The sequence below is a fragment of the Micromonospora sp. SL4-19 genome (assembly GCF_047921475.1).
In the GTDB taxonomy this organism is placed as follows: domain Bacteria; phylum Actinomycetota; class Actinomycetes; order Mycobacteriales; family Micromonosporaceae; genus Micromonospora.
This window is the reverse complement of the sequence record NZ_JBLROB010000011.1, coordinates 111,745-161,615: the sequence shown is the minus strand read 5'-3', so window position 1 is coordinate 161,615 and position 49,871 is coordinate 111,745. Positions and strand designations below refer to the sequence as shown.

The window sequence follows — 49,871 nt, the reverse complement described above, 5'->3', positions numbered from 1 at the left end:
TGCTGGCATGCCCTCCCAACGGCACGGCGTCAAAATCTCGGCTAGCCGGGAACGCCCCACTCAACAACGTCACGCCCATCAACCTCCGAGATCGATGCGTACGAGTGTACGACAGCCTGGTGGGCTGCCAGCGGTCACACACCGTGGAGGTGGCGAGAGTTGTGGTCTGCACCCAGTCCGGCGAGTACAGCGGTCGGGTATCCCGTGGCGGCGATCTTCGTCCTTCCAGCAGTCCAGCCAGCGCCGCCACCGTGCCCGGCACGTGCCCGATCTAGCGGTCAACACCGGCCAACGATGGGCACTCTCCGCGATCTGACGCCCCGTCACTCCGTCCCTACGGACCAAGAGGCGGCTGCTCACCCTGTAGATCAACCTATCGGCTCAGGTCCACTCAAGGCACCTTCCAAACTGACGGTGCGGGTTCGATTCCCGTCGCCCGCTCCAACGGCCTCCGGCCCAGGTCAGAGGTTGGATCCCCCGATCCTGGGCCGGTCGGCCACTCCCCCGCTCGGATCTTGTGGGCCCATCCGTGGGCCACTACTCGCCGGGCAGGATCCGCTTCGGGTCGGTACCCGGTGGGAAGAACGCAAGGCTGCTTGGATCCCGGTCGTCACCGTGGTCCTCTTTCCAGCCGACGGCCGAGGAGATCACGTAGTCCGAGCCGCCGCCGCTCACCAACATGAGGACCCGACTGCGCGATCCGATCTGGCCCAGGTCGGACAGAATTCGATGGCGTTCCTCGAACGTGGCGCATCGGATGGCAAGTCCCTCGTAGTCGGTGCGGATCTTCACCGCCTCGACCGGCTTGAACAGCACGTCTAGTCGGGGCTGACCGCCCGCCACCCGCGCCCGAAGTAGCAGCTGGCTATGACTCACCGTGTATGCCCACACCGAAAACTCGCGCTCCGAGCGGAAGATTTCCTCGCCAGGCGCGAACTGGTGGTCATAGCTGAGCCAGGCTTCCGACACGCGATCGATCCTTCTGCTGGTGAGCGTTTGCAGAGTAGCGATCACTTGGTCCGTCGGCCGTCCGCCTGACCGGCAATCCGCCGGTCCATGGCCGAAGCGATTTCGCGGTCCCGCTCGCTGGTCGCGTGCTGGTAGATCAACGCCGCCCGCATGCTCGCGTGCCCCATTCGCTGCATGAGCTCGCTGGCGACCTCCGGCCGGCATCGGCCGGGCCGGCCGGCCACGCTTGGGGACGACAGGACTACGAAGACCTCGGGGCTCCGCCCCGAACCCCGGCCCTCCTCAGAGATCGGCCGGGGACGGATCACCTCGCCGGGCACCGCAAGGGCTACCAGCCTCCCCGGACGGTCTGGCGACTGCCCGACGAGGAGATCGTTTCAAGCCCTTGGCCCCCGGCTGCCATGTCTCAGCGGTCTCGACCTGCTCGCATGCACAGGAGCGCAGCCTGGACGTGCCAGTCGCTTGCGTGCAGGGCTACGGGGTAGTGGACTTCTCTGATTTGCCTGTCGGCGGTCTCTACGGAAAGGCGCATCGACAACGGCTCTCTCCCCACTTCGGGCGTGCACTGAAGCCGCAGCTTGACGTCGAGCCAGCGGGTGTTGCCGGGGCGCAACGGCTGGGGCTGGCCGGTGTCCTGAATCAGGACGCCAGATGTCTGCGCTTGAACCGCACGAATCGTGACCGGCAGAGGGCCAAAGTTAGTCACTTCCACCGACCCGTCCAGTTCAGCGACGCCGTTGGTAACGACGCCGTCCTCACGGGTCGACCCCGGTATGACGGCGAGTGCGACCAACTCGACCCGTTCCCGCTGCTCACGTAAGTCTCGCAACTCGTTGATACTGATCCCGCCCAGCAGCAAGCCGACCACGAAGGCGGCGACGAGGCGCAGCTGGGCCTTGTTGACCGCACGACGACGGGTAGTGGTGGCATCCGATTCGGCCGGCACATGGTTGTGCTCGTCGAGATCGATCACGCCGTGCTCTGGCATCGCGACAGCTTAGGGCCTCGATCCCATACGCGTGGTCCGTGCCATCCACGTGCCGGTAGCCGATGTCCAGGGCGGTCACCCGCTCGTACCGGCGCGGGTCATCCACGGGCCAGTAGCCGTGGCGCGCAGCGGTCATGAGCGGGCACGAGCGGCACCGAGCTCTGCCGCCGACAGCAGGCGTTTCGGGCATCGCGGCTCGTTGAGCGCGATCTTCCAAACTGACGGTGCGGGTTCGATTCCCGTCGCCCGCTCCACAGCCCTCCGGCCCAGGTGGGGGGCGTATCCCCGATCCTGGCTCAAGCCAGCCATTCCCCCGCTCTGATCTTGCGGGCCATCCACGGACCACTACGCGCTCACTCCGGCGCTCGCCACCACGAGCGCGCTACCGCTTTCCGGGACGTTCGGCCGCGTCCTCGAAGACCAGCAGGTGAGGGGGTTGGCCCGGATACCGGGGGATCTCGACAGGCAGGCCCGGCCGCAGCACCGGGGCAAGAGCGTCGAAGACACGCACCACGGCATCGCCATGAAACTCCTCGAACCGCTCCGTGGCCTGTAGCCACAGTGCGCCACCGGGCAGGGCGTCCACCCGCCTGAAGGCGCCTGTCTCCGTCACCCCCTTCTGCCCGCCGAGGTGCGCGGCCAACTCCTTCGGGACGATCGTCAACCACGAGTACCCCCGCAGGTACCGCCGGCACTCGTTCACCGTGTGCTCGGGCTCACGCTGCTCCGGAGGGTTGACCCGGGCCGGCAGACAGTCCTCCAGCGCGGTCGCGCCAAGCCCGTGGCCATAGGAGATGTGGCCAAACCCGGCATCCCACTTCTTCGCGTAAGCGCGAAGCGTCTCCAGCCACCCCTGCTGCAACCTGAGGCTCTCGGCCGATCTGTCGAGCCGCTCGTCACTTTCCAACACCGACAGCCGAAGCCATTGAGGCGAGACCGGATGACGGCGAACAACGAGCATCAGAAGCCGCTTGCCGCGGTGCCCCGACTCGTCGAAGACGCCGATATCAAGGATCGCCATCTCCGGAAGGTCGGCCAGTTCCTTTCTCAGCCAGGCCAGGCCAGAAGCGGAGCAGTTGCGCTCCGTCGTCTTCGCAGGAGCGGTGATCCCTCCGCGCGATACCGCAAGCACGCCGAAGAGGGAACCCGGCTCCCCCAGCCCCTTCTCGGCACGGGCGGGGAGGGGTGCCAGCTCCTGTCGCTCGTCCGGCAGCAACCGCGCGGACACTCCCTCCAGCCACTCGTACGCCACATCACTCAGGTCGCCAGCCGATCCGTCCACGTCCAGCTGCAGATCTACCGGTAGTGGGGTCACGCCTATCACCATCCTTCGAAGCCGCAGCCCTGGTCGACGGGCGAGCAGGCTACTGGTCGGCTTCGTCGCGTTCCTGTTGGTTCCTGCGGCGGCGTGGGGAGCGGCAACACCCCACCCCACAAACCGGACATCGGGCACGCAGATCGCAGACGCGGACAGCGAGCGCGCCCGACGGGGGTGTGGCCGTGCCGGGGGCCGCTGAGGCACCCGTGACGCTTCAGGCGAGGTTGTTGGACCGGTGGGATAACGGTGACCAGCTCGTCGATGATGCCGGTCGACGCGAAGTCCTTCGGAGTGAAGACGCGGGCCAATCGGTCCACTGACGACGGTCCCGGCAGCCGGCCCTCAGCGCGGCCGGTAGGGACTCCACCTGGTCCGCTCGCACCGGAGATCATGAGGCGGTGGGTGCTGCGTACGATGCGGAACCGGACATCTCCTCAGCGGGTGGAGGTAGCGACGGATGTCAGGCCAGCAGGACGGTTTCGCCCTCGGCGTCGACCTCGGCACCTCGAACACGGTGGCCGTGCTGCGCTGGCCGGACGGGCGTACCCGGCCGTTGCTCGTGGACGGGCAGCCGATCCTCCCCTCCGGGGTGTACGCCGACGCCGAGGGCCGCCTGCACGTCGGGCGGGACGCCCAGCGGCTGGCCCAGGCCGACCCGGACCGGTACGAGCCGAACCCGAAGCGCCGCGTCGACGAACCGGTCGTGGCGCTCGGGGACCGACGGCACAGCCCGGCCGAGCTGCTGGCCGCGGTGCTTCACGAGATCGGCGAGGCGGCGGTGGGCGCGGTCGGGTTCCTCCCGCCCGCGGTGGTCACCTGCCCCGCGACCTGGGACGCCGGCCGCCGCCAGGTGCTCGCCGACGCGCTCGCGGGGGCGGGCTGGCCGTCGGCCGCCGAGCACACCCTGTCCGGTCCCACCCCGCCGGGGACCCGGCTGCTGCGCGAGCCGGTGGCGGCCGCGCGCTACTACACCGAGGTGCTGCGCCGTCCGGTTCCGGTCGGCGACTCCGTGGCGGTCTTCGACTTCGGCGGCGGGACGCTGGACGTCGCCGTGGTCCGCAACGAGGGCGCCGACCCGTGGGGCGACTCCGGCTTCACCGTCGTCTCCTGCGGCGGGCTGGCCGACCTGGGCGGGCTCGATCTCGACGCCGCCCTGCACGCGCTGCTGGGCGAGCGGATCGTCGCCGCCCACCCCGCCGAGTGGGCGCGGCTGGTCGAGCCGGCGAACGCCACCCAGTGGCGGGACCGGCTCCAGTTCGCCGAGAACGTGCGGGGCGCGAAGGAGATGCTCTCGCGCGGCACGGTCGCGCCGGTGGCCGTGCCGGGGGTCGAGGCGACCGTACCGCTGACCCGGGAGGAGCTGGAGCGGGTCACGGTGCCGTTGCTGCGCCGGGCGGTCGCCGAGACGCGGCGGGTGATCACCGCCGCCGGGCTGACGCCCGAGCGGCTGGCCGGGCTGTTCCTGGTCGGCGGGTCGTCCCGGATCCCGCTGGTGGCGCGGCTGCTCCACGCCGAGCTGGGAATCGCGCCCACCGTGCTGGAGCAGCCGGAACTGCCCGTCGCCGAAGGCGCGCTGACCGACCTGCCGCTACGCCGGAACCGGGCTGCCGCTCCCCCGCTGCCGGTGGCCGCGATGAGGTCCGCCGAGGGCGACACGGCTCCCCGGCCCGGTGTCGGCCCGGGCGGCACGGTGCCGCTCGACCCGGGCACGCCACCGGCCGACGTCGCCGCAACTGTCCCCGCTGGCAGCGGCGGGCCGGGCGGCGCCGCCGCGCCTCCCGGCGGCGCCGGCTCGGCCAAAGCGGCAGGTAACCCGTACAACGGTGCGGCCGGGGCTCCCGCCGGAGCGGCGCGCGCGGCCGGTGGCCCGCCTCACGGCGCCGCGGGGATCCCGCAGCAGGCGGGGCCGTGGCCGGGCGTGCCGCAGGCGGGATGGTCGGGCGTACCCGGGCCGGGGGTGCCGGGATCACCGGCGGCGCCGGCCCGCGGCGGCCGGCGCTCACGGGCGCTGTGGATCTCGCTCGGCGCGGTGGTGGCCCTCGCCGGCGTGGCCACGGCGGCGGTTCTGTACCTGACCCGGGACCGTCACCCCGAGCTGGACTTCAAGGGAGTCGGCAAGGGGACGCGGATCTCGGTGGGCGAGGACCGACCGACGGACATGTTCACCGCCATCACGGGCGACCGCGCCTACCTGGCCTATCCCCGGAACGACGGCCGGTTGGCGGTGATCGCCGTCGAGGCGGGCACCGGCGAGGAGTTGTGGCACGGGCAGAGCACCGGCTCCGCCGACCGCTGGCGCGGGGTCGTCGCGCTGCCCGGCGCGGTGGCGCTCCTCGCGGACGCGGCGAGCAGCAGCACCCCGCGCGAGCTGGAGGTGCTCGACGCCGGCACGGGCAGGCCGCGGTGGCACCGCATGGTGCACGGGGACGACGTGCTCTTCGCCGGCGCCGAGGTGGCGGTCCTCGCCGACCGGACCGGCAAGCAACTGATCGGCCTCAACCTGCGCGACGGTACGCGGCGGTGGTCCCGCGCCGACCTGACCGACGAGTACGGCAGCTCGCGGACCAGCGTGTACCCGGTGACCACCGACGAGGGGCTGGCCGGCCCGGGCTTCGTCGACGGCGCGCCGCGCAACCTGCAGGCGGAGCCGGTCCGCCGACTCGTGCAGGTCAGCGCGGACCGCTCCGTCCGGCTGATCGACGTCTCCTCCGGCGACGAGGTACGCCGCTGGAACGCCGTGGCCAAGCCGGACGACCTGGTCGCCGCCCACGAGGACCGGCTGTACGTGGCGGGTGACGACGGACGGCTGCTCGCGTACGACCTGGGGAGCGAGGCGCAGCCGAGCGTGCTCTATCGCGCCGACGACAAGCACCGGGCCAAGGGGCTGGTGCCGTGCGGCGAGCACCGGGCCTGCCTGCTCGAGGTGGCGAACTCCGACGTGAAGACCGCCACAGTGGTGGCCGCGACCGAGGGGAAGGATCCACGGCGCTGGCCGGCGCCGGGCATGGAGCAGCTCGTGCCGGTCGGCGAGCGGGTGCTGGCCACCCGGACGTACCCGGAACCGGCGGTCACCCTGTTCGGGCCGGACGGTGCGCGGGTGCTCGACGACGAGGACGGGGTGGCCGTCCGGGTCGACGCCGGCAACCTGCTGCTGTTCGCCAGACGGCTGACCGGCAGCGAGGACGACCGCAGTGTGACCGGAGTGGGCGCGAGGTCCGGCAAGATGGTCCCGCTGGGCGACCTCAAGGACGTCCGCGGCGAGTCCTGCTCGTGGAACGCCGAGGTGATCGCCTGCGGGTCGGCCAAGGAGTTCGTGATCTACCGCTTCACGGACGGGTGACGGATGAACCGCGCCCGGCCGGGTAATGGGACCGCCGTCCTGGTGGAGTGACGACCGGCGGCGCGGCGTACCGCGACCGGGCGCGCGGGCGGGGCGGTGGACGCCGTCCCGCCCGCGGCCACGAGGTCAGTTGCCGGTGACCCAGTTCCAGGCCGCCACGACCCACTCGGTCTGCTGCAGGTAGGCGACGCCCACCCCGACCAGGAAGAGCGCGGTCAGCAGGTGCGCGCCCCGGGCGCTGCGGCGCACCCGGCCCAGCTGCCGCTCCCAGACCAACCGGCCGACCAGCCGGGCGAGCGCGAAGAGGCCGACGGCCGTCAGCAGGCTGAGCCCGAAGATGAGCAGCGGGGCGCCGAGGTCGCCGCGCCCGGAGATCGCCCAGATGCCCCAGCAGACGAAGGCGAAGAGGGCGCCCGCCGCGCTCCACTCCCCGCCCCGGCGCAGCCGCGCCAGGTGCCAGCTCAACGGCCGGTGCGGTGCGGAGTCACCGGACCAGCCGGCCGGGTCGACGGCGCCGAACTGCTCGGTCCGGGGCGTACGCTGCTGCCCCACGGCGGCCACCCCGCGCCGGAACTCGTCGCGCTGCGGTGGCACCACCCCGACACCGGGCTGCGGCGGCACCTCCACGGTGCGTTCGGCCCACGGCTGTGTCTGGTCCGCCATCTCTTCCTCCCCCTCGACCGACGCCGGCCACGATTCCGAGGGTAGCGAGCCGGCAAATCGGTCGCCGACCCCGAAGGTGATGGGCTAGACACATCCGATGACCGACGCGCTGGTACCCCGGGCCGACGACTTCGACGAGATCACCCAACTGCTGGCCCTCGCCTTCCACGGCGACCTCGACCCCGAGCTGCTGGAGGTCGAGCGCGGCGCCTTCGAGCCGGAACGCTCGCTGCTGGTCCGCGACGGCGGGACCGCCGTGGCACACGCCGGGGCGTTCAGCCGCGAGCTGGCCGTGCCGGGCGCCAGCGTGCCCGCCGCGCACGTGACCATGGTCTCGGTCGCCCCGACCCACCGCCGCCGGGGCCTGCTCACCGGGCTGATGCGCCGGCAGCTCCGCGAGGTCCGCGACGCCGGTCGCGAACCGGTCGCGGTGCTCTGGGCCAGCGAGGGCCGGATCTACTCCCGGTTCGGCTACGGCATGGCCGTGCAGCAACTCACCCTGACCTGCGAGACCACCGAACTGCGGCTGCCGGAACCGGCGTCCGCCGAGGGCACGCTCCGCCTGGACCGGCCGGCCCCGCACCAGGCCGAGCTGGCCCGGCTGTACGAGCGGGTCCGCGCCGACCGCCCCGGCTGGTCCAGCCGCGACGAGCGCTGGTGGGCGTACGTGCTCGCCGACGTGAAGAGCCTGCGGGGCGGCGCCACCGAGCGCCGGGTGCTGCTGCACGAGGGACCCGACGGCCTCGACGGGTACGCGCTCTACCGGACGAAGGAGGAGTGGGACCGGAGCGGCCCGCGCGGCGAGGTGCGGGTCGACGAGGTGGTCGCCGGGAACCCGGCCGCCTATCAGGCGCTGTGGCGGCTGCTGCTGTCGATCGACCTGACCCGGCGGCTGTCGTTCCGTATCGCCGCCGTGGACGAGCCGCTGCTGTGGCTGGTGAACGAGCCGCGGCAGCTCGGTGCCCACCTCTCCGACGCCCTCTGGGTGCGCCTCGTGGACGTCTCCGCCGCGTTGGCCGCCCGCCGGTACGCCACCGACGTCGACGTGGTCATCGAGGTCACCGACGACCTGCTGCCGGAGAACGCCGGCCGGTGGCGGCTGGTCGGTGGGCCGTCCGGGGCCGAGTGCACGCCCACCACGGCGGCGGCCCAGCTCGCCTGCGACGTGGCCGCCCTCGGCGAGCTCTACCTCGGCGGGGCCGGGCTGGGGGCGCTCGCCGCCGCAGGCCGGGTCCGGGAACTCGTTCCGGGGACGCTGGCGGCGGCCGGTCCGGCCTTCGGCTGGCACCGCGCCCCGGCCCCGATGGAGGTCTTCTGACGCGGGCAGCGGCGGGCACGCCGGGCGGTCGGGGCGGTACGGTCGGGTGATGGGTGATGCGGAGCGACGGCGACGCCGGCTGCGGCACCACGGCGAGGCCGGGGTGCCGGACGGTGAGGGTGCCGCCGGGCAGGCCGGCCGGCATGAGCCCGTCGGCACCTACGCAGACGGGCCGAGCGCGAGCACGGCCGCGGTGTACGACGACGACGGCTCCAGGTCGCAGCGTGGCGTCAGACACGACGAGCCGGAATCGTCGGACGACGGCTCCAGGTCGCAGCGTGGCGTCAGACACGCCGAACTGGAGTCGTCGGAGCCCCGAGGACGCCGCACCGGTTCCGCGGACGACGGCGAGCGCGGGCTGCGCGGCCTGGTCGGTTCGGGTTCCTCCCAGGTGAGCGTGAGCGCCGCACTGCGGGCGCGGGACGCGGCCCGACCGACCGATGCGGACCTGGCCGAGGCCGAGGCCCACGTCGTGATCGTGCGCCGCCACTGGGTGCCCCGCGACGAACTGCCCCGCACCGGCCGCTGACCGCCGTGCCGGGGCGACCTGCCCGCGCGGGGCAGGGCGTCAGGCGGGCAGCTCGGGGAGCTGCCGGGTCTGCTCGTACGTGACCACCTGGTCGATCCGGCGGGCGTGCCGGGGGTTGCCCGAGAAGGGCGTGGTCAGGAAGGCCTCGACCAGGGCGGTCGCCTCGTCCAGGGTGTGCTGGCGGGCGCCGACGGCGACGATGTTGGCGTCGTTGTGCTCCCGCGCCAGCTGCGCGGTGTCGATGTTCCAGGCGAGCGCGGCGCGGACGCCGGCGATCTTGTTGGCGGCGATCTGCTCGCCGTTGCCGGAGCCGCCGATGACCACGCCGAGGCTGCCCGGGTCGTCGACCACCCGGTCACCGGTGTGCAGGCAGAACGCCGGGTAGTCGTCGTCCGGGTCGTAGGCGTGCGGGCCGACGTCGACCACCTCGTACCCCTGCTTGGCCAGGTGGTTGGCCAGGTGCACCTTCAGCTCGAAGCCGGCGTGGTCGGATCCCAGGTAGACGCGCATACCGCGCAGTCTGTCAGGCCCGCCTCGGGGCCGCCGCAGCGGCGGCGGCCCCGAGGCGAATTCGTCACAGGATCACCGGGGCAGCTCGGCCACGACCATGCCGGCCCGCGCCTTGGGGGTGAACCAGGTGCTCTTGCGCGGCATCTTCTCCCGGGCCAGGTTGACCGCGACGAAGTCGTCCACGGTCACCGGGGCGATGAGAATCGCCAGCTCGGCCCGCCCGGCGTCGACCTCGCCGGTGAGCCAGCTCGCCGGGTAGTCGCCGCCCACGTAGGTGATCCGCTTGTCGCCCGGGTCGAGGCCGAGCGCGTCGCGCAGCAGCAGCCGCTCGACCAGGGCGTGGTCCAGGTTCTCCAGCCGGTCGCCCTCGACGTGCGGCAGGGTGACCGCGTAACCCTGACCGGCGAGGTGGAGGTGGACGGTGCCGCCGGCCGCCGGGACCTCGAGCGGGCCGCTGACGGGGGTGACCTGCGCGCCGGGGGCGCGGAGCCGGTCGAGCAGCTCCGCCGGGGTGCTGGTCAGCTCGCTGACCAGCCGGTTGTAGGGCTGGATGGCGACCGACGCGGGCGTGGTGATCACCGCGAGGAAGCGGGGCAGGCCGCCGGTCTGCGCGGCCAGGCTGCGGTGGTTGCCGTCCGCGACCACCAGCTCGCCGCCGCCCGCGAAGGCGGTCAGCTCATCCTGCTCCGGCCCCGGGCCGAGCAGCCAGATGGCGTGCGTCCGTCCGGCCTGGTCGACGTCGGTGGCGGCGGGCGCGCCGGCCGCCTCGGTCGCCGCGGCGAGCGCGGCGTGCAGCTCGTCACCCCGCCCGGTCTGCAGCAGCAGAACGGGCGAGAGCAGGTGGCCCAGCGCCTCGGCCAAGGCGACCCGCTCCCGCACCTTGGCGATGAAGACGTCCTCGTTGCGGATCACCAGGCCGGGCTCGTCCGCCCGGGTGGAGATCTGGTCGGTGTCGACCATGGCGAAGAGGCCGTACGCGGTCTCCTCCCCCGGCGCGCTGATCCGGTAGGCGACCACGACCTGCTCGGCCGGGGTGTAGCTGCCGTCCGCCTTCGCCTCGGCGAGCCGGGCCACCGCGTCGGGCAGCGCGTCGAGGAAGGACTTCCCGAGGCTGTCCGGCGCCCGGTGGGGCATCTCGATGCCCAAAGCACTGTGCGGGTTCGCCTCGACGATGGCGGTGATCTCCGCGTCGTCGGCGAACTCGTCGTAGTTCTGCGCGCCGGTGCCGCCAGTGGTGATCCAGGCCCGGGCGATCGGATGCACGACCGTCATGCCCGCTGACGCTACCCGCGCCGCCCGCCACGCCGGTGCCGGACCCAGCCGCTTCCATCAGATGAAAGGAGGGGCCTCCGGTCACCGCCTCCAGTGGTGCCGGGCCTCTTCTCCACACCCCGATCAGGCGGTGCGGTCGGGGATGGCGCTGCGGTGGCGCCCGGCGTTCAGCCGGCGGGCGGCGGCCGGGGCGACCGGGCGGGACGGAGCGGAGTTGAGGCGTACCGTCGTCGTGCCGGCCGGGACCGGACGGCCGGCCGCGGCGCTGGACCGGATCGGGCCCTGGATCCGGGGCGGGAGGCCCGCGTCGGCCGGCGGGGTCAACCGGGAGGTGGCCACCACCCGGGCCACGCCGACCACGATCGGCGGGGCCAGCAGCTCGACCATCTCGGCCGGCAGGGACGGCCGGACGGCCGGCCAGTCGCCCTCGGCCACGGACCAGTACGTCGCACCGGAGTCCTCGGTCGCCGTCTCCGGCGCCTCGGCGGGCATGCGGCGGTGCTTACCCATGGGACTGCCTCCAGGAGCTGCCGGGGTGCGACCTCCGTGGGCCGCCGGCCTAGACACCCGGTGAAACGAACCCCGCCCCGCCGGGGTGACGCCGACGGCGCGGGGTTCGTCGCGTCAGCCGGGGGCCTGTGCGCCACCGGAGACGTCGGTCGGCGGTTGCTCCTCAGTCGAAGATCGGACCCAGCTCGCGGCTGCGCTTGAGCTCGTAGAAGCCCGGGGTGCCGGCGACCAACAGGACGCCGTCCCAGAGCCGGCCGGCCGCCTCGCCCTTCGGCCTCGGCGTGATCACCGGGCCGAAGAAGGCGACCTTGCCGCCGTCCGGGCCGGGGGCGTGGATCACCGGGGTGCCGACGTCGGTGCCGACCGGCCGCATGCCGGCCTCGTGGCTGGCCCGCAGCGCCTCGTCGTACGCGGTGGACTCGGCGGCGTCGGCGAGCACCGGGTCCAGCCCGATGTCGGTCAGGGCGTTGACCAGCAGGTCCCGGTCGAGCGGCTCCTTGCCCAGGTGGATCCGGGTGCCCAGAGCGGTGTAGAGCTTCGCCAGCGTCTCCCCGCCGTGCGCCTGCTCGACGGCGATGCAGACCCGCACCGGGCCCCAGCCCTTCTTCATCAGGTCCTGGTACTGCTCGGGCAGGTCCCGGCCCTCGTTGAGCACGGAGAGGCTCATCACGTGGAAGTGGATGTCCACGTCCCGGACCTCCTCGACCTCCAACAGCCAGCGGGAGGTGATCCACGCCCAGGGGCACAGCGGGTCAAACCACATGTCCACGGCGACACGTTCGGTCACGGTGCTATCCCTTCACGACTTTCCCGCGCCGGAACCCCGGCGCCTTCCCCGATCTTCACCCCGAGCAGCATCGACCGGTGCCGGAATGAGAGCGTGACCTCGGCCACCGCAGGGTGTCGGTGCATGGAAGACTCGGTTTCGGACCGGCCGTCACGAGCGGACCGGCGAGGCCGGGGCCGCGGGCGCGCGGCAATGAAGAGTGGGATGGAGACAAACAGTGCCGGGAGTTCGCAACCTGACTCAGGTCGAGGCCACCGAGCGGGCCCGTCTGCTCGACGCGACCGCGTACGACATCAGTCTTGACCTGTCGGCCGCCGTGCAGGCCGAGGGCCGCACGTTCCGCTCGGTGACCGAGGTCCGGTTCCGCTGCGCCGAGCCCGGCGCGACCACCTTCATCGAGGCGGCCGCGGAGTCGGTCCGGTCGGCGACGCTCAACGGAGCGCCGGTCGACGTCTCCGGCTGGTCCGCCGAGAAGGGCCTCACCCTGTCCGGTCTCGAGGCCGAGAACGTCCTCGTGGTGGACGCGGACTTCGCGTACTCGAACAGCGGCCAGGGGCTGCACCGCACGGTGGACCCGGTCGACGGCGAGACCTACCTCTACAGCCAGTTCGAGACGGCGGACGCGCAGCGGGTCTTCGCCTGCTTCGACCAGCCGGACCTGAAGAGCGTCTACACCTGGCACGCCACCGTCGCCGACCACTGGCGGGTGGTGTCCAACATGCCGGTGGAGCGGGAGGAGCCGGCCGGCGAGGGGCTGAAGACCGTCCACTTCGCCGAGTCGGTCCGGATGAGCACCTACATCACCGCGCTCTGCGCCGGCCCGTACCACGAGGTGCGCGACAGCCACGACGGCATCGACCTGGGCGTCTACTGCCGAGCCTCGATGGCCCGTTACCTCGACGCGGACGACCTCTTCCTGATCACCAAGCAGGGCTTCGACTTCTTCCACGAGCAGTTCCAGGTCCGCTACCCGCTGCCCAAGTACGACCAGCTCTGGGTGCCGGACTTCAACGCCGGCGCGATGGAGAACTTCGGCTGCGTCACCCACGCCGAGTCGCACTACATCTTCCGGTCACAGGTCACCGACTTCGAGTACGAGCAGCGCGCCAACACGATCCTGCACGAGCTGGCGCACATGTGGTTCGGTGACCTGGTCACCATGCGCTGGTGGAACGACCTGTGGCTGAACGAGTCGTTCGCCGAGTGGGCCAGCCACTGGTGCAACACCCACGCCACCCGCTTCACCGAGGCGTGGACGACCTTCCTGTCGATCCGGAAGAACTGGGGCTACCGGCAGGACCAGCTCTCCTCCACCCACCCGGTCTACTGCGACATGCCGGACCTGGAGGCGGTCGAGGTCAACTTCGACGGCATCACCTACGCCAAGGGCGCCAGCGTGCTCAAGCAGCTCGTCGCGTACGTCGGGGAGGAGCCGTTCCTGGCCGGCCTGCGGGCCTACTTCGCCAAGCACGCCTGGGGCAACGCCACCTTCGACGACCTGCTCTCCGAGCTGGAGGCGGCCTCGGGTCGGGAACTGCGCAAGTTCGCCGCCCAGTGGCTGGAGACCGCTCAGGTCAACACACTGCGCCCCGAGGTCACCATCGGCGCCGGCGGCACGTACGAGCAGGTGCTGGTTCGCCAGGAGGCGCCGGCCGGGTACCCGACGCTGCGGACCCACCGGATCGGCGTCGGCCTCTACGACCTGACCGACGGCCGGCTCGTCCGCCGGGAGCGGGTCGAGGTGGACGTGACCGGGGCGGCGACCGAGCTGTCGGTGCTGAACGGCAGGCCCGCCGCCGACGTGCTGCTGCTCAACGACGACGACCTCACGTACACCAAGCTGCGGCTGGACGAGCGGTCGATGGCCAACGTGGTGCAGCACATCGCCGGCTTCGAGTCGTCGCTGGCCCGGGCGCTCTGCTGGACCGCGGCCTGGGACATGATCCGGGACGCCGAACTGTCCGCCCGGGACTACCTGGCGCTGGTGCTGGCCGGGCTGCCCGCGGAGACCGACATCAACCTGGTCACCGCCACCCTGCGTCAGGCGACCACCGCGCTCACCTTCTACGCCGACCCGGCGTGGGCGCCGACCGGCTGGGCCGAGCTGGCCCGTACCGCGCGGGCGGCGCTGACCGCGGCCGAGCCGGGGAGCGGCTTCCAGCTCGCCTGGGCCCGGGCGTACGCCTCAGCGGCCCGCTCCGAGGAGGACCTGGCGACGCTGCGTGGCTGGCTGGACGGCGTCGAGGTGACGGCCGGGCTGACCGTGGACACCGAGCTGCGCTGGACGGTGCTCCAGTCGCTGGTGGCCAACGGCGCGGCCGGCGCCGCCGAGGTGGAGGCCGAGCTGGCCGACGACCGCACCGCCAGCGGCGAGCGGGAGGCCGCGTACGCGCACGCCCTGGTGCCGACGGCGGAGAACAAGGCGGCGGTGTGGGCGCAGCTCACCGGCCCGGAGGCGCTGCCGAACTGGCGCAACCGGGCGCTGCTGCAGGGCTTCACCCACCCGGCGCAGGTGGAGCTCACCGCGCCGTACCGGGAGAAGTACTTCGCCGCCGTGGCGCAGATCTGGGCGCAGCGGGACAGCGAGCCGGCGCAGGAGTTCGTCCAGCTCGCCTACCCGGCGTACCTGGTCGAGGAGGACACGGTGGCGGCCACCGACGCGTGGCTGGCGCAGGAGGGTCACCCGGCGCCGCTGCGCCGGCTGGTGGCCGAGGGCCGCGACGGTGTGGTCCGCGCGCTGAAGGCCCGCGCCCGGGACGCCCGCAGCGCCTGAGGCGAGGGATACCTCGGGCCCGAGCCGCCGAGCACCCGACGAAAAAGCCCGGCCCGCGAGTTCGCGGGCCGGGCTTCGTCGTACGGGAAGGGTTCAGCCCTTGCCGGCGTGGCTGGCGAGCTGGTCGAGGCCCTGGATGATGCCGCCGGCCAGGTCGCCACCGCCGAAGGACGCCACCATGGAGAGCGCGGCGAGCTTGGCGTACGTGTCGGGGATGCGCTTGCGGGCGTACCGGCCGGTGATGATCTCGAGCTGCCGCTGGTTGGGCGACACCACGATCAGCACGGACCTGTCGGGCTCGGCGAGCTGACGGTGCAGCCGCTCGGCGTGCTCCCGGATCGGCTCGTCGGGGCCGCCCAGGCCACCCACGTAGACCGAGAAGACCAGGCCGGTGCCCTGGTCGGCCAGGCGGAGCGCCTCGTCGATGCGGAGCAGCTGACGGGTCGAGAAGGGCCCGTCGAGCACCTCGGGCGGAGTGTCCGTCCCCGTCACGGCCTGCTTCTCACCAACGGTCACTTGCGCCTCCGGTTCCACCGGCCGGCGCTTCCCGGCCGGCCTGCTCCTGCTTGCGGCTGGTCAACGCCGGCGCCTGCGCGCCGGCGGCCAGTGCGGCGCCGGCCGAGTCGGCCAGCTGCTCCGGACGGGCCAGGAACCAGACCGGAGTGAAGTCGAAGGGCCGTCCCGGCCGGTAGCGCTTGGTGCCGCCACCGCCGCCGCGGCTGCCGGCGAATGCCAGTCCGGCGATCACCAGCACCGCGGCCGCCGGGATGCCGAAGTAGATCAGCAACGTCTCGGTAACAGACAATCCCAACGCCCCCAGGCGGAAAGAGAGATCAGGAATTTCCGGGTCGGGCGGACGATCACGACCAGCGCCCGACTCCGCTTGTCCTGTTCACGTTAGCGGAGTCGACCGCCCGCCAGATTGCGGGGTGCTGATCCCAGCCGCCACAGCCGTTCTCCAGTTGCCCGGCAGTGGCTATCAATGTCGCGTCGTCGCCGTACCGGCCCGTGAGCAGCACCCCGACCGGCATCCCGTCCGCGCTCCGGCCGAGCGGCAGGGAAATGGACGGATCGCCGGTCACGTTGAAGATGGCGCAATATGGGGAAAAGCGGCGCTGACGGTCGAAATCCTCGGCCGGATCGAGCGCGGCGAACGCGCCCACCGGCGCCTGCGGTGCGGCCAGGGTCGGGCAGAGCAGCAGGTCGCAGCCGGCGACGCGGCGGACGCCGAGGCGTACCTGGGCCTGGAGCTCACCCAGGGCGGCCAGCAACGGCCCCGCGCCGACGGCCTCGCCCCGGGAACGGAGGAACCGGGTCAGCGGCAGCAGCTCGCTCTCCCGCTCCGGTGGCACCGGCGAGAGCGCCAGCACGTACCAGACGGTTTCGAAGAGTGGCCACGCCTCCGGGCCGAGCGGCGCCGGGACCTCGACCACCTCGTGGCCGGCGGCGGTGAGCAGCGCGGCGGCCCGGTCGACGGCCGCCACGCAGTCGGGGTGCACCGGCTCGTCGGCGAGCATCGGGGTGGTGAAGCGGCCGATCCGCAGCCGCCCGGGCGCGGCGTCGCGGGCGGCGCCCAGGTAGCCGGCGGCGGGCGCGGCCGGGGGCAGGTACGGCTCGCCGGGCACCGGCTGGGCCAGCACGTCGAGCAGCGCGGCGACATCGGTGACGGTCCGCCCGAGCGGGCCGTTGATGGGCAGCCCGAACGCGCCGAAGCCGAGCGGGCCGCCGGAGACCAGCCCTCGGCTGGGCTTGTAGCCGACCAGACCGCAGAGCGACGCCGGGATGCGCAGCGAGCCGCCGCCGTCGGACCCCTGCGCCACCGGCACCAGCCCGGCCGCCACCGCGGCCGCGGCCCCGCCGCTGGAGCCACCCGCGGTGTACGCGAGGTGCCACGGGTTACGCGCCGGCGGCGCGACGAGGCCCTCCGAGTAGAGCGAGCAGCCGAGCTCGGACGTGGTGGTCTTGCCGAGGCTGACCAGCCCGGCGGCGGTCATGAACCGGACCACGTCGGCGTCCACCGGCGGCACGAAGTCGGCGAAGGCGGCCGAGCCGAAGGTGGTCCGCACGCCGGCGGTCAACGTCAGGTCCTTGACGGCGGTCGGTACGCCGTGCAGCGGCCCGCGCTGGTCCACCGGCACGGCGTCGGCGGTCCGGGCCGCCTCGCGGGCCCGTTCCGGGGTGACGGTGACGAACGCGCCGACCGTGTCGCCCAGCGCCTCGACCCGGCGCAGGTGGTGCTCGACCAGCTCCACGCTGGACAGCTCGCCCCGGCGGATCGCGGCGGCCTGCTCCAGCGCGGTCAGGTCGTGCGGCTCGGCCATACCGCCATCCTGCCCGCTCGCGACCGGCGTGTGTCGTCCCGACACGGTCGCGCGTCGATCAGGACAGCACTCAAATATCCGACCTACCGAGGAAGCGTAGGGCGTTGCGGGAGAGGAGCTTGTCCCGCTGGTCGGCGGTGAGGAAGTCCGCCTTCCGGACCACCTGCCCGACCGGCCGCTCCCCCAGCGGGTACGGGTAGTCGCTGCCGACCAGCACCCGGTCCTCGCCCATGGTGTCGACGAGCAGCCGCAACGCGGCCGGTTCGAAGACCACCGAGTCCACGCAGAACCGGTCGACGTAGGAGCTGGGCGGGGCGGTGGAGGCGCCGCGTACCAGGTCGCCGCGGCGGTGCCAGGCGTTGTCGGCGCGGCCCAGCCAGAACGGGAAGCTGCCACCGCCGTGCGCGAAGCAGATCCGCAGCGTCTCCGGCACCCGGTCGAAGACCCCACCGAGGATGAGCGCCAGCACCGACAGGTGCGTCTCGGCCGGCATCCCGGTCAGCCAGCGGGCCATCCAGCGGTCCAGCCGCGGGCCGCCGGGCATGTCCCAGGGGTGCACGAACACCGGGGCGCCCACCTCGGCGCAGTGGGTCAGGAACTGCACGATGCCGGCGTCGTCGAGGTCCCGGTCCCCGACGTGGTTGCCGATCTCCACCCCGACGTGGCCGGCCGCGAGGCAGCGGTCCAGCTCCGCGCAGGCCAGGTCAGCATCCTGCAACGGCACCTGGCAGAACGGCACCAGCCGGTCGCCCCCTGCGGCGGTGACCTCGAGGGCGAGGTCGTTGAAGATCCGGGCCACCTTGACCGCCTGGCCGGCCGGGCGGTCGTAGCTGAAGAAGACCGGGGTGGGCGAGACGACCTGCACGTCGACGCCGTCGGCGCTCATGTCGGCGAGCCGGGTCTCCGCGTCCCAGCACTCCGCGCCGACCGGCCGGAACTCCGTCTCCCCCACCATGATCATGGCCGCGCGCTCGGAGTCCACCCGCAGCCAGGGCCAGCCGGACCCGCCGCACGCCGCGGCGAGGTCCGGCCAACCCTTGGGTACGACGTGCGTGTGCACGTCCACGACCGGGTGCGGCATCAGCCCTTGCCCGGGTGCAGCGCGCCGCAGTTGGTGCAGGTACGGGCCTTCTCGTCGGCGTAGAACGCCTGGAAGACCGGGGGCAGGTCGGCGGCGATGTCACGGACCTGGAGCTCCACCTCGTGCACCTGGTGGCTGCACTCGAGGCAGTACCACTGGAACTTCTCCAGCGTGCCCTCCTCGCGGACCCGCTCGATCACCATGCCGATCGACCCGACCTCGGGCCGCTGCGGCGAGTGCGGGGTGTTGCGCGGCAGCATCCACATCTGGCCCTCGCGGATGTGCACCGTACGCGGGCCCTCCGGAAGCATCAGATTGACGTGCATGTTGCCCTTGACCTGATAGAAGAACTCCTCGTACGGGTCGACGTGGAAGTCGGTCCGCTGGTTGGGGCCGCCCACCACCATGACGATGAAGTCGTCGCTGCCCGGCAACATCTCCTTGTTGCCCACCGGCGGCTTCAGCAGGTGCTGGTTCTCCGCGATCCACCCCGGAAAGCTGAACGGCTCGGCGATCTCACTCACGATGACCTCCCGACGGAAGTAGGGCCACGGCCTGTATCTCGATCAGCAGGTGCGGATGCGGCAGCTGGTGCACGGCCACCGTGGTCCGGGTCGGCCCGGTGGCGTCGAAGAACTCCGCCCACACCTCGTTGTATCCACCGAAGTCATTCATGTTGACCAGGTAGCTGGTGACCTGGACCAGATCGTCGAGCCCGGCGCCGACCGACGCCAGCAGGTCGCGGATGTTCTCGACGACCGCCCGGGTCTGCACCCGGATGTCCAGGTCCGTGGTGCCGAACTCGTCCACCGACACGCCCGCGAAGGTGTTGTCCGGCCGACGCGAGGACGTACCCGAGACGAAGACGAACCCGCCAGCCACCTTGACGTGCGGGAACGCGCCGCGCGGCACGGCCTTCCCGGCCACCACCCGGGCGCTCGGGCTGTCCTCGGTTCGCGACTGCGGGGCTCGCAAGATCGGCTCACTCCTCGCGCTCACGCCGCCGCCTTCAACGACGCCGTGCCGAGCTTCTCCACCACCGCACGGACGTGGGCGCCGGGGCGCAGTGGCACCGCCGCCGTCGCGGCGCCGGCGAGGAAGACCCAGCCTTCGCGCAGCCGCACCCCGTGCCGGCCGGCCAGCCGGATGCCCTCGTCCAGCGCCCGGCGCGGGTCGCCGAGGATCGCGGCGGTGGAGCCGACCTGCGCCACCCGCCCGTCGATCTCCAGCAGTACGCCGAGGTTGTCCAGCCCGTCCGGCACGGGCGACCAGGGCCCGACCACGAACGCCGCCGCCGAGGTGTTGTCGGCGATGACGTCCGGCAGGGAGAACGTGAAGTTGGCGTACCGGGAGTCGATCAGCTCGATCGCCGGGGCGACCGCGCGGACCGCGTCGGTGAACGAACCGACCGGCTCGCCCGGTTCGGGGAGGCGGTCCAGCAGGAACGCCACCTCCGGCTCGGCCCGAGGGTGGATGAAGCCGGCGACGTCGACCGTGCCGCCGTCGGGGACCCGCATGGCGTCGGTGAGCCGGCCCCAGATCACCTCGTCCACCCCGACCTGGGCCATCTTCGCCTTGCTGGTCAGCCCCATCTTCAGCCCGACCAGCCGCTCGCCCCGGTCGAGGCGGCGCTGCAGCAGCGCGGTCTGCACCGCGTACGCGGAGTCGACGTCGAGGCCGGCCTCGGCGGCGAGCTGCGGAATCGCGGTGGCCGTGTCGGCCGCCACGCCCAACTGCCCGGCGATCCCGGCGATGTCCGGCCCGATCATGAGTTCTCCTTGCTCGCGAGGTCCAGCGCCACGTCGACGATCATGTCCTCCTGGCCGCCGACCATCCGGCGCCGGCCGAGCTCCACCAGGATCGAGCGGACGTCCACCCCGTACTTCGCCGAGGCTCGCTCGGCGTGCCGGAGGAAGCTGGAATAGACCCCCGCGTACCCGAGGGAGAGCGTTTCCCGGTCGACCTGGACCGGCCGGTCCTGCAGCGGGCGGACCAGGTCGTCGGCGGCGTCCATCAGCGCGAACACGTCGCAACCGTGCTTCCAGCCGTGCAGCTCGGCGACCGCGACGAACACCTCCAACGGCGCGTTGCCGGCACCCGCCCCCTGCCCGGCCAGCGACGCGTCCACCCGGACGGTGCGGCCGTGCGGGGCGTCCGACCCGGCCGGCGCGTCGCCGAGGATCCGGCCGTGCTCGACGGCGAGCACGCTGTTCGCCACCCCGAGCGACAGGTTGTGGTGGGCGTGGATGCCGATCTGCGTCTCCGGTTCGAGGACCTGCCGGTACGCGTCGACCCGGTCGGCCACGTCGGACATCAGCAGCCGGCCACCCGAGTCGGTGACGTAGACGCAGTGCGCACCGTACGACTCCATCAGCTTGGCCTGGGCGGCCAGCCCGGCGGGGTCGTTCATGTGCGACATCATCAGGAACCCGGAGACGTCCATGCCGTTCTCCCGGGCCCAGGAGATGTGCTGGGCGGAGATGTCCGCCTCGGTGCAGTGGGTGGCGATCCGGACGCTGGTCACCCCGAGCGCCTTCGCCGCCCTCAGGTCGGCGATGGTGCCGATGCCGGGCAGCAGCAGGGTGGTGAGCTTCGCCGACGCCAGCACCTCGGCGGCGGCGGAGATCCAGTCGGCGTCGCTGGCCGCGCCGTGACCGTAGTTGACGCTGGAGCCGGCCAGACCGTCGCCGTGCGCCACCTCGATCGCGGCCACCCCGGCGGCGTCCAACGCGGCGGCGATGGTCCGCACCTGGTCCACGGTGTACCGGTGCGCGATGGCGTGCATGCCGTCGCGCAGCGTCACGTCCTGGATGTAGAGGTCGGTCACGCGATCCCCCCGTTGTTCGCGACTGCGGGGCTCCGCTCCGCTGCGCTCCTCGCGCTCACCGCAACCCCCTTGCGCAGGGCCACCAGCCGCTCCGCGGTGCGCAGCGCGGCCGAGGTCATGATGTCCAGATTCCCGGCGTACGCGGGCAGGTAGTGCCCGGCCCCGGAGACCTCCAGGAAGACCGACACCTGGAGCCCGGTGAGGTGCCGCCCGAGCGACGGCACATAGGTGTCGACCGGGTCGAACTGCACGTCCTGCTTGAGCCGGTAACCCGGGACGTACTCCTGCACGGTGGCCACCATCTCGGCCACCGAGGCGGCGATCGCGGCGCGGTCGGCGCCGGCGTCCGGGCAGAGACAGTAGACGGTGTCGCGCATCAGCAGCGGCGGGTCGGCCGGGTTCAGCACGATGATCGCCTTGCCGCGCTCGGCACCGCCGACCACCTCGATCGCCCGGGCGGTGGTCTCGGTGAACTCGTCGATGTTGGCCCGGGTGCCCGGACCCGCCGACTTCGAGGCGATCGAGGCGACGATCTCCCCGTACGCGACCGGGGTGACCCGGCCGACGGCGGCGACGATCGGCACGGTCGCCTGGCCGCCGCAGGTCACCATGTTCACGCACGCCTCGTGCAGGTGCTCGTCGAGGTTGACCGGGGGCACCACATAAGGGCCGAGGGCGGCGGGGGTCAGGTCGACCACGGTCCGGCCGTGTGCCCGCAGCACCTCGTAATGGTGCCGGTGCGCGCCGGCCGAGGTGGCGTCGAAGACCAGCTCGACGTCGGCGAACTCCGGCAACGCCACCAGCCCGTCCACGCCCTCGGCGGTGGTGGCCACGCCGAGCCGCCGGGCCCGGGCCAGACCGTCCGACGCCGGGTCGATGCCGGCCATCGCCACCATGCGCAGGCTGTCACTCAGCCGCAGCACCTTGATCATCAGGTCGGTGCCGATGTTGCCCGACCCCAGCACCGCCACACCGACACTCATGCCGTCTCCTTCGAGAAACAGGTCCGCACCGAGCCGAGCCCGGAGATCCGCGCCTCGTACGCGGCGCCCGGGGTGACCGGCACCATCGGGCCGAGCGCCCCGGAGAGCACCACGTCGCCGGCGCGCAGCGGGTCGCCGGCGCGGGCCATCGTCCCGGCCAGCCACTCCAGCGCGTGCAACGGGTTGCCGAGGCAGGCCGCCCCGGCCCCGACCGAGACCGGTTCCCCGGCGTGCTCCAGGACCATGCCGCACAGCCGCAGATCCACGTCGGCGAGCCGGCGCGGCGCGGCGCCGAGCACGAAGAGGCCACTGGAGGCGTTGTCCGCGATGGTGTCCACGATGGTGATGTCCCAGCCGGCGATCCGCGAGTCGACGATCTCGATGGCCGGCAGCACGTGGTCCACGGCCCGGATCAGGTCGACGGTGGTGACCCGCTCGTCGGGCAGGTCCGCGCCGAGCACGAAGGCGATCTCCGCCTCCACCCGGGGCTGGAGCAGCCGGCCCATCGGCACCTCGACGCCGTCGCCGACCGCCATGTCGTCGAAGAGCACCCCGAAGTCGGGCTGGAAGACACCGAAGTTCTCCTGCACCGCCCGGGAGGTCAGCCCGATCTTGGCGCCCACCCGGCGGTGGCCCTTGCCGAGCCGCTGCCGGGTGTACACCTGCTGCACCTGGTAGGCGGACTCGATGTCGCCCTCCGGCAGCAGCCGGCCCCGCAGGGGCGGGCACGGCTTCTCATCCTGCCGGGCGACGGCCAGTTCCCGGTTCGCGGCCTCGATGTCGACGGTGGTCATCCCCGCTCCTCGCTGCGCTCGCTGACGACGCTCACGATGCCCGTGCATTCTGCCCTTCGCGCCGCTCATGAGAGGTCCACGCAGACGTTGGTGAGCTCGGAGTAGAAGTCGAGGGAGTGGACGCCCCCCTCCCGGCCGATGCCGGACGCCTTCACCCCGCCGAACGGGGTACGCAGGTCACGCAGGAACCAGGTGTTCACCCACACGATGCCGGCGTCCAGCCGCGAGCCGGCCCGGTGCGCCCGGCCCACGTCCCGGGTCCAGACCGTCGCCGCCAGGCCGTAGTCGGTCCCGTTGGCCAGGGCGTACGCCTCGTCCTCGTCGTCGAACGGGGCGACGTGGACCACCGGGCCGAAGATCTCCTCCCGGTTGGTGCGGGCGTCCGGCCCGAGTCCGGTCAGCACGGTCGGCTGCACGTACGCACCACCGTCGCGGGCGTCGCCGAAGCGCGGCACCCCGCCCCCGGCGCGCACCTCGGCGCCCTCCGCCCGGGCCAGGTCGTAGTGGCCGAGCACCTTGTCCCGGTGGGTGCGCGAGATCAGCGGCATGTTCGCCGTCGCCTCGTCGGCCGGCCAGCCGTACGCCAGCTCGTCGGCGCGCTTGGCGAGCCGGGCGGTGAACTCCTCGAAGACCGGCCGCTGCACGTAGATCCGCTCGGTGCAGAGGCAGACCTGACCGCCGTTGGTGAAGCTGGACCGCACCGACCCGGCGACCGCCGCGTCCAGGTCGGCGTCGGCGAAGACCAGCCCGGCGTTCTTGCCGCCCAGCTCGAAGCTGACCGCCTTCACCCCGTCCGCGGCGGCGCGCATGATGGCGCTGCCCGTGGCGGACTCCCCGGTGAAGGTGATCGCGTCGACGCCCGGGTGCCGGGTGAGGAACTCCCCGGCCGAGTCGGGGCCGAAGCCGTGCACCAGGTTGAACACCCCCTCCGGCACACCGGCGGCGGCCATCACCTCGGCGAGCAGGGTGGCCGAGGCCGGGGTCTCCTCGCTGGGCTTGACAACCACCGCGTTGCCGCAGGCCAGGGCGGGGGCGACCTTCCAGGTGAGCAGGAGCAGCGGCAGGTTCCACGGCACGATCACCGCGACCACGCCGACCGGCTTGCGGACCGCGTAGTTCAGCGCCCGGCCGCCGTTCGGGGTGACCGTGGTGAACGACTCGGTCGGCGCGGTCGCCACGATCTCGGCGAACGCCCGGAAGTTGGCCGCGCCGCGCGGGATGTCCAGCATGCGGGCCTGGGAGATGGCCTTGCCGGTGTCCGCCACCTCGGCCGCGACCAGGTCGTCGAAGCGGCGTTCCAGCTCGTCGGCGATCCGCCGCAGCACCTCGGCGCGCTCCCGCTCGCCGAGGCGGCCCCACGGCCCGCACAGCGCCGCCCGGGCCGCCGCCACCGCGTCGTCCACGACGGACGAGGAAGCCTCGACCACCTCGAAGACCGGCTCGCCGGTGACCGGGCTCCGCTTGGTGAACCGCCGCCCGGCGTCGACGAACTCACCGCCGACGAAGTTGCGCAGCAGGCCGGGGCCGTCCGGCGCGTGCCCGGCCATCAGCCGCGGATCCCAGATCGTCATGCCCGCCTCCCTCGGCCGATCGCCGTCGCCGCGCCGGCCAGCAGCGCCACCGCGCCGGCCGCCACCGCACCCAGCACCTGGTACTGCCTGCGCACCCGGCGGCGCACCTGCGCGTACGGGGTGGTGGAGAAGGAGACCAGCTCGTACTGCGACACGTACCGGTCGGGCAGGGCCCGCTCCAGCGCGTGCTCGATCCGCTTGCGGGTCTGGAACACCGGCGAGGCGACCTTGTCCCGCATCTCCACGAAGTTGGTCAGCGCCATCTGGGCGATCGCCTCGGCGTTGGCCTGCCGCCGGTGCTGGAACAGCGGCAGCGCCGCCGACCACTCGTCGTCGCACTCGTCCAGGCAGCGGTCAAGCTCGACCACGTCCTCGAACGCGCAGTTCGCGCCCTGGCCGTAGAACGGCACGATGGCGTGCGCCGCGTCGCCGAGCAGGCCCACTCGCCCGTTCACCTGCCACGGGGTGCAGCGGACCGTGCCCAGCACGCCGATCGGGTTGTGCTGGTAGTCGTCGACCAGGTTCGGGGCGAGCGGGATCAGGTCCGGGTAGTGGGTGGCGAAGTACCGCTCGATGGCGGCCGGGCTGCCCAGCGAGGCGAAGCTCGCGGTGCCGTGGGTGGGCCAGAAGAGCGTGCAGGTGAACGAGCGGTCCGGGTTGGGCAGCGCGATCATCATCGAGGTGCCGCGCGGCCAGATGTGCAACGCGCCGGGGTCGAGGGCGAAGTCGCCGCCGATCGGCGGGATGGTGAGTTCCTTGTAGCCGTAGTCGAGGAAGTCCAGGCTCTCGGTCAGCGCGCCGTACCCGAGGAGCTGCCCGCGCACGGCGGAGCCGGCGCCGTCGGCACCGAGGACGACCGACGCGGTGCCGGTGACCTTGCCCTGCGGGGTCTCGAAGGTCATCTCGCCGGTGTTCGGGTCGAGCCCGACCAGCCGGTGGTCGAAGGCGATCCGCACGCCCGGCAGTGCGGCGGCGGCGCTGAGCAGGGCGTTGTTCAGCGCGCCCCGGCTGATCGAGTTGATCGCCCGGTCGCCGGAGACGCTGTACGACTGGAACTGCGGCTCCCCCTCGACCGGATGGATCATCCGGCCGCGCATCGGCAGCGCGTCCGCCATCACCTGCTCGTCGAGCCCGATCCGGCGCAGCGCGTCCAGCCCGCGCTCGGAGAGCGCCAGGTTGATCGAGCGCCCCCGCTCGACCTTGCCGGTACGCGGGTCCGGCCGCCGCTCGTACAGCGCCACCGGGTACCCGCGTCGGGCCAGGAAACAGGCCAGCAGGCAGCCGGCCAGCCCGGCCCCGACCACCGCGATCTCGTCGCGTCGCTGCGTCACCGGTCCACCTCCGTTCGCGACTGCGGGGCTCGCAGACCCGGCTCACTCCTCGCGCTCACCGGTCCACCTCCGTTCGCGACTGCGGGGCTCGCAGGCCCGGCTCACTCCTCGCGCTCACCGGTCCACCTCCACGGTCGCGGCCAGCGCGTCGGCAACCCGCCAGCAGTCGTGGTACGTCGAGTAGAGCGGCACCGGGGCGAAGCGGACGACGTCGGGCTCGCGGGCGTCCGCGATCACCCCGTGCTCGTGCCGCAGCCGCTTGGTCAGCTCGTTGGCGCTGCCCACCCCGATCCGCACCGAGAGCTGGCAGCCGCGGCGGGCCGGGTCACGCGGGGTGACCACGGTGAGCGGCCGGTCGGCGGTCACCTCGTCGAGCAACCGTTCCAGCCACCCGGTGAGGCGGAGGCTGCGCTCCCGCAGCGCGGGCATGCCGACCGAGTCGAACAGCTCCAGCGACGTGCGCACCGGACCCATCGCGAAGATCGGCGGGTTGGAGATCTGCCACGCCTCGACGGTGGCCGGCGGCCGGGACACCGGGGTCATCTCGAACCGGGTCACCGCCTCGGTGCTCCACCAGCCCTCGAATCGGGGCAGGGCGGGGTCGCCGAGGTGGCGTTCGTGGACGAAGACGCCCGCCAGGGCACCCGGCCCCGAGTTGAGGTACTTGTACGAGCACCACGCGGCGAAGTCGACGTCCCAGTCGTGCAACGCCAGCGGCACGTTGCCGACGGCGTGCGCCAGGTCCCAGCCGACCACCGCTCCGGCGGCCCGCCCGGCGGCGGTGATCGCCGGGATGTCCATCAGCTCGCCGGTCAGGTAGTTGACCCCGCCGAGCAGCACCAGCGCGACGGTCTGTCCCTCGGCGGCGAGGAAGTCGATCACGTCCTCGGTCCGCAGGGTGTCCTCGCCGGAGCGCGGCGTCAGCCGCACGACCGTGGCGTCCGGGTCGAGGCCGTGGAAGCGAGCCTGGCTGCGCACCGCGTAGCTGTCCGAGGGGAAGGCGCTGTCCTCGATGGCGATCCGGGTCCGCTGCCCCGCCGGCCGGTAGAAGCTCACCATCAGCAGGTGCAGGTTGACCGTGAGGGAGTTCATCACCACGGTCTCCGCGGGGCGCGCGCCGACCAGTCGCGCGGCCGGCTCGGTCAGCAGTTCGTGGTACGGCAGCCAGGGCCGCTCGGCCTCCAGGTGCCCCTCCACGCCCAGCCTGCGCCAGGCGTCCAGGTCGGCGAGGAGCTCGTCCCGGGTGGCCCGGGGTTGCAGGCCCAGCGAGTTGCCGGCCAGGTAGGCCACCTCGGGGTAGCGCCCACCCTCGGCGGGCGGCACGTGGAACAGGTGCCGGTGTCCGGCGTCGGCGGCGTCGAGGCGGCGGGCTTCTTCTTCAGGGGTCTGCATGTCTCGCGTCCTCCGGGTCACATCGCGGTCCGGGCCGACCACAGCTCCGGGAAGACCACCCGGGCCATGCTGCGCTGCAACCAGGCCAGCCCGGCGGAGCCGCCGCTGCCGACCTTGGCGCCCATGGTGCGCTGCACCGCCTTGACGTGGTGCCAGCGCCAGTCGGCGAACCGCTCGGCCACCTCGGTCAGCGCCTCGCCCAACAGCCGCAGGTGGTTGTCCGGGCCGCCGTCGGCGTAGATCCGCACCCAGGCCGCCTCGACGGCAGGGTGCGGCTCGTGCTCGGTCCGCACGTCCCGGCCGAGCAGCTCGGCGGGAAGGTCGAAGCCGCGCCGGGCGAGCAGGGCGAGCACGTCGTCCCAGAGGCTCGGCGCGGCGAGGGCGGCGGTCAGCTCCGCGTGCACCTCGGTCTGCCGGCGGAACGGGCGGATCAGGGCCGGGTCGCGGAGGCCGAGCAGGAACTCCAGGTGGCGGTACATCGCGGACTGGAAGCCGGAGCCCTCGCCGAGCCGGTCACGGAACCGGTTGAAGTCGGCCGGGGTCATCCAGCGCAACCCCTGCCAGGCGGCGTTGAGCCCCTCCAGGTGCAGGGCCGCGCGGCGCAGCGGGGGCAGGGCGTCCCAGATCCGGTTCGCCCGCAGTTCCCGCTGGGCGTGCCGCAGCTCGTGGCAGGTCAGGCCGAAGTACAGCTCCATGATCTGGCTGACCATCAGGAAGGACATCTCGCCCGGGTCGTCGCTGAGCGGCTGCTGCAGGCGGTGCAGCGTGCTCGCCCGCACGTACGCGTCGTAGGGCACCCGGTCGGCGAACTCCAGCGTCGGTTCGCCGCCGTTGCGCGCCGCCCGGGCCGCCCGCTGCCGCGGGGTGGCCGGACGCACGGCCGCAGCCACCGTGGGTGCCCGCAGGTCCGTCTTCTCCACCGTCTTCTCCCTCCGTACGTGGGGTAGACGACATGATCCCGCCAGTGGATCCGCCGATGGAATGCCTGTTCAACGGCGGTACGGTGGTTCGACCTGCCGGTTGGAAGGCCGCGCGGAGGACGGGTTCACGAACGAAAGGTCACGCAGTGGACGACATGGACTGGGCGCTGCTGCGCGAACTCCAGGCCGATGCCCGGCTCTCGTTCAGCGAGCTGTCCCGCCGGGTGCACCTGTCGCCGCCGGCCGTGGCCGAACGGGTCCGCCGGCTGGAGGAGTCCGGCGTGATCACCGGCTACCACGCGCACGTGGACCTGACCCGGGCCGGACGTACGGTGGTCGCGCTGATCCGGATGTCCTGCTACGGGTCCCGCTGCATCCTCAACGACCCGGAGGTGGCGGGCTGGCCGGAGATCATGGAGATCCACCGGATCACCGGGGACGCGTGCAGCATGCTCAAGGTGGCGGCGGGCTCGATCGACGAGTTCGAGGGGGTCATCGACCGGCTCGCCCCGTACGGCCAGCCGTCCAGCACGATGGTCCTCTCCACCCCGTTGCACTGGCACCCGGTCACCCCGCTCCCGCCCGCCGGCTCACCGCCCTCCACCCGCCGCCGCTGAGGGGTAGGGCGGGACACCCGGTCAACGCCTGCTGAACAGCAGGCCTCCTGTTGACAGCCCCGCACCGGTTTGCCCCGCGGCCAGCGGGAAAGCAACCGCCGCTGCCCATCAGCAGGATTCCGGTGCACCGCACCGGGAGGGGGGAATCATGCGAGGGCTCGTGTCACACCGTGCCCTGTCGGCCGTCCTGAGCGTGCTCGGGCTGGTCGCGGCGTTCGTCCTGATGACCGTCACCCCGGCACGGGCCGGGGAGAACGTCTTTGTCGAGGTCACGCCGAATCCCGCGCAGGCCGGCACCCGGGTGAGCATCCGGGCCAGTTGCGACAACGCGAACAACCGGCAGGCCGAGGTGAACTCGGACGCCTTCGGGCGGGTGATGCTCCGCCCGGACAACGGTTTCCTCACCGGGGCGGTGACCATTCCCGCCAACAAGCAGGCTGGTGACTTCCCGGTCGACCTGCGCTGCTCCAACGGGAACACGGCGTCGACCGTGCTCACCGTGTTGAACATGGCCCAGCCGAGCAAGGGCCCGGCCACCGGCGGTGGCGGCACCGCGGGCGGCCGGGGCGCGGGCTCGCTGCTGCTGGTCGGCGGGCTGGTCGCGGTGGCGGTGGTGGCCGGCGTCGGTGCCCGTCGCAGGACCGGGTCGCGCTTCTGACGGGGTGCGGCGATGGCCCGCTCACGGACCCGAGCCGGCTGGCAGCCGGACAGCAGGGACGACGGTCGCGCCACCCGGAGCCGCCGCAACGGCGGCACGACCGGGATCCGTGGCGACGGTCGCACCACCCGCGTCGGCGGCGCCGGGACCACCACGCCGCCCCCCGCCGGCGGCCGCACCACCCGGATCCACGGGGACGGCCGCACCGGCGGGATCCACCGCGACGCCCGCCCCACCGGCGACGGCACCACCAGGCCGGCCCGCACCGGCGGCCGCACCCCCCGGATCTACGGCGACGGCCGCACCACGCGGATGCATCGCGACGGCAGCACCACCAGGATCCGTCGCGACGGGCGCACCACCGGGCCCCGTGGCGACGGGCGCACCACCGGGGTCCGCCGCACGGGTGACCCGGCCGGGGTCGACCGCGACGCCGGCACCACGCGGATCCGCGGCGACGGCGGCAGCACGCCGGCCCGGGACGGCGGCCGCCCGCCGGGCCCGCGAAACGACCGGACCGCCACGAACCGCGGCGACGGCCGGACCGGGCGCGGCCGGACCGGCAGCGGGCTCCGGACCGTGCTGCGGCTGGCGGCCCGGGCGTCCCGCCGGTTCACCCGCGCCGCCGGCCAGGCCTCCACGGCCAGCGTCGCCACCGCCGATCCGCAGCCTCGGCTGGCCCGGCCCACCACCACGGCCGCCGCCCGCTGGCGGCACGCCGTACGGCGCGGCCCCGGCGCCCCGGTGCTGGTGATCGCCGCGCTGATGGTGCTGATCGTGGCGATGCTCGGCGTCGAGCGGGTGACCGGCGTCACCGTGCTGCCGGATCGGCTCTTCGCCGGGATACGTCCGCCGCCGAAGAAGTTCCCGGTGCTGTCGGCGAGCCCGCCGACGAACATCTCGATCAGCAAGCTCGGCCTGCGGGCACCGGTGCACCGGGTCGGCATCGCCTCGGACGGCACCATCGCCGTACCCGAGCTCGAGAAGGCCGGCGAGGCCGGCTGGTACGACCAGGGGCCGACCCCCGGGCAGAACGGACCGGCGGTGATCGTCGGGCACGTCGACACCACCTCCGGCCCGGCCGTCTTCCACGATCTGAAGAAGCTGGACGACGGCGACCGGGTCGAGGTGACCCGCGAGGACCACTCGGTGGCCGTCTTCGAGGTCACCTCGGTGCAGAAGTACGGCAAGGAGAAGCTGCCGGTCGACGAGATCTTCGGCGACTTCAGCCGGCCGAACCTGCGCCTGATCACCTGCGGCGGCCGGTGGGTGGGCGGCGAGACCGGGTACGCCGACAACCTGGTGGTCTACGCGTCCCTGGTCCAGTCGCGCGGCCCGTGAGCCGAGGCTCAGGCGGCGGCCTCGGGCTCCGGCTCGCGCAGGTCCAGCCAGTCCGCCCAGCGCGGATCCGGCGCCCGATGGCCGAGCACCCGCCACGCCGTCCCCTTCGGGGCGGCCGGCAGGCTGTGCAGCCGCCAGCCCAGCTCGGCCGGGGTCTTGTCGCCTTTGGTGTGGTTGCAGCGGGCGCACGCCGCGACCACGTTCTCCCAGGCGTGCCGGCCACCCCGGCTGCGCGGAAAGACGTGGTCGATGGTCTCCGCCGGACCGCGACAGTAGGCGCAGCGCCAGCCGTCCCGGGCGAAGATCGCCCGGCGGGAGAGCCCGACGTGGGTCCGGTAGGGGACCCGGACGTAGCGGGTGAGCCGGACCACCGAGGGGACGGGGAGCGCGCTGCGCGCGCTGTGCAGGATGCCGTCGCCGTCGGCGACGCAGACGGCCTTGGCCGACAGCACGAGGATCGCGGCGCGACGCACCGACACGACACACAGCGGCTCGTAGGTGGCGTTGAGAACCAGCGCACCGGAGCCCGCCGTGGGTCGTATGTCAGGCATCGTGCTCACCCTCCCGGTCCAGCCGCTCCCGCCACCGCCGCGCCGGTACGCCCCGCAGACAGTGAGGAACCGCACCGAAGCCGGCCGGATCACCGACGTCCGTTGCGCCAATCGTCCCTGATCGGGCCACGGATTGCACGCACTAATCCGGGGTACCCTCATGAAGCTTTTCCGGGTGTGCCACGATGACCGGTTCCACCCGAGGTGATCGGTTGCCAGGCGGACCGGCGGCACTCGTGGGTGGGCCGACAGCCGGCGCTCAGCGGCCTTGCGGTACGAAAGCAGTGTGAGTGCCACCGACCTGATGCTCCGCACCCTGGCCGCCCTGACCGCCGCGGCCGACCCCGACCCGACGCCGAGCCCTGAGTGCCTCCAGGAGCCGCTCTGCAATCATGTGTGGAAGGTCAGCGGCTCGGTGTGGTTCGCCGAGGGCAGCTACTGGATCCTGCTGAAGCCGCTGCGGATCGTCCTGATCCTGCTGCTGGCGGTCGCCGCCCGCTGGGCGCTGCATCGGACGATCAACCGGCTGGTGCGGACCACCACCGAGGGGGCGGTGCCCACCCTGCTCCGCCCGCTGCGGGAGCGGATCCCCAGCGCCACGGTGAACCCGGAGCAGTTCGTGCCGGAGCGCCGGCGGCAGCGCGCCGAGGCAATCGGTTCGGTGCTGAGCAGCATGGTCACCGCGTTCATCTTCGGCATCGCGCTGCTGATGGTGCTGAAGGAGTTCAGCTTCGACCTGGCCCCGCTGCTGGCCAGCGCCGGCATCGCCGGCGTGGCCCTCGGGTTCGGCGCGCAGAGCCTGGTCAAGGACCTGATCGCCGGCCTGTTCATGCTGATCGAGGACCAGTACGGTGTCGGCGACACCGTCGACCTGGGTCAGGCGACCGGCGCGGTGGAGGCGGTGGGCCTGCGGGTAACCACGGTCCGCGACGGCCGCGGGGTGCTCTGGTACATCCGCAACGGCGAGATCATCCGGGTCGGCAACAAGAGCCAGGGCTGGGCGCTGGTGGTGGTGGACCTGCCGATCGGCTTCGCCAGCACCGAGGAGGCCACCGCGGTGCTGCGTACGGCGGCGGCCTCGGTGGCGCTGGATCCCGAGCTTGCGCCCCACATCGTCGAGGAGCCGGACGTGCTCGGCGTGGAGCAGATCACGGTGGACGGCGCGGTGATCCGCACGGTGGTCAAGACGACCGCGGACGGGCAGTTCGCCGTCGGCCGCGAGCTGCGCCGCCGGCTGGCCGAGGCGCTGGAGAACTCCGGCATCACCGCCCGGATCGCGGCGGCCCGGCTCTATCCGGGGGTGCCGACCCGCGCCACGGGCGAGACGGGAGCCGCCGGACCGACCTGAGTCCAGTCGCCACCGGTCCGGGTCGAGGTGGACGATTTCGGGGGTCGCGCGCCAGCCGACCCCTCGGGTATCGTCCGTTCGTTCAGTCGGAGATGTGACGATCAATCCGTTCGCCCTAGCCAGTTGTCAGACGATCGGGCAGAATCCGGTGGGCACGCTCCCCCTGGAGCGTGCTCGTGTCCTCGCTGATCCGTAGATCTGACGACGGTTCCCGGTCGGACCATCACGAGTGGTCGGTCCTCGGGGACGATGGAGGCGACGGTGTCCGACGAGCGACCCGCCCAGGAGGGCCCGGCCACCTTCCGCGAGGTGTTCGCCCAGGCGGAGTTCCGCGCCCTCCTGTCGGCCAACACCCTGTCCTGGGTCGGCGACTACGTCGCCAAGGCCGCGGTCACCATCCTGATCTACCGGCAGACCGAATCGGTGGCGCTCTCCGCCGCCGCGTTCGCGGTCAGCTACCTGCCCTGGCTGGTCGGTGGCCCACTGCTCTCCGCACTCGCCGAACGGCACCGGTACCGCCAGGTCATGGTGGCCTGCGACCTGATCCGGATGGCGTTGATGGCCCTGGTGGCCGTGCCCGGATTGCCACCCTGGGCGATCCTCGTCCTGATCTTCGCCGCCACGCTGGCCAATCCGCCGAGCCAGGCCGCCCGGTCCGCGCTGATGCCGCACATCCTCACCAGCGACCGGCTGGTGGTGGGCCTGTCGGTCTCCGCGAGCACCGGCCAGGCGGCCCAGGTCGCCGGTTACCTGCTCGGCGCGGCGATCGCCTCGGTCAACCCCACCGCCGCGCTGCTGCTCAACGCGGCTACCTTCGCCGTGTCGGCGGCACTGGTCCGGTTCGGGCTCCGGGACCGGCCGCCCGCGATGACCGCGGCGCACCGCAGCCACCTGCTACGGGAGACCGGCCAGGGCTTCCGGCTGGTCTTCGGTTGGCCGGTCCTGCGGGCCATCGCCGTGCTGGTGTTCAGCGCGATGGTCTTCTCCATCGTGCCGGAGGGGCTCGCCGCGGCGTGGGCCGCCGAGCGGTCCGGACACGGCATGTCCACCGCCACCGCCCAGGCGGTCATCATGGCCGCCGGCCCGGTCGGCGTCATCCTCGGCGGGCTGCTGATCGGTCGGCTGGTCGCCCCGGCCCGGCGGCTGGCGCTGATCCGGCCGCTGTCGGTCCTCGCCCCGGCGGTCCTGGTTCCCGCGCTGCTCGACCCGCCCCCGCTCGTCGTGGCGCTCCTCGCGGCCGCCTGCGGCTTCGCGGTGGGGGCGCTGATGCCGATGGCCAACAGTCTCTTCGTCCGTGTCCTGCCGGACGGCTACCGGGCCCGGGCGTTCGGCGTGATGGCCAGCGGAACACAGGTCATCCAGGGCGCGGCCGTGCTGGCCACCGGGGCGCTCGCCGAGCGCATCGCCATCCCCGTGGTGGTGGGCGCATGGAGCATCGCCGGGGTGCTCCTGATGCTCGTCGTGGCGCTCGCCTGGCCGCGTCCGCAGACGGTGAACGCGGCCGTCGAGGCCGCCTCGGCCGGGTGGGCCGCCGCCCGTCACCACCCGCATCCGCCGGCTCGGGCCGGCGCTCCCGCGGCGGTCGGCGAGCGGGCCCGGCGCCGCCAGGCGGTGACCTGACTCGCTGCCTGCCGGTGGGCGGCGGCCACGCCGGCCGTACCTGGCAGGATGGAACCGTGACTTCCTCAGGCGAGTCGATGACCCTCTTCGAGGCGGTCGGCGGCGAACCCACCTTCCGCAAGCTGGTTGACGAGTTCTACGCCGGCGTCGCCACCGACCCGCTGCTGCGGCCGATGTACCCGGAGGAGGACCTCGGCCCGGCGGCCGACCGGCTGACCCTCTTCCTCGTGCAGTACTGGGGTGGCCCGCACACCTACTCGGAGCAGCGGGGCCACCCGCGGCTGCGGATGCGGCACGCGCCGTTCCGGATCGGCGCGGCCGAGCGGGATGCCTGGTTGCACCACATGCGCCGGGCCGTGGACCGGCTGGACCTGCCGCCGGAGATCGCCGCCGCGCTCTGGGACTACCTGGAGCGGGCCGCGTACTTCATGGTCAACGTCATGGAGGACCCGGCCGCCGGCGCCTGACGGCGGTCGACCGCGCGGCACGGCCGGGGCCGAGGGCCCCGGCCGGCGCGGTCAGAGCAGCGCACCCTCGTCGTGCAGCCAGTCCACGAAAGTGGTGGCCACCGCCGCGCCGCAGTCGAGCATCTCGACCAGCAGCGCGTCGTGGGTGCCCGCGCCGAGCGGGACTTGGAGCTCCGCGTAAATCGGAAGCTGGCCGCGCTCGGTCGGGTCGCCGATGTACGCCTTGCAGAACCGTCGGGTGTGGTTCCACTCGTTCACCACCCGGTAGGCACGGTCGGCCCAGTCCGGCGGGACCGTCGCGTGTGGACGTGCCCGCAGCACCAGGATCTCGTCGTCCGGGCCCTCCAGGGTGACCAGCACCGCGTGGCGCTCCCACATGGCCAGCAGGTTGCCTCCGCCGTCGGCCAGGTAGCGCACGTCGAGCAGGTCGAGCGCGTCGCAGACCCGGCGGAGGGTGACCGGGGCGACGATGGCCGGCATGTCCGCGATCACGGGCCGCTCGGCGGCCGGCGCGTCGTCCCCCGGCTGGCGGGGGGGTCGGTGGTCCGACCCGGACGGTGTCCTCCATTGTGATCCCGCTTCGAGTTTCCGGGTCGCCGCCAGCGGCGGAACCTGGGCGCCATGACCACCACGGCATCGCTCGCGCACCTCACTCCCCAGCGGATCCAATCGCCTACGGTGCGTTGGATCCGAGGATGGACGGTACCCGGACAGCCGGGTTGAGGCATCCCCCCAACGGCTGCCCCAGACTGGAAGAACGACCGGGGGTCATCCGTTCGGATGAACGATGGTGGGCGTGAGGGCGAGTTCTGTAACCTTTCGCGACCAAGCCGCTCCATACGGTCCGACCAGACCGACCCATCGGCCGGCGACGCGTACCTGGACGTCGCCGGGGCCGAGGAAGCCCATCCGGACCAGCCCCTGGACCAGCCGTTGCGGCACCTCCACCGGAGCGTCCGGCGTGTCGTCCGGGGTCACCACGACCGCGACGTGGTCCAGCAACGCGTCCCGCAGCGCGCGCTGCCCCACCGCGCGGCCACCCACGCCGTGTGCGGCCGCCTCGCGCAGCGTCCCGGCCGCCGCGGCGGCGATCCGGCGTACGTCCCCGGCGGGCAGCGTCTCCACCGCCCGGCTCGCCGGCGGCGGCAGCGGCCAGCGCCACCCGTCGTCGCGGCGCCGGGGCAGCCCGGCCCCGCCGGCCGCCAGCTCGGTCAGCAGCTCACCGGCGGCGACCGTGACGTCACCGGGGGCCGACCCGGCCACCGTGCGGACCACGAGGACGCCCCACGGCAGCCGGGCCCAGAGGGCGGTACGCCCCGCCTCCGGGACCGGCCGGAGCCGGACCAGGACGGCCGGGTCCAACCGGACCAGCCGGGCCAGGAAGGCACCGGCGTCGGCCACCCCGTCCAGCCCGTGGTCGGTGGTCACGTGCCCGCCTCAGTTCGCGACTGCGGGGCTCGCAGGACCGGCTCACTCCTCGCGCTCACAATGCCACCTCAGTTCGCGACTGCGGGGCTCGCAGGACCGGCTCACTCCTCGCGCTCACGGCGTCACCCCGGGCGCGTACCGGAGCAGGAAGGCACGCTCCTCCGGGGTGACCCGGCGGGGGCGCTGCGCGGCCAGGTCGAACGGAACCAGCACCGAACGGGCCCGGCTGGCGAGCACGTCGCCGTCGTACAGCTCGTAGGCGACGCTGAACGAGGCCGCCCGGATCTCGTCCACCCACAGCTCGATCCGGACCGTCGGGGCCGCCTCCGCACTGGCCCGGCCCAGCGCGTAGTCGACCGGGCGCAGGTAGTCGACCTCGTGCCGACGGATGACGACCCCGTCGGCGAACGAGCCCACCCCCCACGCCCGGCCGCCGGCGAACATCAACGCCACCCGCGCCTCCTCGTACAGGGTGAGGAAGCGCGAGTTGTTGACGTGGCCGTACGCGTCCAGATCGGACCAGCGCAGCGTGCAGTGGTAGACAAACCGATCAGACAAGGATCAGCACCGGTCAGTCACGGGTGAGCTTGCGGTAGGTCACCCGGTGCGGGCGGGCCGCCTCGGCGCCGAGCCGGTCGATCTTGTTCTTCTCGTACGCCTCGAAGTTGCCCTCGAACCAGAACCACTTCGCCGGGTTCTGGTCGTCGCCCTCCCAGGCCAGGATGTGCGTGGCGACCCGGTCCAGGAACATCCGGTCGTGGGAGATGACCACGGCGCAGCCCGGGAACTCCAGCAGCGCGTTCTCCAGGCTGGAGAGCGTCTCCACGTCCAGGTCGTTGGTCGGCTCGTCGAGCAGGATGACGTTGCCACCGATCTTCAGGGTCAGCGCCAGGTTGAGCCGGTTCCGCTCGCCACCGGAGAGGACCTTGGTCGGCTTCTGCTGGTCCGGCCCCTTGAAGCCGAACGCGGCGATGTACGCCCGGGACGGCATCTCCACCTTGCCCACCATCAGGTGGTCCAGCCCGTCGGAGACGACCTCCCAGACCGACTTGTCGCCGGCCAGGCCCTGCCGGTTCTGGTCGACGTACGACAGCGAGACGGTGTCGCCGACCCGCACGTTGCCATCGGTCGGCTGCTCCAGCCCGACGATGGTCTTGAACAGGGTGGTCTTGCCGACGCCGTTCGGGCCGATGATGCCGACGATGCCGTTGCGCGGCAGCGAGAACGACAGACCGTCGATCAGCACCCGGTCGCCGAAGGCCTTGGTGAGGTTGTTGGCCTCGATGACCGTGCTGCCCAGGCGCGGGCCCGGCGGGATCTGGATCTCCTCGAAGTCCAGCTTCCGGGTCTTCTCCGCCTCGGCGGCCATCTCGTCGTAGCGGTCGAGGCGGGCCTTGGACTTGGTCTGCCGGGCCTTGGCGTTGGAGCGGACCCACTCCAGCTCCTCGGAGAGCCGCTTCTTCATCTTGGCGTCGCGGCGGCCCTCGACGGACAGCCGGGCGGCCTTCTTCTCCAGGTAGGTGGAGTAGTTGCCCTCGTAGCCGATGGCCCGGCCGCGGTCCAGCTCCAGGATCCAGCCGGCCACGTTGTCGAGGAAGTACCGGTCGTGGGTGATCGCCAGGACGGTGCCGGCGTACTTGGCCAGGTGCTGCTCCAGCCACTGCACGCTCTCCGCGTCCAGGTGGTTGGTGGGCTCGTCGAGCAGCAGCAGGTCCGGGGCCTCCAGCAGCAGCTTGCACAGCGCCACCCGGCGGCGCTCGCCACCGGAGAGCTTGGTGACGTCGGCGTCCGGCGGCGGGCACCGCAGGGCGTCCATCGCCAGTTCGAGCTTGGAGTCGATGTCCCAGGCGTCGGCGTTGTCCAGTTCCTCCTGGAGCCGGCCCATCTCCTCCATCAGCTCGTCGGAGTAGTCGGTCGCCATCTGCTCGGCGATCTTGTTGAACCGCTCCAGCTTCGCCTTGGTCTCGGCGACCGCCTCCTCGACGTTGCCGAGGACGGTCTTGGCGTCGTTGAGCGGGGGCTCCTGGGCGAGCATGCCGACGGTGTAGCCGGGCATCAGCCGGGCCTCACCGTTGCTCGGCCGGTCCAACCCTGCCATGATCTTGAGGAGGCTGGACTTACCGGCGCCGTTCGGACCGACCACACCGATCTTGGCCCCCGGCAGGAAGTTCAGCGTCACGTTGTCGAGCACGACCTTGTCGCCGTGCGCCTTGCGCGCCTTTTCCAGGACGTAGATGAACTGGGCCACGGTGCGGGCTACCTCCGTCGGTTGCGATCGCGAGCTTGCGGGGCGCGGGCGCGGGCTGCGACTTCCGCCCGCCGCCGCCGGCCGGGAGTCGGCCGCGCGCACGCCGTCGTCAATCCTGACAGGTACGGCCGGCTCCGCCCACATCACCCCGCCCCAGGCGTACGGGCGCGCCGCGGCAGGCCGGGTTGTCGGCAAGATCACGATCGGGATTCAGCGGTTCCGGGGCGGGTAGGTGACTCCGGCACGGGGGAACAGACGCCGCAGCTACGCTCAGTACGCTCAACGCGGTGGACCCGTCAGCACCCGGAGGTGGCCGATCGTGACCGTCCGTAGCTCCTTTGTCGTAGTGGCGAACCGACTGCCGGTCGACGAGGTGAGCACACCCGAAGGACGGCAATGGCGGCGTAGCCCGGGGGGCCTGGTCACCGCACTGCACCCCGTCCTCGCCGAGCACCACGGCACCTGGGTCGGCTGGGCCGGTGGCACCGGCGCCGCCCCGGAGCCCTTCGACCTGGAGGGGATCCGGCTGCACCCGGTGCCGCTGAGCGCCGAGGAGCTGGAGCGCTACTACGAGGGGCAGTCCAACGCGACGATCTGGCCGCTCTATCACGACGCGGTCGAGACGCCGGCGTACAAGCGCCGCTGGCGGGAGGCGTACCGGCTGGTCAACGCGCGGTTCGCGGAGGCCGCGGCGGACGTCGCGGCCGAGGGCGCGACGGTCTGGGTGCAGGACTACCAGCTCCAGCTCGTTCCGGCGATGCTCCGGGAGCTGCGCCCGGACCTGCGGATCGGGTTCTTCCTGCACATCCCGTTCCCGCCGATCGAGCTGTTCATGCAGATGCCGTTCCGCACCGAGATCCTGCGCGGCCTGCTCGGCGCCGACCTGGTGGGCTTCCAGCAGCGGCTGGCGGCGCAGAACTTCGTCCGGCTCGCCCGGCACCTGCTCGGCCTGCGCTACGAGGGGCAGATGATCCAGGTCGACGGCCGGCAGGTGAAGGCCGGCGCGTTCCCCATCTCCATCGACACCCAGGAGATGGAACGGATGGCCGCCGACCCGGCGATCCAGGCCCGGGCCAAGCAGATCCGCGAGGAGCTGGGCAACCCGAAGACGATCATCCTGGGCGTCGACCGGCTTGACTACACCAAGGGCATCGAACTCCGACTGAAGGCCTTCCGCGAACTCCTTGCTGACGGAAAGTTGACAGTTCCCGACGCGGTTATGGTGCAGGTCGCCACACCGAGCCGCGAGCGGGTCGAGCACTACCAGGCACTAAGGGTGAAGGTCGAGCGCGAGGTTGGCCGGATTAACGGCGAATTCGGCCGGGTCGGCGTGCCCGCAGTGCATTATCTGCATCAGTCGTACAGTCGCTCCGAACTTGCCGCGATGTACGTCGCGGCTGACGTGATGATGGTGACCCCGCTGCGAGACGGAATGAATTTGGTGGCCAAGGAGTACGTCGCATCGCGCGCCGACCAGGGCGGCGCGCTCGTGCTCAGTGAGTTCGCCGGCGCCGCGACCGAGCTGCGCCAGGCGTTTCTGTGTAACCCGCACGACCCCGATGCGGTCAAGGACGCGCTGCTGCGCGCCGTGCACGTCGAGAGACCGGAGGCCCGCCGGCGCATGCGAACAATGCAGCGCCACCTGCGTACCCACGACGTCGGACACTGGGCCACGTCGTTCCTGACCGAACTCGGCGTGCCGGATGCGGAGGCCGCGTGAACTCCCCCGCCACCGCCACCCCGCACGCCGGAGTGATGGACCCCGAGCTGCGTGCCGCCATCGGCCGGATCGCCCGGGTCCCGCAGCTCCTGGTCGCCTGCGACTACGACGGCACCCTCGCGCCGATCGTCGAGGACCCCAGCAAGGCCGTACCGCTGCCCGAGTCGGTGGCCGCGATCCGCGCGCTCGCCTCGATGCCGCAGACCACCGTCGCGGTGGTCTCCGGGCGCGCGCTGCGCGACCTGGCCGCGCTCTCCCGCCTGCCCAGCGAGGTCCACCTGGTCGGCAGCCACGGCTCCGAGTTCGACATCGGCTTCGTCGAACGGCTCTCCCCCGAGCTGATCGCGGTGCGCACCCGGCTGCGCGACGCGCTGCGCGAGATCGCCGCGGCCCACCCGGGCGTACGCCTGGAGCGCAAGCCGGCCAGCGTCGCCGTGCACACCCGCGGGGTCGACCCGCAGGTCGCCGCCTCGGCCATCGAGGCGGTGCGCAGCGGCCCGGCCACCTGGGCGGACGTGACCGTCACCCAGGGCAAGGAGGTCATCGAGCTGTCGGTGGTCGCCACCCATAAGGGCACCGCGGTCGACCAGCTCCGGACCCAGCTCGCGGCGAGCGCGGTGCTCTTCATCGGCGACGACGTCACCGACGAGAACGCCTTCGGCAACCTGCACGGCCCAGACGTCGGCATCAAGATCGGTCCTGGCGACACCCAGGCCGACTACCGGGTGGCCGAGCCGATCGAGGCGGCCCGGGCGCTGGGCCTGCTGCTGGAGACCCGCCGGCACTGGCTCTTCGGCGAGCGGGCGGTGCCGATCGAGCGGCACTCGATGCTGGCCAACGGACGGACGGTCGCGCTGGTCACGCCGGAAGCCAAGATCACCTGGCTCTGCCACCCGAAGCCGGACTCGGCGGCGATCTTCGCCGACCTGGTCGGTGGCAGCCCGGCCGGGCACTTCACCGTCGGCCCCGAGCGCGGCGGCCTGCCGCTCGGCCAGCGTTACCGCAGCGGCACGATGACCCTGGAGACCCGCTGGTCCGGCCTGACCGTCACCGACTGGCTGGGCCTGCCGGCGAGGGAGACCACCCCGGACGGCCCGGCGATCGTCACCGGCGACTCGACGCTGGTCCGGGTCCTCAGCGGCTCCGGCCGGGCCCGGATCGAGTTCGCCCCGCGTCCCGAGTTCGGCCAGGTCGCGGTGCAGCTCCAGCCGATGGACGACGGGCTGCTGGTGCTCGGCTCCAACGAGCCCGTCGCGCTCTACGCCCCCGGCGTCGACTGGGACGTCACCAACGACGGTGGATACGAGACGGCCAAGGCCGTGGTGGACCTCTCCGCCGCCGGCGGCCAGGTGGTCCTGGAGCTGCGCTTCGGTACGCAGAGCCTGGAGCACCACCGGGTGCCGATCCACGAGCGGCAGGCCGCCGCGGAGCAGCCCTGGAAGGACTGGGTGGCCGGGCTGCGGCTGCCCGGCACTTCCCGGGACCTGGTCGCCCGCAGCGCGCTCACCCTGCGCGGGCTCTGCCACGAGCCCACCGGCTCGATCCTCGCCGCGGCGACCACGTCGCTCCCCGAGGAGTTGGGTGGCGTCCGCAACTGGGACTACCGCTACTGCTGGCTGCGCGACGGGGCGATGACCGCCCGGGCGCTGGTCGACCTCGGCTCGATCGAGGAGGCGGAGGCGCTGCTGCGCTGGATCGACGGCGTGATCGAGCGCACCGGCGGGCACCCGGAACGGCTGCACCCGCTCTACACCGTCGACGGGTACGAGCTGGGCGCCGAGGCGGTCATCGACACGCTGCCCGGGTACGCCGGATCCCGGCCGGTCCGGGTCGGCAACCTCGCCAACCACCAGCTTCAGCTCGACGTCTTCGGCCCGATCGCCGACCTGATCGCCGCGGTGGCGGACGCCCGGGGATCGGTCCGCGACGAAGAGTGGCGGGTGCTGGACAACATGGTCGAGGCGGTCCGCCGCCGCTGGCACGAGCCCGACCACGGCATCTGGGAGGCCCGCCTTCCGCCGCGGCACCACATCTTCTCCAAGGTCATGTGCTGGATGACCGTCGACCGGGCGCTGCACGTGGTGCGGCAGCACGGCGGCGAGGACCGGCCGGAGTGGGTGGAGCTGCGCGACCGGATCAGCTCCAACGTGCTGGAGTACGGCTGGCACGAGGAGGCCGAGGCGTACAGCGTCGCGTACGGGCACGAGGAGATGGACGCCTCGTCGCTCTGGATCGGCCTGTCGGGGCTGCTCCCGGGGAACGACCCGCGCTTCCTGTCGACGGTGCTGAAGATCGAGGCGGAGCTGCGTAGCGGCCCGGTCGTCTATCGGTACCACTGGGACGACGGTCTGCCCGGCCGGGAGGGCGGCTTCCACATCTGCACGGCGTGGCTGATCGAGGCGTACCTGCGCACCGGACGGAGCTCCGACGCGGAGGAGCTGTTCGTCCAGATGATCGACACGGCCGGCCCGACCGGGCTGCTCCCGGAGCAGTACGACCCGCTCGCCGAGCGCGGCCTGGGCAACCACCCGCAGGCATACAGCCACCTCGGCCTGATCCGCTGCGCCCTCCTGATGGACGACATGCTCAAGCAGTGACCTGACCAGCGACGACGGCGGCCCGGGACGATGCGTCCCGGGCCGCCGCCGGTTCGGGCAACCCGGGTCGGGGACGGCTTGCGGTCAGCTGCCCAGGGCGCCGACCACGTCGCCGATCACCACGATGGCGGGTGGGCGGAGGCCCGCGGCCGCCACGTCGGCGGCCACCGCGCCCAGCGTCGAGCGGAGCGTCCGCTGGCCGCTGGTCGTGCCCTCCTGCACCACCGCCGCCGGGGTCTCCGCCGGGCGTCCGTGCGCGACGAGAGTCGCGCTGATCGCGGCGAGGTTCTTCAGGCCCATCAGGACCACCAGGGTGCCGCGCAGGCCGGCGAGCGCCTCCCAGCGGACCAGCGAGGCCGGCGAGTCGGGCGCGACGTGGCCGGAGACCACGGTGAACTCGTGCGCCACCGCCCGGTGGGTGACCGGCACACCGGCCGCCGCCGGCACGGCGATCGCACTGGTCACCCCCGGCACCACGGTCACCGGAACCCCCGCCTCGGCGCAGGCCAGCAGCTCCTCGCCGCCCCGGCCGAATACGTACGGGTCGCCGCCCTTGAGCCGGACCACGAACTTCCCGGACCGGGCCCGGTCCACCAGGATCCGGTTGATCTCTTCCTGGGCGCGAGACGGCCCGTACGGGATCTTCGAGGCGTCCACCAGCTCGACCTCGGGGCGCAGCTCGTCGAGCAGCAGCCCCGGCACCAGCCGGTCGGCGACCACCACGTCGGCCTCGGTGAGCAGTCGCCAGCCCTTCACGGTGATCAGCTCCGGGTCGCCCGGCCCCGCCCCGACCAGCGCCACCCGCCCGGCCGGCCGGCGCGGGGTGTCAACCGGCGCCACCTCCTCTGCCCCAGGCGTCGACAGCGGGCCGGTCCTCGCGTTGAGCAGGGCACGGACGGCGTCCCGGACGGTCATCGCACGGCGGGGGTCGCCGCCACCGAGCACGGCCACGGTCACCGGGCCGTGCCGGGTGACCGCCGGGGTCCACGCGGTGGCGGCCGCCCGGTCGTCGGCGCGGACGCAGAAGATCCGGCGCTCGGCGGCCGCGGCGCTGACCGCGGCCGCGGCGACCCGGTCGTCGACGGCGACCTGGACCAGCCAGGCGCCGTCCAGGTCGGCGGGGGCGAACCGGCGCGCCTCCCAGCGCAGCCGGCCGGCGTCGACGTGGGCACGCAGTGCCGGGGTCAGCTCCGGCGACACCAGCAGGACGTCGGCGCCGGCGTCGAGCAGCGCGGGGACCCGCCGGGTGGCCACCGCTCCCCCGCCCACCACGACGACCCGCCGGCCGGCCAGGCGGAGCCCGAGGGGGTACGGGTTGCTCACTTCTCGGCCACTCCCGCCGAGTCGAAGGTGGCCACCTCGTGCAGCACCCGGACCGCGCCGGTGACGACCGGGAGGGCGAGCAGCGCACCGGTCCCCTCGCCGAGGCGCAGCCCGAGGTCGATCAGCGGCTCCAGGCCGAGGTGCCGCAGGGCAGCGGTGGCCCCCGGTTCGGCGGAGCGGTGCCCCGCGACCATCGCCCCGACGGCGTCCGGCGCGAACGCGGCGGCGGCGAGCGCGCCGCTGACCGCGATCACCCCGTCCAGCAGCACCGGCACCCGGTGGGCGGCGGCGCCCAGGATCAGCCCGGCCAGCGCCGCGTGCTCCAGCCCGCCGACCGCGGCCAGCACGCCCAACGGGTCGGCCGGGTCGGGCGCGTGCCGGTCGAGGGCGGCCCGCACGACCGCGACCTTCCGCCGGTACGTCTCGTCGTCCACCCCGGTGCCCCGCCCCGTCACCTCGGCCGGGTCGGCCCCGGTGAACGCGGCGACCAGCGCGGCGGCCGGGGTGGTGTTGCCGATGCCCATGTCCCCGGTGAGCAGGATGCCCGCCCCGCCGTCGACCAGTTCCCCGGCGACCCGGATGCCGGTCTCCACCGCCGCGCGGGCCTCGTCCCGGGTGAGCGCGGCGGTGACCGCCAGGTCCCGGGTGCCGGGGCGGACGTTCGCCGCGACCAGACGCGGGCCGGCCGGGTCGGCGACGGCCGCCGGGAGCGGGGTGGCCACGCCGACGTCGATCACGGTGACCGAGGCGCCGGCCTGCCGGGCGAAGGCGTTGACCACCGCGCCACCGGCCAGGAAGTTGCCGATCATCTGGGCGGTGACCTCCTGCGGCCAGGGGGTCACACCCTGGGCGTGCACGCCGTGGTCACCGGCGAAGACGGCCACCGCGGCCGGCTCGGGCAGCGGCGGAGGGCAGGCTCCGGCCAGCCCGGCGAGGCGTACGGAGAGGGGCTCCAGCGCACCGAGGGAGCCGGCGGGCTTGGTCAGCCGGCCCTGGAGGTCGCGAGCCGCCGCCATGACGGCCTCGTCGAGCGGCCGGATCGCCGCGACCGTGGATTCCAGCATCACGCCTCCAGGATCTCCGCCAGCGCGTCGGTGAACGCGTCGGTCGTCGCCGGATCGCGCACCGCGATCCGCAGCCAGTCCGGGCCGAGCCCGGGGAAGGTGTCGCCCCGGCGTACCGCCCAGCCGCGCTCGCGCAGTCGCTCCCGCAGCACGGCGGCGCCGGGTCGGTGGACCAGGACGAATGCGCTGGCCGGTCGGCCGACGACGCGTACGCCGGGCAGGCCGGACAGGCGGGCCACCAGGTGCTCGCGGTCGGCGGCGAGTTCGGCGGCGATCGCGCGCTCGGCCGCGACGGCGGCCGGGGAGGCGCAGGCGACCGCGGCGGCGAGCGCCGGGGTGGAGACCGCCCAGAGCGGCTGGGCGGCGGCGAACCGGGCGAGCAACGGCGCCTCGCCGAGCAGGTAGCCGACGCGCAGCCCGGCCAGCCCCCAGGTCTTGGTGAGGCTGCGGACCACCACGAGGCCGGGCAGGTCGCGGCGGGCCGCGAGGGACTCGGGTTCGCCGTCGACGCCCGGGGCACCGGTGGTGTCGGCGAACGCCTCGTCGACCACCAGCACCCGGCCGGGGCGGGCCAACGCGGCGAGCGCCCCGGCGGGGTGCAGGACGGAGGTGGGGTTGGTGGGGTTGCCGACCAGCACCAGGTCGGCGTCGGCGGGCACCCGGGCCGGGTCGAGCCGGAAGTCGTCGGCCGGGTCGAGCAGTACCCGGTCGACGGCGTGCCCGGCGGCCTGCAGGGCGGCCTCCGGCTCGGTGAACTGCGGGTGCACCACGACCGGGCGCCGGGCGTCGCGCAGCGCCCGGGCGATCAGGACGAAGCCCTCGGCCGCCCCGGCGGTGAGCAGCACCTCTTCCGGGGTACGCCCGTGTCGGGCGGCGACGGCGGCCCGGGCCGGGATCGGGTCGGGGTACGCGGCCAGCTCCCCCAACGCCGCGACCAGCGGGTCGGCCAGCCAGTCGGGCATCGGGGCGCGGCGTACGTTGACCGCCAGGTCGACCAGACCCGGGGTCGCCTCGGCGTCCCCGTGGTGCCCGAGGTCGAACTCGGCGTCCGCCGGCTCCCCGGTCGTGGCCGGCTTCCCGGTCAGCTGAGCACGCATGTCCGCGATCCTGCCGGGAACCCGCCGCGGGGGACAGCCGATCCCGGCGTGGGTCGCGTCACCACCACCCGACTGTCCGCCCGTTTATGAATTCTTCTCATTTCCGAATCGGAAATGTCATAGCTTGACCACGTGAGCAATCGACCCCTTGCCTCCGCTGGTCGTGCCGTTCCCCTCCTCCGCGCCGGGCTGATCGCCGGCATCGTGGTCGCCGCTGCGGCGTACCCGCTCGCCGCCGTGACCGGCATCGGCGCCAAGGCCACCGCGCACGCAGTGGAGCAGAAGACGAGCATCCTGAAGACCGCGCTACCCGCCGAGACGTCGTACCTCTACGCGCCGGACGGCAAGACCGTGCTGACGATGTTCTATGAGGAGTATCGGCAGTACACCAAGATCGAGGACATCTCGCCGAACGTCCAGCAGGCGATCGTCGCCGCCGAGGACAACCGCTTCTACCAGCACCGCGGCGTCGACCCCAAGGGCGTGGCCCGCGCCTTCGTGGCCAACTCCCGCTCCGGCGGCGTCTCCCAGGGCGCCTCCACGCTGACCATGCAGTACGTCCGGATGGCCCTGCGGGACAGCGCGAAGACGCCGAAGGAGGTCCAGGAGGCCACCCAGCAGACCAGCCTGCGCAAGGTCAAGGAGATGCGCATGGCGCTGGACATCGAGAAGGAGCTCAGCAAGGAACAGATCCTGGAGCGCTACCTCAACTCGGCCTACTTCGGCCACCGGGCGTACGGGATCTACGCGGCCTCGCAGATCTTCTTCTCCAAGACGCCGGCCACCCTCACCCCGGGCGAGGCGGCCACCCTCGCCGGCCTGGTCAAGTCCCCGTCGCAGTACGACCCGATCACCTCCGACCAGAAGGACGCCACCGCCCGGCGCAACTACGTGCTCGACAACATGGCCCGCCTCGGCTACATGTCGCCCGACGCCGCCACCGGGGCCAAGGCCGAACCGATCAAGCTGCGGTTGACCAATCCGCCGAACGACTGCGCCTCGCTCCTCGAGAAGTACCGGGCGACCTGGGGCTTCTACTGCGACTACCTGAAGAACTGGTGGAGCACGCAGCCCGCGTTCGGGGACAACCGGCTGGAACGGATGGACAAGCTCCGCCGGGGCGGCTATCGCATCGTGCTCGCCCTCGACCCGAAGATCCAGGAGGCGGCGGAGAAGAACGTGGGCGCCAAGGACGGCACCGGCAGCCCGTACGCCAACGGCATCGTGGTCGCCGAGCCCGGCACCGGACGGATCAAGGCGATGGCGGTGAACCGGAACTATTCGCTCGACCTGGGCGAGAACCCGAACAGCTCCAACCCGGAGGCCGGCCCGAACGTCAAGGCGAACTATCCGAACACGGTCGCGCCGTTGCTCGGCGGGGGCACACTCCCCGGCTACCAGGCCGGATCGACGTTCAAGATGTTCACGATGCTCGCCGCGCTCAACTCCGGGACCAAGCTCTCCGACACCATCAACTCGCCGTTCAAGTACCAGTCGGCCATCTACGACGGGTGGGCCCCGGTCAACGCCAGCGGCGCGATGACCGGCGTGCAGACCATGTGGTCCGGCTTCGGCAAGTCGGTGAACACCTTCTTCGTGCAGCTGGAGGAGAAGATCGGCGCGGAGAAGGCGGTGCGCCTGGCCGAGCAGCTCGGGCTGCGCTGGCGTACCGACGTGGACCGTGACCACGCCTCGCCGGACAATGCGAACAAGTGGGGCGCGTTCACCCTGGGCGTCTCCGACGCCACCCCGTTGGAGGTGGCGAACGCCTACGCCGCGGTCGCGGCCGACGGCCGATACTGCGAGGCCATCCCGGTCAACTCGATCCTGAACCGGGACGGCACGCCGGCCATGTACAAGACCGTCGGCGGGGTGGAGCGGGAGGTCGCCAAGCCGCGCTGCCGGCAGGTGGTCAGCGCGGACGCGGCCCGGGCCGCCACCGACGCCGCCCGGTGCCCGACCGGCGACACCCCGGCCAGGGGCAGCTGCGGCGGCTGGTCCACCGCCGACAGCGTCCGGGGTACGGTCGGCCGCCCGGTCGCCGGCAAGACGGGTACCACCGACAGCACCCGGTCCGCCTGGTTCGCGGGCTACACCCCGGAGCTGGCCGCGGCGAGTTTCATCGCCGACCCGGACAACCCGTTCAACGCGGTGGGTGACGGGCTGTCCCAGGTGCCCGTCGACGCGGTGGCGATGACCCTGCGCGACGCGCTCAAGGGCCAGCCCACCCGCCAGTTCACCCCACCGTCCGACCAGATCGTCGGCTGACTCCGGCCGTCGCCGGACTGTCCGGGGGTGCGCCCGGGCTAGTTGATCAAGAGGTTCGCGGCCGCCGCCGCGAACCTCTTGATCGCCTTTCCGGGGCTCAGCGGAGATCGGCGGCGACGAAGGACCAGAGCTCCAGGTCGACCCGGGCACCCCGGACGAAACCCGCGTTGCGCAGCAGCCCCTCGTAGCTGAAGCCGGCCTTCTCGGGCCACCCGCCGGGACGCCACGTTCCCCGGCGCCACCCGCAGCTCGACCCGCTGGAAACCGTGCTCCAGGATCAGCGCGATGGCGACCGCGTCCACCGCCTCGGCGGCCAGGCCGTACCCGCGGGCGTGCGGGGCGATCGCGTACGACACCTCGGTCAGCCGCGCACCCCAGTCGGTGCGGCGGGTCCACAGGCATCCGACCAGTCGCTGGTCCTCGCGGCGGACCACCCCGTAGTGGTCGCCGTCGCCGCTGTCCCGCCGCTGCCGGGCCAGCTCCGTACACCAGGCCGGTCCCTCGATCCGCCCGGACGAGTCGGCCAGCGGCAGCCAGCGCTGGGTCTGCCGGTCCGCGAACACCTCGTCGACCAGCTCGGCGTCCGCTGCGACGAGCCGGCGGACCTCGGTGCGTGGCGTCGAGACGGTCAGCGACGGGAAGCGGCGCACGGCCACCTGCCCGATCACGCCGGGGCCTCCGCCGGCACCCTGGCCGCCGCGACCAGCCGGGCCGCGACCTCCGGGTACGCGGCCCAGTGGGGCACCAGCTGCGAGGCGTGCACGCCGCGCCACACGAAACCCTCCGGGGCGCCGCCCTCCCAGCTCCACGCCGCCCGCTCGCCGGATCGTGGGGTGAGCACGGCCGCGTGCTGCTTGTGCCCGACCACAACCGCTCCGGCCGTTGCCACCACACTGTCGGTGCGGGCGGTCGCCTGCCGGTAGCCGACCACCAGGCCGTCCCGGCTCGTCCCGATCGCGTCCAGCACCCCGCACATGGGCAGGCCGTCCAGCTCCCGGGCCAGCCAGAGCAGGCCGGCGCCCTCGGCGATCACCGGCCGGCCGCTACGGGCCAGCTCGGCCACGGCGACGCAGAGCCGGCGGTTGGCGGAGAGCTGCTCCGCGTACGACTCGGGAAGCCCACCGCCGACGACCAGCGCGCGGGTCCCGGCGGGCAGCGTCTCGTCGCGCAGCGGGTCGACGGTGACCACCTCGGCGCCGGCGGCGCGCAGCAGCTCGGCGGTCTCCGGGTGGCTGTAGCTGCCGCCCGGGCCGCCGGCCAGCGCGACCACCGGCCGTTCCCCGGTCGCGCCGTCCGCCGGCGGCGGCGACCACGGCTCGACGGCCAG

43 protein-coding genes and 2 pseudogenes (1 of these 45 running past the window's edge) are annotated in these 49,871 nt (G+C 72.9%); 13 read left to right on the top strand and 32 right to left on the bottom strand.

Annotation, left to right across the window (positions count from 1 at the left end; all coding sequences use genetic code 11):
• Positions 1-537: 537 nt before the first annotated feature.
• The 3 genes from ACNAVT_RS16870 to ACNAVT_RS16860 form a co-directional block, all read right to left on the bottom strand.
• Positions 538-969 (bottom strand): hypothetical protein, encoded by a 432-nt coding sequence (locus tag ACNAVT_RS16870; protein WP_416297300.1) that lies wholly within the window; start codon positions 967-969, stop codon positions 538-540.
• Positions 970-1,375: 406 nt separating this feature from the next.
• Complete coding sequence (locus ACNAVT_RS16865) at positions 1,376-1,957, bottom strand: hypothetical protein (protein WP_416297298.1); 582 nt, start codon at positions 1,955-1,957, stop codon at positions 1,376-1,378.
• 382 nt (positions 1,958-2,339) lie between these two features.
• Positions 2,340-3,272, bottom strand: a complete 933-nt coding sequence (locus ACNAVT_RS16860; protein ID WP_416297297.1) for a hypothetical protein — start codon at positions 3,270-3,272, stop codon at positions 2,340-2,342.
• A 460-nt stretch (positions 3,273-3,732) separates the two neighbouring features.
• Here ACNAVT_RS16860 and ACNAVT_RS16855 point away from each other — a divergent pair, with 460 nt between their 5' ends.
• Entirely contained in the window at positions 3,733-6,615 is a 2,883-nt protein-coding gene (locus tag ACNAVT_RS16855; protein ID WP_416297295.1) for an Hsp70 family protein, read from the top strand.
• 126 nt (positions 6,616-6,741) lie between these two features.
• Here the strand turns inward: ACNAVT_RS16855 and ACNAVT_RS16850 are convergent, their stop codons facing one another.
• Entirely contained in the window at positions 6,742-7,278 is a 537-nt protein-coding gene (locus ACNAVT_RS16850; RefSeq protein WP_416297294.1) for a hypothetical protein, read from the bottom strand.
• A gap of 97 nt (positions 7,279-7,375) precedes the next feature.
• Between ACNAVT_RS16850 and ACNAVT_RS16845 the strand changes: the two genes are divergently transcribed.
• Both ACNAVT_RS16845 and ACNAVT_RS16840 read left to right on the top strand, forming a co-directional pair.
• Positions 7,376-8,596, top strand: coding sequence for a GNAT family N-acetyltransferase (locus ACNAVT_RS16845; RefSeq protein ID WP_416297293.1), 1,221 nt, complete (start codon positions 7,376-7,378; stop codon positions 8,594-8,596).
• Positions 8,597-8,933: 337 nt separating this feature from the next.
• Positions 8,934-9,125, top strand: a pseudogene (locus tag ACNAVT_RS16840) (hypothetical protein); the annotation flags it as partial.
• 39 nt (positions 9,126-9,164) lie between these two features.
• Here ACNAVT_RS16840 and ACNAVT_RS16835 read toward each other — a convergent pair.
• The 4 genes from ACNAVT_RS16835 to ACNAVT_RS16820 form a co-directional block, all read right to left on the bottom strand.
• Positions 9,165-9,635 carry a ribose-5-phosphate isomerase gene (locus ACNAVT_RS16835; RefSeq protein ID WP_416297292.1) on the bottom strand — a complete coding sequence of 157 codons (471 nt, stop codon included), beginning with the start codon at positions 9,633-9,635 and terminating at the stop codon, positions 9,165-9,167.
• Positions 9,636-9,707: 72 nt separating this feature from the next.
• A complete protein-coding gene (locus ACNAVT_RS16830; protein WP_416297290.1) occupies positions 9,708-10,907 on the bottom strand; it encodes a DUF1015 family protein in 1,200 nt (399 codons plus the stop codon).
• A gap of 123 nt (positions 10,908-11,030) precedes the next feature.
• On the bottom strand, positions 11,031-11,417 hold the full coding sequence (locus ACNAVT_RS16825; protein ID WP_416297289.1) for a hypothetical protein: 387 nt from the start codon (positions 11,415-11,417) through the stop codon (positions 11,031-11,033).
• Between the two features lie 163 nt (positions 11,418-11,580).
• Complete coding sequence (locus tag ACNAVT_RS16820; protein WP_416297288.1) at positions 11,581-12,204, bottom strand: disulfide bond formation protein DsbA; 624 nt, start codon at positions 12,202-12,204, stop codon at positions 11,581-11,583.
• A 217-nt stretch (positions 12,205-12,421) separates the two neighbouring features.
• On the opposite strand from ACNAVT_RS16820, the gene pepN reads away from it, so the two are divergent.
• Positions 12,422-14,977: an aminopeptidase N gene (gene pepN, locus ACNAVT_RS16815; RefSeq protein WP_416297286.1), complete on the top strand. Its 2,556-nt coding sequence runs from the start codon at positions 12,422-12,424 to the stop codon at positions 14,975-14,977.
• A 93-nt stretch (positions 14,978-15,070) separates the two neighbouring features.
• On the opposite strand, the gene ACNAVT_RS16810 is transcribed toward pepN, so the two are convergent.
• The 14 genes from ACNAVT_RS16810 to ACNAVT_RS16745 all read right to left on the bottom strand — a co-directional run bounded on the left by ACNAVT_RS16810 (position 15,071) and on the right by ACNAVT_RS16745 (position 28,197).
• Positions 15,071-15,493 carry a DUF5130 family protein gene (locus ACNAVT_RS16810; protein ID WP_416297285.1) on the bottom strand — a complete coding sequence of 141 codons (423 nt, stop codon included), beginning with the start codon at positions 15,491-15,493 and terminating at the stop codon, positions 15,071-15,073.
• Positions 15,480-15,764 (bottom strand): hypothetical protein, encoded by a 285-nt coding sequence (locus tag ACNAVT_RS16805; protein WP_416297333.1) that lies wholly within the window; start codon positions 15,762-15,764, stop codon positions 15,480-15,482. Before ACNAVT_RS16805 ends, ACNAVT_RS16810 begins: the two co-directional genes overlap by 14 nt.
• 73 nt (positions 15,765-15,837) lie before the next feature.
• Positions 15,838-17,298, bottom strand: coding sequence for an amidase (locus ACNAVT_RS16800; RefSeq protein ID WP_416297283.1), 1,461 nt, complete (start codon positions 17,296-17,298; stop codon positions 15,838-15,840).
• 70 nt (positions 17,299-17,368) lie between these two features.
• A complete protein-coding gene (locus ACNAVT_RS16795) occupies positions 17,369-18,379 on the bottom strand; it encodes an amidohydrolase family protein (RefSeq protein WP_416297282.1) in 1,011 nt (336 codons plus the stop codon).
• On the bottom strand, positions 18,379-18,903 hold the full coding sequence (locus tag ACNAVT_RS16790) for a 3-hydroxyanthranilate 3,4-dioxygenase (RefSeq protein ID WP_416297280.1): 525 nt from the start codon (positions 18,901-18,903) through the stop codon (positions 18,379-18,381). Before ACNAVT_RS16790 ends, ACNAVT_RS16795 begins: the two co-directional genes overlap by 1 nt.
• Positions 18,896-19,357 (bottom strand): RidA family protein, encoded by a 462-nt coding sequence (locus tag ACNAVT_RS16785; protein ID WP_416297331.1) that lies wholly within the window; start codon positions 19,355-19,357, stop codon positions 18,896-18,898. The genes ACNAVT_RS16790 and ACNAVT_RS16785 overlap by 8 nt, the downstream gene beginning before the upstream one ends.
• 17 nt (positions 19,358-19,374) lie before the next feature.
• Entirely contained in the window at positions 19,375-20,148 is a 774-nt protein-coding gene (locus ACNAVT_RS16780) for a 2-keto-4-pentenoate hydratase (RefSeq protein ID WP_416297278.1), read from the bottom strand.
• The gene (dmpG, locus tag ACNAVT_RS16775; protein ID WP_416297275.1) at positions 20,145-21,206 is read right to left on the bottom strand and encodes a 4-hydroxy-2-oxovalerate aldolase; all 1,062 of its coding nucleotides are present in this window, start codon (positions 21,204-21,206) and stop codon (positions 20,145-20,147) included. Before dmpG ends, ACNAVT_RS16780 begins: the two co-directional genes overlap by 4 nt.
• Positions 21,203-22,189, bottom strand: a complete 987-nt coding sequence (locus ACNAVT_RS16770) for an acetaldehyde dehydrogenase (acetylating) (RefSeq protein ID WP_416297273.1) — start codon at positions 22,187-22,189, stop codon at positions 21,203-21,205. Before ACNAVT_RS16770 ends, dmpG begins: the two co-directional genes overlap by 4 nt.
• Positions 22,186-22,983 carry a 2-keto-4-pentenoate hydratase gene (locus ACNAVT_RS16765; protein ID WP_416297271.1) on the bottom strand — a complete coding sequence of 266 codons (798 nt, stop codon included), beginning with the start codon at positions 22,981-22,983 and terminating at the stop codon, positions 22,186-22,188. Before ACNAVT_RS16765 ends, ACNAVT_RS16770 begins: the two co-directional genes overlap by 4 nt.
• Positions 22,984-23,048: 65 nt before the next feature.
• On the bottom strand, positions 23,049-24,530 hold the full coding sequence (locus tag ACNAVT_RS16760) for a 2-hydroxymuconic semialdehyde dehydrogenase (RefSeq protein ID WP_416297329.1): 1,482 nt from the start codon (positions 24,528-24,530) through the stop codon (positions 23,049-23,051).
• Positions 24,531-24,550: 20 nt separating this feature from the next.
• Positions 24,551-25,885 (bottom strand): FAD-dependent oxidoreductase, encoded by a 1,335-nt coding sequence (locus tag ACNAVT_RS16755; protein WP_416297269.1) that lies wholly within the window; start codon positions 25,883-25,885, stop codon positions 24,551-24,553.
• 114 nt (positions 25,886-25,999) lie between these two features.
• Positions 26,000-27,277, bottom strand: a complete 1,278-nt coding sequence (gene kynU / locus ACNAVT_RS16750; protein WP_416297268.1) for a kynureninase — start codon at positions 27,275-27,277, stop codon at positions 26,000-26,002.
• A 17-nt stretch (positions 27,278-27,294) separates the two neighbouring features.
• Positions 27,295-28,197 (bottom strand): tryptophan 2,3-dioxygenase, encoded by a 903-nt coding sequence (locus tag ACNAVT_RS16745; protein ID WP_416297265.1) that lies wholly within the window; start codon positions 28,195-28,197, stop codon positions 27,295-27,297.
• 146 nt (positions 28,198-28,343) lie between these two features.
• Here ACNAVT_RS16745 and ACNAVT_RS16740 point away from each other — a divergent pair, with 146 nt between their 5' ends.
• From ACNAVT_RS16740 to ACNAVT_RS16730, 3 genes are all read left to right on the top strand, one after another.
• Complete coding sequence (locus ACNAVT_RS16740) at positions 28,344-28,814, top strand: Lrp/AsnC family transcriptional regulator (RefSeq protein ID WP_416297263.1); 471 nt, start codon at positions 28,344-28,346, stop codon at positions 28,812-28,814.
• 148 nt (positions 28,815-28,962) lie between these two features.
• Positions 28,963-29,472 (top strand): hypothetical protein, encoded by a 510-nt coding sequence (locus ACNAVT_RS16735; RefSeq protein WP_416297262.1) that lies wholly within the window; start codon positions 28,963-28,965, stop codon positions 29,470-29,472.
• A 579-nt stretch (positions 29,473-30,051) separates the two neighbouring features.
• Positions 30,052-30,813: a class F sortase gene (locus ACNAVT_RS16730; protein ID WP_416297328.1), complete on the top strand. Its 762-nt coding sequence runs from the start codon at positions 30,052-30,054 to the stop codon at positions 30,811-30,813.
• 8 nt (positions 30,814-30,821) lie between these two features.
• Here the strand turns inward: ACNAVT_RS16730 and ACNAVT_RS16725 are convergent, their stop codons facing one another.
• On the bottom strand, positions 30,822-31,364 hold the full coding sequence (locus ACNAVT_RS16725) for an HNH endonuclease (RefSeq protein ID WP_416297260.1): 543 nt from the start codon (positions 31,362-31,364) through the stop codon (positions 30,822-30,824).
• A gap of 304 nt (positions 31,365-31,668) precedes the next feature.
• Here ACNAVT_RS16725 and ACNAVT_RS16720 point away from each other — a divergent pair, with 304 nt between their 5' ends.
• The 3 genes from ACNAVT_RS16720 (at position 31,669) to ACNAVT_RS16710 (ending at position 34,799) form a co-directional block, all read left to right on the top strand.
• Complete coding sequence (locus ACNAVT_RS16720) at positions 31,669-32,712, top strand: mechanosensitive ion channel family protein (RefSeq protein WP_416297327.1); 1,044 nt, start codon at positions 31,669-31,671, stop codon at positions 32,710-32,712.
• Positions 32,713-32,973: 261 nt separating this feature from the next.
• Positions 32,974-34,332 (top strand): MFS transporter, encoded by a 1,359-nt coding sequence (locus tag ACNAVT_RS16715; RefSeq protein WP_416297258.1) that lies wholly within the window; start codon positions 32,974-32,976, stop codon positions 34,330-34,332.
• 77 nt (positions 34,333-34,409) lie between these two features.
• Complete coding sequence (locus tag ACNAVT_RS16710) at positions 34,410-34,799, top strand: globin (RefSeq protein WP_416297325.1); 390 nt, start codon at positions 34,410-34,412, stop codon at positions 34,797-34,799.
• 51 nt (positions 34,800-34,850) lie between these two features.
• On the opposite strand, the pseudogene ACNAVT_RS16705 reads toward ACNAVT_RS16710, so the two are convergent.
• From ACNAVT_RS16705 to ettA, 4 genes and pseudogenes are all read right to left on the bottom strand, one after another.
• A pseudogene (locus tag ACNAVT_RS16705) lies at positions 34,851-35,436 on the bottom strand (YbjN domain-containing protein).
• A 131-nt stretch (positions 35,437-35,567) separates the two neighbouring features.
• The gene (locus ACNAVT_RS16700; protein WP_416297257.1) at positions 35,568-36,227 is read right to left on the bottom strand and encodes a hypothetical protein; all 660 of its coding nucleotides are present in this window, start codon (positions 36,225-36,227) and stop codon (positions 35,568-35,570) included.
• A gap of 114 nt (positions 36,228-36,341) precedes the next feature.
• The gene (locus tag ACNAVT_RS16695; RefSeq protein ID WP_416297255.1) at positions 36,342-36,785 is read right to left on the bottom strand and encodes an acyl-CoA thioesterase; all 444 of its coding nucleotides are present in this window, start codon (positions 36,783-36,785) and stop codon (positions 36,342-36,344) included.
• 13 nt (positions 36,786-36,798) lie between these two features.
• Entirely contained in the window at positions 36,799-38,475 is a 1,677-nt protein-coding gene (ettA, locus tag ACNAVT_RS16690; protein ID WP_416297254.1) for an energy-dependent translational throttle protein EttA, read from the bottom strand.
• A 319-nt stretch (positions 38,476-38,794) separates the two neighbouring features.
• Between ettA and ACNAVT_RS16685 the strand changes: the two genes are divergently transcribed.
• Together ACNAVT_RS16685 and otsB are read left to right on the top strand one after the other, a co-directional pair.
• Entirely contained in the window at positions 38,795-40,195 is a 1,401-nt protein-coding gene (locus tag ACNAVT_RS16685; RefSeq protein ID WP_416297253.1) for an alpha,alpha-trehalose-phosphate synthase (UDP-forming), read from the top strand.
• Positions 40,196-40,230: 35 nt separating this feature from the next.
• Positions 40,231-42,792, top strand: a complete 2,562-nt coding sequence (gene otsB, locus ACNAVT_RS16680) for a trehalose-phosphatase (RefSeq protein ID WP_416297323.1) — start codon at positions 40,231-40,233, stop codon at positions 42,790-42,792.
• An 84-nt stretch (positions 42,793-42,876) separates the two neighbouring features.
• On the opposite strand, the gene cobA is transcribed toward otsB, so the two are convergent.
• The 3 genes from cobA to cobC are packed head-to-tail and all read right to left on the bottom strand — an operon-like array spanning position 42,877 to position 46,276.
• A complete protein-coding gene (gene cobA, locus ACNAVT_RS16675) occupies positions 42,877-44,115 on the bottom strand; it encodes a uroporphyrinogen-III C-methyltransferase (protein ID WP_416297251.1) in 1,239 nt (412 codons plus the stop codon).
• The gene (gene cobT, locus ACNAVT_RS16670) at positions 44,112-45,179 is read right to left on the bottom strand and encodes a nicotinate-nucleotide--dimethylbenzimidazole phosphoribosyltransferase (protein ID WP_416297322.1); all 1,068 of its coding nucleotides are present in this window, start codon (positions 45,177-45,179) and stop codon (positions 44,112-44,114) included. The genes cobA and cobT overlap by 4 nt, the downstream gene beginning before the upstream one ends.
• Positions 45,179-46,276 (bottom strand): Rv2231c family pyridoxal phosphate-dependent protein CobC, encoded by a 1,098-nt coding sequence (gene cobC / locus ACNAVT_RS16665; RefSeq protein WP_416297249.1) that lies wholly within the window; start codon positions 46,274-46,276, stop codon positions 45,179-45,181. Before cobC ends, cobT begins: the two co-directional genes overlap by 1 nt.
• Positions 46,277-46,408: 132 nt before the next feature.
• Between cobC and ACNAVT_RS16660 the strand changes: the two genes are divergently transcribed.
• Positions 46,409-48,544 carry a transglycosylase domain-containing protein gene (locus ACNAVT_RS16660; protein ID WP_416297247.1) on the top strand — a complete coding sequence of 712 codons (2,136 nt, stop codon included), beginning with the start codon at positions 46,409-46,411 and terminating at the stop codon, positions 48,542-48,544.
• A 38-nt stretch (positions 48,545-48,582) separates the two neighbouring features.
• On the opposite strand, the gene ACNAVT_RS16655 is transcribed toward ACNAVT_RS16660, so the two are convergent.
• Entirely contained in the window at positions 48,583-49,212 is a 630-nt protein-coding gene (locus tag ACNAVT_RS16655) for a GNAT family N-acetyltransferase (RefSeq protein ID WP_416297245.1), read from the bottom strand.
• Positions 49,209-49,871: the end of a cobyrinate a,c-diamide synthase gene (locus ACNAVT_RS16650; protein WP_416297243.1), read on the bottom strand. It continues 702 nt past the right edge of the window; 663 of the gene's 1,365 nt are visible here — the last part of the coding sequence; the start codon falls outside the window, past its right edge — the gene reads right to left on this strand; it ends in the stop codon at positions 49,209-49,211. The genes ACNAVT_RS16655 and ACNAVT_RS16650 overlap by 4 nt, the downstream gene beginning before the upstream one ends.

Bases quoted from the DNA above. Each gene is read 5' to 3' on its own strand.
- ACNAVT_RS16725 (WP_416297260.1), bottom strand. From the start codon at position 31,364: ATGCCTGACATACGACCCACGGCGGGCTCCGGTGCGCTGGTTCTCAAC.
- ACNAVT_RS16845 (WP_416297293.1), top strand. From the start codon at position 7,376: ATGACCGACGCGCTGGTACCCCGGGCCGACGACTTCGACGAGATCACC.
- ACNAVT_RS16850 (WP_416297294.1), bottom strand. From the start codon at position 7,278: ATGGCGGACCAGACACAGCCGTGGGCCGAACGCACCGTGGAGGTGCCG.
- cobC (WP_416297249.1), bottom strand. From the start codon at position 46,276: ATGCGTGCTCAGCTGACCGGGAAGCCGGCCACGACCGGGGAGCCGGCG.
- ACNAVT_RS16855 (WP_416297295.1), top strand. From the start codon at position 3,733: ATGTCAGGCCAGCAGGACGGTTTCGCCCTCGGCGTCGACCTCGGCACC.
- cobT (WP_416297322.1), bottom strand. From the start codon at position 45,179: ATGCTGGAATCCACGGTCGCGGCGATCCGGCCGCTCGACGAGGCCGTC.
- ACNAVT_RS16800 (WP_416297283.1), bottom strand. From the start codon at position 17,298: ATGGCCGAGCCGCACGACCTGACCGCGCTGGAGCAGGCCGCCGCGATC.
- ACNAVT_RS16720 (WP_416297327.1), top strand. From the start codon at position 31,669: ATGCTCCGCACCCTGGCCGCCCTGACCGCCGCGGCCGACCCCGACCCG.
- kynU (WP_416297268.1), bottom strand. From the start codon at position 27,277: ATGCAGACCCCTGAAGAAGAAGCCCGCCGCCTCGACGCCGCCGACGCC.
- ACNAVT_RS16795 (WP_416297282.1), bottom strand. From the start codon at position 18,379: ATGCCGCACCCGGTCGTGGACGTGCACACGCACGTCGTACCCAAGGGT.
- ACNAVT_RS16865 (WP_416297298.1), bottom strand. From the start codon at position 1,957: ATGCCAGAGCACGGCGTGATCGATCTCGACGAGCACAACCATGTGCCG.
- ACNAVT_RS16835 (WP_416297292.1), bottom strand. From the start codon at position 9,635: ATGCGCGTCTACCTGGGATCCGACCACGCCGGCTTCGAGCTGAAGGTG.
- ACNAVT_RS16765 (WP_416297271.1), bottom strand. From the start codon at position 22,983: ATGACCACCGTCGACATCGAGGCCGCGAACCGGGAACTGGCCGTCGCC.
- ACNAVT_RS16735 (WP_416297262.1), top strand. From the start codon at position 28,963: ATGCGAGGGCTCGTGTCACACCGTGCCCTGTCGGCCGTCCTGAGCGTG.
- ACNAVT_RS16710 (WP_416297325.1), top strand. From the start codon at position 34,410: ATGACCCTCTTCGAGGCGGTCGGCGGCGAACCCACCTTCCGCAAGCTG.
- ACNAVT_RS16780 (WP_416297278.1), bottom strand. From the start codon at position 20,148: ATGATCGGGCCGGACATCGCCGGGATCGCCGGGCAGTTGGGCGTGGCG.
- otsB (WP_416297323.1), top strand. From the start codon at position 40,231: ATGGACCCCGAGCTGCGTGCCGCCATCGGCCGGATCGCCCGGGTCCCG.
- ACNAVT_RS16760 (WP_416297329.1), bottom strand. From the start codon at position 24,530: ATGGCCGGGCACGCGCCGGACGGCCCCGGCCTGCTGCGCAACTTCGTC.
- ACNAVT_RS16830 (WP_416297290.1), bottom strand. From the start codon at position 10,907: ATGACGGTCGTGCATCCGATCGCCCGGGCCTGGATCACCACTGGCGGC.
- ACNAVT_RS16770 (WP_416297273.1), bottom strand. From the start codon at position 22,189: ATGAGTGTCGGTGTGGCGGTGCTGGGGTCGGGCAACATCGGCACCGAC.
- ACNAVT_RS16825 (WP_416297289.1), bottom strand. From the start codon at position 11,417: ATGGGTAAGCACCGCCGCATGCCCGCCGAGGCGCCGGAGACGGCGACC.